Genomic DNA, 56773 nt, shown 5'->3' with positions numbered 1-56773 from the left:
GCAGCAGCCGTTCCAGCTCGGGCAGGTACTTCGCGCGCAGGACCGAGACGGGTTCGTCGATGTCCTCGTGGGCGACCGACTGGGACAGCGCCAGGTACTGGCCGCCGTCGGGCAGTCCGGAGGAGTCCGTGCGGTCGAAGACCCACTGGACCGGGGAGCCCAGGGCCGCGAAGAAGGGCTGCTTGAGTACCTTGCGGTCGTACACGACGTGCACGTTGAGGATCGGCGCGGTGCCGATGTCGAGCAGCTTGTCGGGGTCGGCGAGCGCTCCGGCGGGCAGCAGCCCGTGCGCCTCGCGCTGCGGGACGGCCAGCACGACGGTGCCGGCGTCGAAGGACCCGCTCTCGGTGGCCACCCGCCAACCGTCCTGCGGGGTACGGGAGATGTCCGTGACCCGGGTGCGCAGTTCGGTGCGCACCCCGGCGGCGTCCAGGGCCTTGCGGGCCAGGGTGTCGTGCAGGTCGCCGAGGGGTACGCGGGCCCAGCCGATGTCGGCCGCGCCGTTCTCGGAGAGCAGGCCGGTCTTGAAGACCATGGCGGCCAGGCCCAGCGAGGACTGTCCGGCGGTGGCGTTGAGGGTGGCGATGCCGACGAGGTCCCACAGCGCCTCGATGGTGCGCGGGGACTGGCCGTAGCGGCCGAGCCAGGTCGCGAAGTCCACGCCGTCGAGCGCCGGGTCGGCGGGGTCGAGGCGGCGCAGCGCGAGCGCGGCGCGCCCGACGGACGCCCGCTCGGCGAGCGAGAGGTGCGGGTAGCGGGCCAGCGAGCCGGCCAGGTGCAGCGGTACGGGCAGGGCGCTGCGGCGCAGCCGGCCGAGCCGGGGGCCGCCGGGGTGGGCGACGTCGAGCACGGGTACGTCGAGCCGGTCCTGCAGGGGCGCCAGGTCGGCGCCGTCGACTCGGTCGAGGAACCACCGGTAGGCGGTGCAGCAGCGCAGGTAGACGTGCTGGCCGTTGTCGACGGTCAGCTCGCCGCGCTTGAAGGAGAACGCCAGGCCGCCGAGGCGGGGCCGGCCCTCCAGCAGGGTCACCCGCAGGCCCGCGTCGGCGAGTTCCAGCGCGGCGGTGACGCCGGCGAGCCCGCCGCCGACGACCACGGCGTGGTGCGCGGTCATGCGTCCTCCTCTGTCGCTCCCACAGACGCCGCCGGGCGCCGCGGGGTTGCTCCTGCCCGCCCCTGCGGCACGGCTCGCCGGCGCGCCGTCATCAGAGCCGCCTCCTGGTGCTCTGGCGCGCGATGGTCCGCGCGTCCAGCCCGGAGAGGCCGCGGACGGCCACGTACGCCTTCTCGTGCGGCGGCAGCGAGACCCGGCCGCGGAGCACCGCCTCCGGCTCGCGCTCGATGCGGTCGAGGAGGCGCCGGTAGATGCCGGCCATGGCCGCGACGCAGGCGCCGCTGCGCCGGTCGAGCAGGGGCAGCAGCCGGTAGCCCTCCACGAACAGGGCGCGGGCGCGCCGCACTTCGTGGTGGACGAGTCCGGCGAAGTCGGAGCCGCTGGGCATCCGCTCGCTGCCGAAGCCCTCCGAGCAGCCGAACTTGGCGAGGTCCTCGGCGGGCAGGTAGGTCCGGCCGTTGCCCGCGTCCTCGCGAACGTCCCGCAGGATGTTGGTGAGTTGCAGGGCGAGACCGAGGGTGTCGGCGTACTCGCCGGCCCGTGCCGCGTCGTGCGCGCCGGAGCCGGCCGTACCGCCGGAGGTGCCGAACACGCCGAGCGAGAGCCGGCCGATGGCCCCGGCCACACAGCGGCAGTAGACCTTGAGGTCGTCCCAGGTCTCGTAGGTCTCGCCGCGGACGTCCATGAGGACGCCGTCGATGAGTTCGTCGAGCCCTTCGAGCGGGATCGGGAACCGGCGCGAGGCGTGCGCGAGGGCGACCGCGACCGGGTCGGTGTCGTCCTCGTCGATCTCCTCGGCGCGGATCCGGCCGAGCAGGGTGCGGGTCTCCTCCAGCCGGGTCAGCTTGACCTCGCGCGGCAGCGTGCCGTCGCCGATGTCGTCGACCCGCCGGGAGAAGGCGTACAGCGCGGACATCGCCTGCCGCTTGTCTGCGGGCAGCAGCCGGATGCCGTAGGCGAAGTTGCGCGCCTGCGAGCCGGTCACGGCCTCGCAGTAGCTGTAGGCGGCGGAAATCGGTGAAGACATCGCAGCCGGTGCGGACATCGCTGTCGGCGCGTCCGGAGCGGACGCGTGTGTGGGGCCCTCCACGGTCGGGCTCACCCCTTTCTCGGCGCTGTGCGCAGGACGGTGGCCACTTCGCGGAGCAGGCCGCTCTTGGTGGCCTTGGGCGGGCCGGGAAGGACGTCGAAGCCGGCGGCGGTGACGGCTCGCAGGGCGGCGCGTCCTCCTCCCACGAAGCCCGCGAGCAGCAGCCGGAGCCTTCCGTGGACGCTGCCCACGAGCGGCGTGCCTTCGTCGAGGAGTTCCCGCGCCCGTTCGGTTTCGAAGGCGACGAGGGCGCGTACGGACGCTCCCGCGGACGGGGCCTTCAGGTCGGTCTCGGTGACGTGGAAGCGGCGCATGTCCTCGCCCGGGAGGTAGATCCGGTCCCGCGTGAGGTCCTCGGCGACGTCCTGGAGGTGCTCGGCGATCTGCAGGGCGGAGCAGACGGCGTCGGAGCGGCGGATCCGCTCGGGGGTACTGGTGCCGGTGAGGTCGAGGACGAGCCGGCCCACCGGGTTGGCGGACAGCTCGCAGTAGCCGATGAGGTCGCCGTACGTCGCGTAGCGCGCGACCCGCTGGTCCTGGCGGTTGGCTTCGATGAGCCCGAGAAACGATTCGGGAGTGAGCCCGTGGGCGCGCACGACGGGCTGCAGGGCCAGCATCAGCGGGTGGCGCGGGGGCCCGTCGGTGCCGCCGAAGACGCGTCCGAGGTCGGCTTCGAGGGCGTCGAGCATCGCGGGCCGGTCGTCCGCGGCGGCGGGGTCGAGACCGAGCAGCACGGCGTCCTGGCCGCCCGGGGCGAGGTCGCCGTCGCCGATGTCGTCGACCAGGCGGGCATAGCCGTAGACCGCCATCAGGCCCTCGCGCCAGGCGCGGGGCAGGAAGGCGGGGGCGACGGGGAAGTTCTCGGAGCGCGCCTTTCCGAGGGTGGCGGCGCCCGGGTGGACGGGGAAGGAGCCGGGGGCGTCGGGCTGCTCGTGCGGCCGGGGGCTGGTGCCGTGCCCCGGGGTCACCGCCCGCCGCCCGGGGCGGGGACGGCCGTCGTGCCTGGGGGCCGGAGAATTCCCGTAGCCATTGCCGTCACATCTCCCGTTCTACACTGCCAACCCAATACATCCCATTTCGGACACGCCGCCGGGTTTTTCCCGGGGCGTCCCGGGCTATTCACCTAGGGGGGAATCGCCCCCTCTTGCCCGCGATTGAGGCTTGGCCCAGCTTACGCTGTACAACGCCGCCGGGCCTCGACGGGTATTCGGTCCACCACACAATGTCGCCCGCACGCCAGCGCGGGAAAAGGGGGCCGCCTTGTGCGCCCGGCACCCGTACGGCATGCGACGGCCCCCGCCGCCGGACGCGGTGGGGGCCGTCGGTGGAAATCCGTCAGCTGGTCGCCTTCTCGTACGCCGCGACGACTTCCTCGGTGGGACCGTCCATGAGGAGTTCGCCCCGCTCCAGCCACAGCACCCGGTCGCAGGTGTCGCGGATGGACTTGTTGTTGTGACTCACGAGGAAAACGGTTCCGGCCGTCTTGCGCAGTTCGCGGATGCGGGCCTCGGAACGCACCTGGAACTTCCGGTCACCGGTGGCCAGCGCCTCGTCGATCATCAGGACGTCGTGGTCCTTCGCCGCGGCGATGGAGAAACGCAGGCGCGCGGCCATGCCGGAGGAGTAGGTCCGCATCGGCAGGGAGATGAAGTCCCCCTTCTCGTTGATGCCCGAGAAGTCGACGATGTCCTCGTAGCGCTCCCGGACCTGCGCGCGGGTCATGCCCATCGCGAGACCGCCGAGGACCACGTTGCGCTCACCGGTGAGGTCGTTCATCAGCGCCGCGTTGACGCCCAGCAGCGAGGGCTGGCCGTCGGTGTAGACCTTGCCCGACTCGCAGGGCAGCAGACCCGCGATGGCACGCAGCAGGGTGGACTTGCCGGAGCCGTTGGAGCCGATGACACCGATGGCCTCGCCCCGGTACGCCGTGAAGGAGACCCCGCGCACGGCGTGGACCCGGCGGACTCCCGGTGCGTCGCCGCGCCGGCGGAGTATCTTGCTGAGCGCCGCCGTGGCGCTGCCCCTGCCGGAGCTGCCGGTGTTGACCCGGTAGACGATGTGCACGTCGTCGGCGATGACGGTGGGGACGTGCCCCTGATTGTTCTCAGCCACGGCCGTAACGCTCCTCAGCCTTCCAGAAGTACACGAATCCGCCGGCGCCGAGCAGGACGGCCCAGCCGACCGCGAAGGCCCAGACGTGCGGCGGCAGGTTCTCCCCGCCGTACCCGTCGATGAGCGCGAAGCGGATCAGGTCCATGTAGATCGCGGCCGGATTCCACTGCAGGACGTCCGCGATCCACGCGGGCTTGCCCTCGAGCATCGTGTTGATCGAGAACATGACGCCGGAGGCGTACATCCACGTACGCGTGACGAACGGCATGAGCTGCGCGAGGTCGGGGGTCTTGGACCCCATCCGGGCGAAGACCAGGGCGAGACCGGTGTTGAAGCCGAACTGGAGGATCAGCGCCGGGATCACGAGCAGCCACGACAGGGACGGGTAGTTGCCGAATCCGATCGTGACCACGAACACGACGATCATCGAGAACATCAGCTGCTGGAGCTGCTGCAGCGAGAAGGAGATCGGCAGCGAGGCGCGCGGGAAGTGCAGGGCGCGGACCAGGCCGATGTTGCCCGGGATCGCTCTGACACCCGCCATCAGCGAGGTCTGCGTGAAGGTGAAGACGAAGACGCCGATCACCAGGAAGGGGATGTAGTCGTGCTTGTCGATGCCCCGGCCGGCGTTCAGGATCAGCCCGAAGATCAGGTAGTAGACCAGCGCGTTCAGCAGTGGGGTCGCCACCTGCCAGATCTGGCCCAGCTTCGCCTGGCTGTACTGGGCCATCAGCTTGGCCCGGGAGAACGCGATGATGAAGTGGCGGCGCTCCCACAGCTGGCGCACGTAGGCGGTCAGACCCGGCCGGCGTCCGCTGACGGACAGGCCGTACTTCCTGGCGAGCTCCGCGGGGCTCAGCCCGGCGTCATCGGACGGCCGCTTGCTCGTGGCAAGGGTTCCGTCCTGGGTTGTGTCACTCACAAGATGAAACTTTCCGTCTTCATGATGCGGCAGAAGGTGGCATCGGGCCTGAGTCGATCGGATCGTGATCGCGCCATGGTCTCAGACCCGGACGTGTCAGATGACAGGCGGTCGGCCCAGCCGGGTCAGCCGCCAGACCGTGCGCCATTTCATAGGGCGCCGCGGACCACAGGGGGTGGTCCAGCCCTCCTTGAAACCGCCGAACCAGGCCTTGAGCGCGGGCCCCGAGGGCTTGCGCAGGAGCGTCAGCAGGAGCCAGACGCCCACGTAGACCGGGACCAGCGGGGCGGGCAGGTTGCGGCGGGCGAGCCACACCCGGTTGCGGGCCACCATACGGTGGTAGACCGCGTGCCGGGAGGGGGCCGTGGCGGGGTGCAGGAGGACCATGTCGGCCCGGTAGTCGATCAGCCACCCGGCGTCGAGCGCCCGCCAGGCCAGATCGGTCTCCTCGTGCGCGTAGAAGAACTGCCCCGGAAGGTCCCCGACCTGTTCGAACACCTTCGTGCGGACGGCGTTGGCGCCGCCCAGGAAGGTGGTGACGCGCGAGGAGCGCATCGGGTCGGCCGCCCGCAGCCGGGGGACGTGCCGGCGCTGGGTCTCTCCGGTCTGCGGATCGGCGATCCGGAAACTGACGATGCCCAGCTCGGGGTCCTCGGTGAAGGCCTGCCGGCACAGCTCGGCGGTGTCGGTGCGCTCCAGCAGTCCGTCGTCGTCCAGGAAGAGCAGGACGTCCGCGTCGAAGTCGTCCGAGCCGTCGGCGCCCGCGGTGCGGAAGGCCTCGATGCCGACGTTGCGGCCGCCCGGGATGCCCAGGTTCTCGGGCAGCTCGACGGTGCGCACGCCGGCCGCCGGGTCCGCCAGGCCGGGGAGCCGTACGCCCTGGCCCACGACGACCACCTCGACCGGGGCCCCGTCCTGCCGGGCCACCGAGTCGAGGAGCGCCTTGAGCTCGTCCGGGCGGTTGCCCATGGTGATGATGACGGCGCCCAGCCGCAGCGGCGCCGTCACTTGAGCCTGCTGGAGGCCAAGACCGAGACCAGGTGCAGCACCGTCTGCAGCAGGGCGATGCCCGCGAGCACCGCGACGCCGAGGCGGGAGAAGTACAGGTCTCCGCGGATCTGGTCCAGGACGGCCAGCACCAGGATGAGCAGCGAGGCCTCGATGCCGAGGACCAGGCGGTGGAACTTCAGCGCGGCGGCGGCCCGGCGGGCGAGCGCCATGCCGGACGAGCGCGGCGTGGCCGCGGCGTCCTGGACCACGGGCTTGCCCGCCTGGTGGCGGGCCACGCCGACCAGGTCGGTCTCGGCCTTGATCAGGATCGCGCCGAGTGCCGCGAGGGTGCCCAGGAAGGCCCACAGCCAGTCGATGCGCCCGGTGCCCCACAGGTCGGAGGCGCGCAGGCCGAAGCCGACGAGCACCGCCGCGTCGCACAGGTAGGCGCCGACCCGGTCCAGGTAGACCCCGGACAGCGAGAACTGCTTCTTCCAGCGGGCGACCTCGCCGTCGACGCAGTCGAGCAGCAGGTACATCTGGACCGCGACCACGCCGAGGACGGCGCCCCAGACGCCCGGCACCAGCAGGGCCGGGGCGGCGAGGACTCCGGCGAGGGTCATCACGTAGGTCAGCTGGTTGGGCGTGACCTTGGTGGTGACCAGGAGGCGGGTGATGCGCAGGGAGATCTCGCGCATGTAGAGGCGCCCGCCCCAGTGCTCGCCGCTGACTCGGTCCTTGACGCCCGCCGGGTGAACGACGGGCCGGAGTTCAGCTACGGATGGTCTTGGCATAGTCGGCGTAAGCGTCCCTGATCTCGGCTGCGGACAGGTTGAGGTGCTCCAGGATCGTGAAGCGTCCCGGACGGGTCTGAGGGGCGTACTCGACGGCCGCGACGAACTCGTCCACGCTGAACCCGATCTCTTCGGGCAGGACCGGCAGCCCGTGACCGCGCAGCACCCGGACGAAGAGCTCGGACTTGTCCGTGTCCCCCCGCAGGTGCATGGCGAAGGCCGCGCCGATGCCGACCTGCTCCCCGTGGAGCGCGGAGCGTCCCGGGTAGAGCAGGTCGAAGGCGTGGCTGATCTCGTGGCAGGCGCCGGACGAGGGGCGGGTGTCCCCGCTGATCGCCATGGCGATGCCGGAGAGGACCAGCGCCTCGGACAGCACGGTGAGGAACTCGTCGTCGCCGACCCCGCCGGGGTGGCGCAGTACGGACTCGCCCGCGGTACGGGCCATGGCGGCGGCCAGGCCGTCGACGGGCTCGCCGTTGAGGCGGTGCGAGAGCTCCCAGTCGGCGATGGCCGAGATGTTGGAGATCGCGTCGCCGATGCCCGCGCGGACGAACCGCGCCGGGGCCTCACGGATGACGTCGAGGTCGACGACCATCGCGATCGGCATGGGCACGCCGTAGGAGCCGCGGCCGTTGTCGTTGTCCAGGATGGACACCGGCGAGCAGATGCCGTCGTGCGAGAGGTTGGTGGCGACGGCCACCATGGGCAGCCCGACCCGCGCCGCGGCGTACTTCGCCACGTCGATGATCTTTCCGCCGCCGAGGCCCACGACGGCGTCGTAACGGTTTCCCTTTATGTCGTCGGCGAGCTTCACCGCGGAGTCGATGGTCCCGTCGATGACGGAGTACCAGTCGGCGTGCGGCAGCACCGGCTCCAGCTTCGCGCGCAGCACGGCGCCGGAGCCGCCGCTGATGGCGATCGCGAGCTTGCCGGACGCGGAGACGCGCTGGTCGGCCAGGAGGCCGGCCAGATCGTCCATCGCGCCGCGGCTGATGTCGACGACGACGGGCGAGGGGATGAGCCTCGTCAGTACTGGCATGCGATCGTCCGGCCCTTGGCGAGGTCGTCGTGGTTGTCGATCTCGACCCACTTGACGTCGCCGATGGGGGCCACGTCGATGGTGAAACCGTCGTTGACGAGCTGCTGGTAGCCGTCCTCGTAGTAGAGGTCGGGGTCGCGCTCGAAGGTGGTCTTCAGCGCCTCGGCCAGCGCCTCGGCGGCCTCCGGCTCGATGAGGGTGACGCCGATGTACTCGCCGGTCGCGGTGGCCGGGTCCATCAGCTTGGTGATCCGGCGGACGCCCTTCTCACCGTCGGTGATGACCTTCATCTCCTCGTCGGCCAGGCTCTTGACCGTGTCGAGGGCGAGGATGATCTTCTGACCCTTGCCGCGGGCGGCGAGCAGGGTCTTCTCGACGGAGACGGGGTGGACGGTGTCGCCGTTGGCGAGGATCACACCCTGCTTCAGGACGTCACGCGCACACCACAGGGAGTAGGCGTTGTTCCACTCCTCGGCCTTGTCGTTGTCGATCAGCGTGATCTTGACGCCGTACTTGGCCTCCAGGGCCTCCCGGCGCTCGTACACGGCTTCCTTGCGGTAGCCGACGACGATGGCGACCTCGGTCAGGCCGACCTCGGCGAAGTTGCCGAGCGTCAGGTCGAGCACCGTGATGCTCTCCTCGGCCCCTTCGGGACCGACGGGCACGAGGGCCTTGGGCAGGGTGTCGGTGTAGGGACGCAGGCGGCGTCCGGCTCCGGCAGCGAGGACGAGGCCGATCATGCTGGTTCTCCTTCGTCATGTACGGCGGGTGCCCCTGAGGACACCCAGAAGCGGATGCTCTCCACGAGCACCACGAGTGCCACGAACACGGCGAGGGCCGTGAGCGCGACGGGGAAGTCCACGGCGCGCGACGCCAGGACGGAGGCCAGGACCGTGATCAGCAAGATCCGGCCTTCGTGCCCGCCGATCGTCCGCACCAGCCAGTGCGGGGGCGCGCCGGTGCCACCGCGGATGCGGTAGACCGTGTCGTAGTGATGGTAGGCGACCGCCGCGACCAGTCCGAATGCCGCGGGAAGGGCCCCGGGGACGTCCGCCTTGGCGGCGAGGATCAGGACGGTGGTGTATTCGGCGGCCCGGAAGACGGGCGGCACGAGCCAGTCGAGGGCGCCCTTGAGGGGGCGGGCGACGGCCGCGCCGGCGAGTACGGCGTAGAAGACGGCGGCGACGATCACCTGGCGGGCGCCGAACTCGTACGCCCAGGCCGCCCACAGCAGCGCGACCGATCCGATCACGGCGGCGGCGATCCCGGCGCCGGGGGCCATCCGGCCCACCGCGCGGCCCGTGAGCTCGGCGACCGGGCCGGAGTCCGCGAGGTCCGCCAGGGCCTGGGCGGCCCTGTCGGTGCGCCGGGCCTTGCGGGTCAGCGAGCGCAGGACCCGGCCGGCCGTGGTGTAGAGCGCGCCGAAGGCGCAGCCGACCAGCAGGGCGTAGAAGACGATCCGCGGGGTGGTGAAGGCGATGAGGACGGCGATCATGGCCCAGCGCTCGCCGATCGGCAGGATGATCATGCGCCGGACCCAGACCGTCCAGCCGACGCTGTCCAGCTTGTCGGAGAGGGCCGCGGTGGGGCTTGTGTTGGCCGTGGCGTCGTGGTTGGCCTCGTTGAAGGCGAAGTCCACGACGTGCCGGCAGGTCATCAGGATCATGGCGCCGAGGGCCAGGGCCCACACGTCGTCGCCGTTGCGGGCCGCGCCGAGCGCGAGGCCCGCGTAGAAGGAGTACTCCTTCGCGCGGTCGAAGGTGGCGTCGAGCCAGGCGCCCATCGTCGAGTACTGGAGCGAGTAGCGGGCGAGCTGCCCGTCCGTGCAGTCCAGGACGAAGGAGACGAGGAGCAGCACGCCTGCGGCGACGTAGCCCCAGCGGTCTCCGGTCGCCGCGCAGCCGGCCGCGATCAGCGCGGTGATCAGCGAGGCGGTGGTGACCTGGTTGGGGGTCAGTCCGCGGCGCGCGCACCAGCGGGCGATGTAGCGCGAGTACGGGCTGACGAAGAAGGTGGTGAAGAACCCGTCGCGGGACTTCACGGCGGTGCGCAGCCGGACGGCCTCGTCGTCGACGGCCGCGACGGCGGCTGCGGCCGCCCGGCGCTCGGCGGTCGTGGCGGGCACGGCGGCGACGAGGGTGCCCAGCTCGGGGCGGTGCACCGGGGTGCCGGCGGCCTCGACGGCGGCGGCGAGCCGGTCGGGGTACGGGCCGTCGCCCACGGGGGCGGACGCGTCGAGCGCGGCGGCCCGGTCCAGGGCCGCGCGGGCGCCGGGCTGCACGGCGAGGGCCCCGGTGACGGCGCAGGCGTCGAACCGGGGGTCGGTGAGCGCGAGCCGCAGCGCGTGCACGTGCCCGACGAACTCCCCGTCCACGACGGCCACCCGCTGGTCGGCGGGTACGAGCGCCAGCGCGGCGGCCGTGTCCGACGGGGTGGCCGCGGGTCGGACCTCGAAGCCGAGGGAGCGCAGCTCGTCGGCGAGCGCTGATCCGGGCACCGGCAGGCCGGTAAGGATGACGGTCGGCAGACGAACTCACTCCTTGCACGCACACGGGTTAACGGACGCCGGGTGGACCGGCGGCACGTCGGCAGAGGCTATCGGATGAACGGAAGCAGGGGTTCACTGCCTGTTTACGCATCGATAAGCCGAAAATCACGGGCCTGTCGACCCTGTGCCGATCATCATTGACGATCGGGAGGAGCGATCACAAACCGCTGTCGGGGCCGCTGCTGTTAGGCTGGCCGCAGACGCGTACGAGTTCCGTAGAAGCGTCCCAATCGCCCGAATGTCACACGGGATGTGACGAAAGAAAGAAAGAGGTGGGGTTGATGACCGTCGCAGGCGTCGCCGCCCAGCGCAGCGCACTCCGGTTCATCCCCCTCTCCTTCCGGGCGTCCGGCCGGGCCTGATCACACCGATCACCCCCGTCGGCCGGAGCCCCCTTTCAAGGGTTCACGTTGACCGACAACACCGGTAACACCAGCAACTCCCACAACTCCCACACCGCCGATTTCAGCACCCAGAGCGACCTCTTCTTCGAGGCGTTCCTGGAGCTGCACCGCGGCCTGCCCCGGCAGTCCCCCGGCTCCGAGGCGACCACCCGCCACCTGCTGTCCCTGTGCGGACCGCTGCCCGAGCGGCCGCGCGCCCTGGACCTGGGCTGCGGTCCCGGCCCCAGCGCCCTGCTGCTCGCCGCGGAGGCGGGCGGCCGCGGGGCCGACGTCATCGGCGTCGACCTCCAGGACGGCTTCCTCGGCGAGCTCCGTGCGGCCGCCGCGGCCCGCGGGCTCACCGACCGCGTCCGCGCCGTCAGGGCGGACATCGGCGACCTCTCGGCGTACCCGGACGGTTCCTTCGACCTCGTCTGGGCCGAGGGCTCCGCCTACAACATCGGCTTCGCCACCGCGCTCGCGCGGTGGAAGCCCCTGCTCGCTCCCGGCGGCACCCTGGTCCTGAGCGAATGCGAATGGACCGTCGACGAGCCCTCCGCCGGAGTCCGCGCCTTCTGGGACCCGCACTACGCCCTGCGCTCCACCGCCCGCAACCTGGCCGCCGTCCAGGCCGCCGGGTACCGGGTGCTCGGCGTCCACCGGCAGCCCGACTCCGACTGGGCCGCCTACTACGGTCCGCTCGGCGAGCGGGCGGCCGCGGCTCCGGAGCCCGCCGGGCCCGAGGCCGCGGCCGCGCTGGGCTTCGTACGGGAGGAGATCGACGTACGGGAGCGGTACGGGCACGAGTACGGGTACACCGCCTACGTCCTGCGGCCGGTGACGGCCGGAGACGGCGGCGCCTGGTCCGTCCGCCCCGAGGCGGACGGGGACGCGGCCGCCGTGCACGCGCTGAACTCGGCCGCCTTCGGGACCCCGGCCGAGGCCGACCTGGTGGACGCCCTGCGCGCGGACGGCTCCTGGCTGCCCGGCCTCTCCTACGTGGCCGAGGGCCCGGACGGGTCGATCGCGGCGCACGCCCTGCTGACCCGGTGCGAGGTGGACGGGGCCGCGGCCCTCGCGCTCGCCCCGGTGGCCGCCGCTCCCGCGCTCCAGCGCTCGGGCGCCGGCAGCGCGGTCGTACGGGCGCTGCTCGCGGCGGCCGCGGAGCGCGGGGAGAGCCTCGTGCTGGTCCTCGGGCATCCCGATTACTACGCGCGCTTCGGGTTCGTGCCGGCTTCGCGCTTCGGCATCAGGGCACCCTTCGAGGTGCCCGACGAGGCCATGATGGCGCTGGTGCTCGACGATTCGGTGCCGGTTCCCGCGGGCACGATCAAGTACCCCTCCCCCTTCGGGGTTTGACGCGGGATCCGGCCCGTTGCCGGATGAACCGGCCGACCGGCACGCTCCGCCCCTCGTCGCATATCACGCGGCGGGGGGCGGACATGCGCGGATCACCGAAGTGGGGGCAATCCCGATTTGTACGGCAGACTGAAAGCCGAAGTCCGAAGCGAAGGATGGGTATGCCGACCACACCAGCCACCGCCGCGAACAGTGCGACCACCGGCACCGGCGCTCAAGAACCGATCATGCTCGAACTGGTCGACGAGGCCGGCAACACCATCGGTACGGCGGAGAAGCTCTCCGCCCATCAGGCACCCGGTCAGTTGCACCGGGCGTTCTCGGTGTTCCTCTTCGACGAGCAGGGACGGATGCTGCTCCAGCAGCGCGCCCTCGGGAAGTACCACTCCCCCGGTGTCTGGTCGAACACGTGCTGCGGCCACCCCTACCCGGGGGAGTCGCCGTTCGCGGCGGCCGCCCGGCGGACCCACGAGGAGCTGGGGCTGTCGCCCTCGCTGCTCGCGGAGGCGGGGACGGTGCGCTACAACCATCCGGACCCGGCGTCGGGGCTGGTGGAGCAGGAGTACAACCACCTGTTCGTGGGACTCGCGCAGCGGTCGGTGCGGCCGGATCCGGAAGAGATCGCGGACACCGCCTTCGTGACCGCGGAGGAACTCGCGAAGCGGCACGCGGAGGTCCCGTTCTCGGCGTGGTTCACGACCGTGCTGGACGCGGCCCGGCCCGCGATCCGCGAGCTGACGGGCGACGCGGCGGGCTGGTAGCAGCCGGCCCCGGCCGGTGGACCGGGTCGTGCGGGTGACGCCCGGTGGCACCTCGGGCACCCGTGGCGGCCGGCCGCTTGCCCCGCGCGGGCTCAGACCGCCGAGGTCGGGGTGGCGGCGGGTGACGCGAGGGCCGTGGTGAGCGGCAGGGCCGCCCAGATCACCTTGCCGCCCGTGGAGGTGTGCTCCACGTCGCAGACCCCGCCGGCCTCCAGCGTGACCTCCCGGACGAGGAGCAGGCCCCGGCCGCCGGTCTGGCCGAAATCGGCCTCCAGCGCCTTGGGGCGGTACGGGTGGTTGTCCTCGACGGCCACCCGTACCCACTCCCGGCCGATGGCGACCTCCACCGCGACCTCCGGCGAGAGCAGGGCCGCGTGCCGGACCGAGTTCGTCACCAGTTCGGAGACGATCAGCAGCAGGGAGTAGACCAGGTCCCGGTCGGCCGGCACCTCCTGGCGGCCGAGCAGGTCACGGACCGCACGGCGGGCCTGCGGAACGGATTCTTCTACCGCGGGTGCCGTGAATCGCCACACACCCTCGTACGCGAGGGGGGCGGCCGCGACCTCCGGCTCCTCCCCCTTGACTGGCGGGACGCTCCCGCTGACATCCATCTCCCGGCCCCCGTCTTCACGCTCGATCGTCTGCACACGTCAAGAGTGGGGACCGGACCGCTCCGAGCCCGACCACTGACCAGAAGTCAGCATCAATCGGACACTTTCTGACCGCTGGCGTATGACAGAGTCAGTTGTTCGACCGTTCCTGATCTTCCGGGGGAAGCTTCTCGGCCGCCTGGCCCGTCTCGGGCGCCTGGCCCGTCTCGGGCGCGGCCGCTCCCGCCCCTGCGGGCGTCACCGGAACCTCGTCGTCCCTGACCAAGCCCAGGATGCGGCGGGCTCCCATGCCCACGGCGATCAGACTCAGGCCGTCGAACAGCAGCGCGAGGGAGAAGAACGCTCCGATCACGTACAGGCTGCTGCCGGGCCAGTTGGCGAGGATCAGGAGGCCCAGCAGGATGCCGAAGGCGCCCTGGACCAGGGTCAGCCCGAGGTGCGCGCCGCGCACCACGACGGCGCCGGCCAGCCGGAACACCCCGCCGGTGAGGAACAGCAGCGCGGCGAACATGGTGAGCGCCTCCGCGCTCGCCTCCGGGCGGCGCAGGATCACGAAACCGGCCGCGATGTTGATCGCGGCGACGATCACGGCGAGCCAGAAGTAGTTGCTCTTGCGTGACTGGATCGCCTGGAGCAGGCCCACGACGCCGCCGGCCAGCAACAGCCAGCCGAAGAGGAACATCGTGGTCAGGGTGGCGACGCCGGTGTAGACGAGGCCCACCAGCCCGGCCACCACCAGGAGCGCCCCGAGCAGGGCCATCCACGCGAAGCTGCGGCTGACCTTCTTCTTGTCGGCCTTGATGTCCTGTGGACCCGTACGGTCCGCACGCTCGGCACGGTCTGCGCCCATGGACGCCACCTTTCAGCTGCCCCCGACGGACCTTCTGGACCCCGCGACTGCATGCCGGTCAACCGAGCTGCCGGGTACCGGTCTCTTGATCATAGGTTTGACCGTCCGGGATAGCATCCGGCGCATGGACGCCGCCCTGCTCTCCTCCGTCGCCGACGGGGTCGCCACCGTCGTGATCTCGCACCCCGCCAAGCGCAACGCCATGACGGCCGCGATGTGGCGCGCCCTGCCGGAGCTGCTGGCCGGGCTCGCGGCGGATCCCGCCGTACGGGTGCTGGTCCTGACGGGGGCCGGCGAGACCTTCTGCGCGGGGGCCGACATCTCCTCGCTGACCGGGGGCGAGGACCCGCAGGCCCTGGCCGTGGCGGCGGAGGAGGCGCTCGCCGCCTTCCCCAAGCCCACGCTCGCCGCGATCCGCGGGTTCTGCGTGGGCGGGGGAAGTCAGCTGGCCGCCGCCTGCGATCTGCGCTTCGCGGAGGAGGGTGCCTCTTTCGGGGTGACGCCGGCGAAGCTGGGCATCGTGTACCCGGCCTCGTCCACCCGGCGCCTGACCTCCCTGGTGGGCCCGGCTGCCGCCAAGTACCTGCTCTTCTCAGCCGAGTTGATCGACGCCGAGCGGGCACTGCGCACCGGGCTGCTGGACGAGCTGCTCCCTGCGGGGCACCTGGCCAAGCGGGTGACGGAGTTCGCCCGGATCCTGGCCACCCGCTCCCAGCTCACGCAGAGTTCGGCGAAGGAGTTCGCGGACGGCCGCACGGACCGGGACGCCCACTGGGCCGCCCAGGCCGCCGCGAGCGGCGACATCGCGGAGGGTGTGGCCGCCTTCCTGGAGCGGCGCCCGCCCGCCTTCACCTGGACTCCTCCTTCGGAGTGAGCGAGGCCTACGGATGGGGCGAGGCCTTGGGAGTGAGCGAGCGGAGCAGCGCGACGATCTCGGCGGGCGCCTTCTCGGGGGAGCCCGCGTCGTAGGGCGGCTGCGGGTCGTACTCGGTCATCAGCTGCACGGTCTGCGCGTACTCGTCTCCCGCGATGCGGCCGAGCAGCGCGAGCCCCATGTCGATCCCCGCGGACACCCCGGCGGCCGTCACGTACTTCCCGTCGAAGACCACCCGCTCCGAGGTGGGCTCCGCCCCGTAGGGGGGCAGCCGGTCCAGGTACAGCCAGTGGCTGGTGGCCCGGCGCCCGTCGAGCAGGCCCGCGGCGGCGAGCAGCGTCGAGCCGGAGCAGACGGAGGTGGTCCACGTGCTGGTGGCGTCGACGGTCCGCAGCCAGTCGAGGACCACCGTGTTCTTCATCTCCCGGTCGGTGACCACCCCGCCGGGCACGAGGACGATGTCCGGCCGGGTCACCTCGTCGAGCCCCTTGTCGGCGACGAGTGCGAGCGACTTCTGGTCGGTCCGTACGGGCCCCGGCCGCTCGGCCACGAACACGGTCTCGGCGCCCTGGAGGCGGCCGAGGGTGTCGAAGGGCCCGATGGCGTCGAGGGCGGTGAATCCGTCGTAGAGCAGTACGGCGATCTGCATGGCTCCTCCGGAGCGGTTGTCGGGCCCGCCGGGTGCGGGTCCGGTGGTCAGTGGGGGGTGCCGAAACGGCGGCGGTACTCGGACGGGGGCTGGCCCAGGGTCTTCACGAAAGCGCGGCGCAGGGCCTCCGGGTTGCCGTAGCCGCAGGCCCGGGATATCTGGGCGACGCCCTCGCCGCCCTCCTCGAGCAGCCGCCGCGCGTGCTCCACCCGTACCCGCTCCACGTACCGCCCCGGCGTCACCCCCGTCTCCGCCTGGAAGGCCCGCGCGAAGTGCCGGGTCGACAGCGCGGCCCGCGCGGCGAGGACCTCCACTCTCAGGTCCTCCCCCGGGTGCTCCGTGATCCAGTGCTGCACGTCCCGCAGCGGCTCCCGCAGCGCCGTCTGCGCCGCGAGCTGCGCGCTGAACTGCGCCTGGTTGCCGGGCCGCCGCAGGAAGACCACCAAGTGCCGCGCGACGGACAGTGCCAGCTCCCGTCCGTGGTCCTCCTCCACCAGCGCCAGCGCGAGGTCGATGCCCGCGGTGACCCCGGCCGAGGTGGACACCGGCCCGTCCCGGACGTAGATCGGGTCGGGCTCCACCGTGACGGCCGGGTAGTCCCGGGCCATCCGCTCGCACACGTACCAGTGCGTCGTCGCGCGCCGTCCGTCCAGCAGCCCGGCCTCGGCCAGCAGCAGGCCCCCGGTGCACACCGACACCAGCCGCTCCGCGGACGCCCCGTACGCGCGGAGCCAGTCGGTGAGTCCGGGCGCGAAGTCCGCGGTGTACCGCCCGCCCGGCACCAGGAGCGTGGTCCCGGCTCCCGGGCTCTCGTCCTCCAGGGCACCGTCCGGGACGAGCCGCAGTCCGCTGCTCGTACGGACCGGGGCGCCGCCCGGCGAGACGGTGCGCAGCGCGTACCGCGCCGGTCCGGGGTGGCGCTCGGCGCCGGAGAACACCTCCATCGGCCCCGTGACGTCCAGGCTCTGCACGCCGTCGTAGAGGACGACGAGCACGTTTCGCATCGGCATGACCTCATCGTGTGGCACCCCTCCCGCGGCTGCAATGACGTGCACCCCACCTATCCGGTCATGCCCCGGGGTGCCGGCCTTCGCCGTGCTGCGCCCGCGCGGGCTGCCGGAGGCCGTGGCCTCCGTGGTCACCGCCGCGCTCAGCCTGGACGCCACCGTGGTGCTGCTGACCCCGGTGGCGCCGGATCCTCGGCTCGGCGGCGCCGGCCTTCTGCCTGTTCGTACTGGCGCTGGGGGTGGTGGTGCGGGCCGTCGTGGACCACGGCCCCGGGGACGGCCTGGAGCGGGTGACCCCGGCCGGGGACTCGCTGCCCGCGCTGCTCGCGGTGGCGGCGGTGGCCGCGGTCCTGGCCAACCTGATCGACAACCTGCCCGCCGTGCTCGCCCTGCTCCCGGTGGCCTCGGCCGGCGGCGCGGGGCCGGTGCCGGCCGTGCTGATCGGGGTGAACATCGGGCCGAACCCGACCTACGCGGGCTCGCCGGCCACGCTGCTCCGGCGGCGGATCCTGCACGGGGACGGCGGCGGCGCGGATCTGGTGACGCTCCGGGACTTCACCCGGCTCGGGCTCCTGACCACCGTCCCGGCGCTCGCCGCGTCGGTGGCGGCGCTGTGGGCGGCCCCGCGCCTCCTGGGCCCCTGACCGCCTCCGCCCGCCGACCGGGGCGGCGAGGGCGGGGGTGGGGGCGCGGATAGAATCGGCAGATCATGACTGCAACCCTCGTCGCCAAGAAGCTCACCGCCGCGCACGGTGAGCGCACGCTCTTCGCCGATCTCGACCTCGTCGTCGCCCCGGGCGACGTCATCGGCCTCGTCGGCGTCAACGGCGCCGGGAAGTCGACCCTGCTGCGGATGCTCGCCGGGCTGGACGCCCCCGAGACCGGTGAGCTGCGCCTCTCCCCGCCCACCGCGGCCGTGGGCCACCTGCCGCAGGAGCCAGAGCGGCGCCCCGGCGAGTCGATCCGCGAGTTCCTGGCCCGCCGTACCGGTGTGGCCGCGGCGCAGGCCGAACTCGACGCGGCGACGCAGGGTCTGGTGGACGGCACCCCGGGCTCGGACGACGCGTACGCGGACGCCCTCGACCGGTGGCTGAACCTCGGCGGGGCCGATCTCGACGAGCGTGCCCTGCAGGTCGCCGACGACCTCGGGCTGTCAGTCGGCCTCGACCTGCCGATGACCGCGCTGTCCGGCGGCCAGGCCGCCCGCGCCGGACTCGCCTCGCTGCTGCTGTCCCGCTACGACGTCTTCCTGCTCGACGAGCCCACCAACGACCTCGACCTCGACGGTCTGGAGCGCCTGGAGCAGTTCGTGAAGGGGCTGCGCGCCGGCACGGTCGTGATCAGCCACGACCGCGAGTTCCTCACGCGCACCGTCACCAAGGTCCTCGAACTCGACCTGGCCCAGCAGCAGATCAATCTCTACGGCGGCGGCTACGACGCCTACCTGGAGGAGCGCGAGCGGGCCCGCAACCATGCCCGCGAGGAGTACGACGAGTACTCCGACAAACGCTCCGCCCTGGAGGACCGGGCGACGATGCAGCGCGGCTGGATGGACAAGGGCGTGAAGAACGCCAAGCGCAAGGCCACCGACAACGACAAGTCCGCCAGGAAGTTCAGCGCCGACGCGAGCGAGAAGCAGGCCTCGAAGGCCCGCCAGACGCAGCGCGCGATCGAGCGGCTCGAGGTGGTCGAAGAACCCCGCAAGGAGTGGGAGCTGCGCATGGAGATCGCGGCGGCCCCGCGCTCCGGCTCGGTGGTCGCCACCCTGCGCGAAGCGGCTGTCCTGCGCGGGGACTTCAGCTTCGGACCGGCCAGCCTGCAGATCGACTGGGCGGACCGGGTCGCCATCACCGGCGCCAACGGGGCCGGGAAGTCGACCCTGTTGGCCGTGCTCCTGGGCCGCCTCGCCCCGGACTCCGGCTCCGCCACCCTCGGCTCGGGCGTACGGGTCGGCGAAGTCGACCAGGCCCGCGGCCTGTTCCTCGGTGACGAACCCCTCATCGACGCCTTCTGCGCGGCCGTTCCGGACACCGAACCGGCCGAAGTCCGCACCCTGTTGGCCAAGTTCGGACTCAAGGCCGCGCACGTGACCCGCCCGGCGGCCACCCTCTCCCCCGGCGAGCGCACCCGGGCGGCCCTGGCGCTGCTCCAGGGGCGCGGGGTGAACCTCCTGGTGCTGGACGAGCCGACGAACCACCTCGACCTGCCGGCGATCGAGCAGCTGGAGTCCGCGCTGGACTCCTACGAGGGCACCCTGCTGCTGGTCACCCACGACCGCCGGATGCTCGACGCGGTCCAGGTGACCCGCCGGCTGCACGTCGCGGACGGCAAGGTCACCGAGCTCTGAGGGCCCCCGCCCCTCGCCTCCCTCGTCGATTAGGCTCCCGGACATGGACGAACGGGGGGCCGGGACGCCCTGGCACGAGCTCGAAGGGGTGGCGGCGGGGCGGGAGGAGGTTCCCGGGCTGCTGCGCGGACTGCGGATACCGGGGCTGCGGCGCTCCTCCTGGGCCCGGTTGGAGAAGCTGATCGGCTGGCAGAGCGACGAGCCGCTGTTCGTGGAAGTCACCGGGCGGCTCATCGAGCTGCTTCCGCGCCTCGACCGGCGCCGGCGGGCCCTGGCCCTCGGCCTGCTGGCCCGGCGCGCCCAGGGCATCGGCGAGCGCCGCGTCGGCGTGCACCGCCCGACCTTCCTCGCCTTCGCGGCCCGTGCGCACCACCTCGTCCCGCTGGTGTCGGACCCGTCGGCCCGGGTCCGGACCGGCGCGTCCTGGGCGCTGCGCGAGCTCGGGCACGAGGATCCCACGACGCTGGACGCTCTGCGGCGGCAGGCCGCGGTGGAACGCGACCCGACGGCGCTGGTCTCCCACCTGCTCGCGGTGGGAGTGCTGTCGGGAACGGGCGACCGGGCGGCCGCCGCGGAGTGGGCCCGGGCCTGGCTGGACCACCGGCACCCCCTCGTACGACTGGCCGCCGCGCGGGTGGTGCTGCTGAGGGCCGCCCCCGGAGGCGCGGAGGGCACGGGCCGCCGCGTCGCCGGGGTCTTCGCCGAGATCGGTACCGGCCTGCTGCCGGTGGTGCCCTGGTTTCCCGAGGGCTACGCGACGATGGACCGGTTCGCGGTTCAGGTCGCGGCCCATCCGCGCGAGGGGGAAGCGCTGGTCGAGGGCCTGGCCCGGCACCGGGATCCGGCCCTGCGGACCCAGGCCGTCCGGGCGGCCGCCCTCCAGCTCCGCTCCTGGCGCCACCCCGCGGCGCACCTGTGGGAGACGGTGGCCGGCGGACTGGAGGACGAGCCCGAGGTCGCGGGCGAAGCACTGATGGCGCTGGCCGACTGCGGGAAGGCGGCGGCCCCGTACGCGGACCGGATCGTGCGCGCGCTCCAGCGGCCCGCCGGTCGCGTCTGGCCCGACTCGCACGCCGCGGTACGGGCCCTGGTCCACATCGGAGACCGGCGGGCGGTGCCCCCGTACCGCGAGATGCTCGGGGACTCCTTCCTGAAGGTCGGCGCGCTGCCCGTGCACTGGGCACCGGAGCTGCTGCCCGTCTTCCGGGACCGGCTCGCGCACGGTCCCGGGGCCCCCGGCGCCGACAGGGTCCTGCGGATCCTCGCCCAGTGGGGCCCGGCCGCGGCTCCGGCCGTGCCGGAGCTGTCCGATCTGCTGGACGGCCGGGCCGCACGTCCGGCCGCCGAGGCCCTGGGCCGGATCGGACCGGCCGCCTCGGCCGCCGCCGGGGCGCTCGCCGGGCTCGCCCGGGGCGACGTGGTCCCGTGGCGCTTCGGCCCCGGCGGGGAACGCTCGCCGAAGCCGTGGCAGGGTGCGCAGACCGCGGCCTGGGCGTACTGGCGGGTGACCGGCGACCCCGAACTGGCGCTGGGGGCGGGCGGACCGGCGGCCCGGGCGGGATTCGGCCGCCCGGTGCTGCGCTACCTCGCCGACCTCGGGCCGCTCGCAGCCCCGTACGCCGACTCGGTGCGGGCCCTGCTCGACAGCCCGGGCGAGTGGACCAGGGTGGGCGCGGCCGAAGCCTGGTGGCGGATCACCGGCGACCCGGCCCCCGCGGTTACGGCGCTGCTGCCGGAGCTGGCGCCGCTGGCCGAACACCGCGTCACCGAGGTGACGTTGCGGACCGTGCGCGCGCTGGGGGCGATCGGCCCGCCCGCGGCGGCCGCCCTGCCGGCGCTGCGGGCCGTGGTGGCCGGGCCGCCCCGCCGGTACGGCGCGAGCTTCCTCATGGACGAGGAACTGCTCCGGGACGCGCGGGAAGCCCTGGACCGGATCAGCGGTCCTTGAGGGCCCGGCACGGGGAGGCGGACGGGCGGGGCTTATCCCGCGTCCGCCGGAGGGCGCCGGGTGCGGGCCATCTTGCGGGCCACGAAGGCCCGCGGGAGGTGGCGCACCGCCAGGGCGTACGCCCGGTAGTGCCGGCCCGTGATGCTCACCGGCCGGCGCCGGGCCAGGTCCTTCAGGGCCTGGGCCACCACGTCGTGCGGCTCCAGCCACACCGCGTCGCGCAGGGCGGTGACGTCCATCCCGGCACGCTCCTGGAACTCGGTGCGGGTGAATCCCGGCACCACCGCCAGCACGCGGACCCCGTACGGCTCCATGTCCACGCGCAGCGATTCGCTGAAGGCCGTGATCCAGGCCTTCGCGGCGCCGTAGGTCCCGGTCGGGAGCAGTCCGGCCACCGAGGAGACGTTGAGCACCGCGCCGCGCCGGCGCTCGCGCAGGCCGGGGAGCACCGCGTGGGTGAGCCGGAGCGGCACCTTGACCAGCAGGTCGAGCATCCGCTCCTCGTCCTCGACCGGGCTGTACGGGAAGGGCGCGGGGAGTCCGAAGCCGGCGTTGTTCACCAGGATGTCGACGGGCCGGGCCCGGTCGGCGAGCCGCTCGGCGACGGCCGCGAGTCCGCCCGCGTCGAGCAGGTCGGCGGGCAACACCTCGCAGACGGAGCCGAATTCCCGGGCGAGGTCCGCGGCGACGGCTTCGAGGCGGCTCTTGTCCCGGGCGACGAGGACGAGGTCGCAGCCCTTGGCGGCGAACCCGCGGGCGAAGGCCGCGCCGAGTCCGGCGCTGGCCCCTGTGATCAGTACGGTGGTGGTCAAGAGACGTTCGCTTCCTGGCTGTCGGGCACGTTCGGGGTCTGCCTGTACGGGTTCAGGTTCACGCGGTGAAGCCCGCCGTGGCCGGTGAGGCGTAGGCCTGGGCCACGTCCACCAGGAAGCGGGTCTCGCCTTCCAGGTCTCCCCCCTCGGCACAGGTCTGGAGGGCCGCGGGCAGCTCCAAGGCGTCCTCGTCGGCACGCTGTTGCGGGATCCCGGCCAGCTTCGCCTGCCGCGCCTCCTTCAGTACGCAGGCCAGCGCGGCCGCACTGGCCCGCTGTTCGGGTACTCCGCTGCCGGCCACGTGGCTGCGCGCGAGCTCCGGCACGCCCGGGGCGACGTACTCCCCCAGGATCAGGATGGCGTCGCGGGTCTCGATGACCTTGCGGTAGACGAGCAGGTTGCGCGGGACCGGCGGCCACAGCAGCTCCAGCACCCGGCCGGCGCGCGGCTTGTTGAGGGCGACGTGCGGGACGGCGTGGACCAGGTCGCGCCAGAGCGGCCACAGCCGCCAGGCGGTGGCGACGTCGGCGGCCGTGCGGCGGAAGGTGAACAGCGTCGGGACGAGGATCGCGGCGGCGCGGAGCAGTCCGTGCACGTTCATCAGCAGCGGGTTCGCGGGCATCGCCCAGGTGAAGCCGAACAGCGCCTTGAGCAGGTACACGAACCAGAACACCCCGGCTAGCGCGGTGCCCAGGGCGAACAGCAGCAGGCCCGCGGCGAGGCCCCGGCTCTCGGCGCGGCGGCTGTAGCGCCAGCAGACCAGTACGCAGACGGTGTTGGCGATCAGGTGGGCGGAGATCAGCACCAGCCAGTACGCGAGGGAGGGCACCGGGTCGCCGGCGGGCGGGATGGTGTGCGTGCCGTGGTCGGGCGCGGCCGCGTCCAGTACGACGAGGACGGTCAGCCACAGGACCGTGCCGGCCCCGGAGGCGATCTGGAGCCTGCGGCCACGGGTGGCGGCGGCCACGAAGTAGAGCACGGCGCCGGCCGAGAGGACGCCGATGAGGTTGCGCGCCAGCCCGATGGTGTGCGCGTAGCCCGGATCGCGGCCCATGGCGTAGGCGACGACGTCGGGGAGGTTCAGGGTCATCGCGGCCGCGGCGGTGGCGACGGCGAGCCACAGGCCCCGCTGGTGCGGGGCGCGCAGGGCGCCGGGCGCGCGGAGCAGGACGGCGATCCAGAGGCAGACGACGCCGGGGACGGCGAGCGCGTCGCCGAAGGCGATCAGGTCAGAGGCCACGGTGAACCGGCCCCCGTCCGTGCCGCTCGTAGCCCATCGCGGACTCCAGCCGTGCGAGGGTGTCCCGGCCCGCGGCCCCGTGGCCGGGGTGCGGGGCGCTGGTCCCCGTGCGGATGCGGATCATGCTGGCGAGCATCTCCGCCTCCCGCTCCTGGCGGGTGGTGTAGTTGGTGCGCCCGAGCACGGTGGGAACGGATCCGTCCGACCCGCCGGCGCCCGGGGAGCCCTCGTCGGGGACTTCCAGCGAATGGTGACCGAACAGGATGTGGCCGATCTCGTGGAGCACGATGTGCTCCCGGTGCAGCGGGGTGGTCTGCGCCTCGTAGAAGACGTAGTCCACGGCGGCGGTGCCGACCCACAGTCCGCACACTCCGGACTCCGCGGCCTCCTTGGGCAGCGGGTGGAGCCGGATGGGACGGCCCCGCTGCTCGGCTATCCGCTCGCACAGTCCTTCGAGCGAGAAGGGGTGTGTCAGTTCAAGACGGCCGAGAATCGCCTCACACCGTTTGCGCAGGCTGGGTTGAGGGTGGCGCATGTGTTCCCTCTTCGGACCCTTTCTCGGGCAACGGTGATAAGTATGTGTGGGCTGGGGCATGACGTCCTTAGCCTTCAAGGCGACCCCGGGAGTGCGGTCCCGAGGGGAAACAAGGAAGCCCGCTCGCCGAAAGACGAACGGGCGTTCCGTCATCCCTACAGATCATCCGAATGAGTTGGCAAGGTTTGTCCCCATGTCGGGTGCCTATTCAGCCAATCCGGCACGCACTGCCACGAGTGGCTAGCGCTTGCGGCCACCCCGCTCGTCGGGGCCGCTGAGCCCCGCCCGGCGCAGGGCGTCGGCCATCGCGCTGTTGGCGGGGGCCGGAGCGCCGCCGCCCTGACCGCCCTGACGCGGGCCGCCGCCGCCCTGACCGCCCTGGCGGCGGCCCTTGCCGCCGTCGCGGGAGCCGCCCTGGCCGCCCTGGCCGCGCTCGCCGCCGCCCTGACCGCCCTGGCTTCCCTGGCCGCCCGCCGGGCCGCGCTGCTGCGGGGGCCGGCCGCCGCCCCGCCGCTCGCCCCGCTCCTCGCGCTGCCTCGGGGCGCCACCGTCGGCGCCGCCTCGCTCCGCCTCGTCCTCCAGGCGCAGCGTCAGCGAGATGCGCTTGCGCGGGATGTCCACGTCCATGACCTTGACCCGGACGATGTCGCCCGGCTTCACCACGTCCCGCGGGTCCTTGACGAAGTTCTTCGACAGGGCCGAGACGTGCGCCAGCCCGTCCTGGTGGACGCCGATGTCGATGAAGGCGCCGAAGGCGGCCACATTGGTGACCACGCCTTCCAGGATCATCCCGGGGGCCAGGTCGCCGATCTTCTCGACTCCCTCCTTGAAGGTCGCCGTCTTGAACGCGGGCCGCGGGTCCCGGCCCGGCTTCTCCAGCTCGCGCAGGATGTCCGTGACCGTCGGCAGGCCGAAGGCCTCCGTGACGAACTGCTCCGGTCGCAGCGAGCGCAGCACACCGGTGTTGCCGATCAGGGCCGCCACCTCGCTGCCCGCCGTCTTGCCCATCGTACGGACCACCGGGTAGGCCTCGGGGTGCACGCTGGAGGAGTCCAGCGGGTCGTCCCCGCCGCGGATCCGCAGGAAGCCCGCGCACTGTTCGTACGCCTTCGGGCCCAGCCGGGCCACGTCCTTGAGCCCCTTGCGGTTGCGGAAGGGGCCGTTGGCATCGCGGTGCGCCACGATGTTCTCGGCGAGTCCGCCGCTGATGCCCGACACGCGCGAAAGCAGCGGCGCGGACGCGGTGTTGACGTCGACGCCGACGCCGTTCACACAGTCCTCGACCACGGCGTCGAGCGAACGCGAGAGCTTCACCTCGGACAGGTCGTGCTGGTACTGGCCGACGCCGATCGACTTCGGGTCGATCTTCACCAGTTCGGCGAGCGGGTCCTGCAGGCGCCGGGCGATGGAGACCGCGCCGCGCAAGGACACGTCCATGTCCGGGAGTTCCTGCGAGGCGAAGGCGGACGCCGAGTACACGGAGGCGCCGGCCTCCGAGACCATCACCTTGGTGAGCTTCAGCTCGGGGTGGCGGGTGATGAGGTCCGCGGCGAGCTTGTCGGTCTCCCGGGAGGCCGTGCCGTTGCCGATGGCCACGAGCTCGACCGCGTGCTCCTTGGCGAGGCGGGCCAGCTTGGCCAGCGCGTCGTCCCACTTGTTCGCGGGCACGTGCGGATAGATCACCTCGGTGGCGACCACCTTGCCGGTGGCGTCCACCACGGCCACCTTCACGCCGGTGCGGAAGCCCGGGTCCAGTCCGAGCGTGGCGCGGGTGCCGGCGGGTGCGGCGAGCAGCAGGTCGCGCAGGTTGAACGCGAAGACCCGTACCGCCTCGTCCTCGGCGGCCGCGCGCAGCCGGGAGCGCAGGTCGAGGCCGAGGTGCACCTGGATCTTCGTGCGCCAGGCCCAGCGGACGGTGTCGGCGAGCCACTTGTCGCCGGGGCGGCCGCGATCGTTGATGCCGAAGCGGCGGGCGACCATGCCCTCGTACGTGGAAGGCCCGGGCGTGTCGCTCGGCTCTTCGGGCTCCAGGGTGAGGTCGAGCACGTCCTCCTTCTCCCCGCGGAGCATGGCGAGCACGCGGTGCGAGGGGAGGGCGGTGAACGGCTCGGTGAAGTCGAAGTAGTCGGCGAACTTGGCGCCCGCCTCCTCCTTGCCCTCGCGGACCTTCGCGGCGAGCCGGCCGCGGCCCCACATGCGCTCGCGCAGTTCGCCGATGAGGTCGGCGTCCTCGCCGAACTTCTCGGTGAGGATGGAGCGGGCGCCCTCCAGGGCGGCGGCCGCGTCGGCCACGCCCTTGTCCGTGTCGACGAACGCGGCGGCCGCCACGGCCGGTTCCTGCGACGGATCGGCCAGCAGCCCCTCGGCGAGCGGCGCGAGGCCTGCCTCGCGGGCGATCTGTGCCTTGGTGCGGCGCTTGGTCTTGAAGGGGAGGTAGATGTCCTCCAGCCGTGCCTTGGTGTCGGCCGCGTTGATGCGGGCCTCCAGCTCGGCGTCGAGCTTGCCCTGCTCCCGGACGGAGTCGAGGATCGCCGCCCGCCGGTCCTCCAGCTCGCGCAGGTAGCGCAGGCGCTCCTCCAGGGTGCGCAGCTGGGCGTCGTCGAGCATCTCGGTCGCTTCCTTGCGGTAGCGCGCGATGAACGGCACGGTCGAGCCGCCGTCGAGCAGCTCGACGGCGGACTTGACCTGCCGCTCCCGTACGCCGAGCTCCTCGGCGATCCTGCCTTCGATGGACATCGTCACTGTGCGGTCCCGCCTGCCTTCGTACGTGTTCGTGCTGCTGGTCCGTGCTGCGTACTGCGTGCAGCCTGCTGCGTGCTGCGTGCTGCGTCGGAAGGCTGCCAATTGTGGCAGGTGGCGGCGGCGGACGTCGGGAGCCGGGCCCGGTCCGGGTCTCAGGCCTTGCCCATGAGGTCCCCCGGGAAGGCTCCGGCGACGAAGGCCTGGACGGTGAGACCGCCGCCGATCTCCGCGAGCCGGGCGACCGAGGCCGCGCCGAGGTGCTCGTACGGAGCCTCGTCGAGGCGGTCGGTTTCCGTCTCCAGCGCTTCGCGCAGCTCCGCGCCCTCGGGCGTGAGCTCGCCCCCGGCGTCGAGCAGGCCGCGCTCGCGCAGCCGGTCCGCGGCCGCGTCGAGGTCGGACTGGTCCCAGCCGCGGATGTACTTGAGGTACTTCGGGGTCATGCCGTGGCCGCTGGCCGTGTGGCTGACCAGGGCCTCAACCGGATCCAGGCCGAGGGTGAGCAGGGCGACGAGGTGCCCGTCGCCGCGGTGCTCGCGCAGCAGGGTGGTGGCGTGCCACAGCTTGAGGTGGGGCTCCTCGGGTATGGGGAGGTCCGCGTGGGCCGAGTAGAGCGTACGGGCGTGCCGGGTGCAGGCCTCGGTCGCGCGCATCGCCAGCCCGGCGGCCTCGGCGATCTCGGGGGAGGCGATGGTCTCCTCGCCGAGGAGCCGGCGCAGCGTGCTGTCCGCGGCCCGCAGCCGGGCGGCGAGGACCTGCTCGGGGGTGGCGGTGTCCCAGACGGCGGGCAGGTGCCGGGCGATGAGGTCGTGGCGGTAGTTGTAGAAGGTGGCCGTCACCGTGCCCGCGCCGACCGCGCCCATGGCGGCGGAGCGGGAGGCGAGGTTGACGGCGTTGCGGTCGGTGATCCCGAGGGCGGCGAATTCCTTGCCGAGGTCGGGCGAGAAGTAGACGGTGGAGTGCAGCGGGTTGATCGCCCCGTGCCAGCAGCTGCGGGCGGCGTGCTCCGGAAGAGTCATGCGGGCAGGCTAACGACTGCTTGGTAGGGAGAGAAGTGCGGTACGCGAGGCTCCGCTTCCGGGACGTTCGACATGCCCGGCCCCCGCTCCGGCAGGGCCTCGCCGGACCGGGGGCGGTCCGGCGCTACTTCACTTCGGCTCCGGTGGCGACGACCACTCCGTAGAGCTCGGTGACCGTGGCGAGGGCCGCCTGGTGGATCTGCCGCGCGGTCAGGGCTCCGGCCGGGCTTTCCAGCGCCCGCGTCGCCGAGGCATCGGCGACGACCGTCGGGGCGTAGCCGTGTAGGAAGGCGCCCTCGGTGGTGAAGAGGGTGCACATGTTGGTCATGAACCCGGCGATGATCAGGTTCTTGCGGCCGGTGGCCTCGATGATCTCGTGGAGATCGGTGCGGTGGAAGCCGTTCGGTACGGACTTGGTGACGACGGCCTCGCCGGCCAGGGGTGCGACCGAGGCATGGAGGGTGCCCGGCTCGGTGTCGACGCCGTATCCGCCGTCCCGGATGTGGACGACGGGGGCGCCGGCCTCGCGGGCCCGGGCGAGGAGCCGGGAGGCGGAGGCCAGCGCGGGCTCCCAGCCGTCGAGTTCCATGACGCCGCCGGTGTAGGTGTTCTGGTAGTCGACGAGGACCAGGACCGCGTCCTCGAAGGTCGCGGGGGTCTCGTCGAAGCCGTTGAGCTGACGCAGGGTGGTGGTAGCCATGGGGGTGCCGTTCTCACGAGGGTGGGGTTCGCGGCCGACTCGGGGGCCACGACCTCAACGCTAGGACGCTGCGAACGCGCGGGCAATGACGGCTGAACCGCAGATCAGGACATCGGTCCGCGCAGCCGGGAGCGGTGCGCGGGGTGTCGCTGCGTCCCGGATCGGGCGCGTTCCGCACGGGCGTCTTTCAGACGCGTGGCGATCGTGTGACAGGAGGCGCCGTAGCCATGACGTGGGGTCCCGGGCGTGAATACGGTCGAACGGAAGCCACTCCCCAACCCTTTGGAGTCAAAGGTGCACCGCAAAGTCATCGCCCCGAGCGTGCTCGCCGCCTCCCTTCTGCTGGTGATCCCGGCGTCGGCGGCGAGCTCCGTTCCGGGCGCACCGGGTATCGGCGATCCCTACTACCCGGCCAGCGGCAACGGCGGGTACGAGGTGTCCCATTACGACCTGCGCCTCCAGTACCAGCCGAAGACCGACCTGCTGGAGGGCACCGCCACCCTGCTCACCACCGCGAAGCAGGACCTGTCCCGCTTCAACCTGGACTTCGGTCTGGACGTCAGCGAGATCCGGGTCAACGGGGTCAAGGCGAAGTTCGCCAAGTCCGGCACCCAGGAGCTGGAGGTCACCCCGGCCACCCCGCTCCAGCGCGGCAAGCAGTCGAGCGTGGTCGTCAAGTACGCGGGCAAGCCCTCCGAGTTCAAGGTCGACGGCTTCACCGCCTGGCAGCGCACCCCGGACGGCGGCGTCGCCGCGCAGGAGCCCGACTCGGCGATCTGGTGGTTCCCGAGCAACGACCACCCGCTCGACAAGGCCACCTTCGACGTGTCGGTGAACGTGCCCGACGGCACCCAGGCCATCAGCAACGGCGTGCTGCAGTCGCAGAGTTCGCGGCTTGGCTGGACCCGGTACAACTGGCGCTCGAACAAGCCGCAGGCCACGTACCTCGCCACCCTGGCCATCGGCAAGTTCGACATCACCACCGACAAGACGGCGAGCGGGCTGCCGATCCTGAACGCCTACAGCCAGGACCTCGGCGACAACGCGGGCGCGGCGCGCGCCAGCGTGGAGCGGACCGGTGAGGTCGCGGAGTGGCTGGAGGGGGTGTTCGGTCCGTACCCGTTCAACGCGCTCGGCGGTTACGTGCCGAACGTGCCCACCGGGTTCGCGCTGGAGACGCAGACCCGGCCGTTCTACAGTCCCCGGCAGTTCGCGAACGGCGCGAACGTGTCCGTGGTCGTGCACGAGCTGGCCCACCAGTGGTACGGGGACAGCGTGTCGGTCGACGGCTGGAAGGACATCTGGGTCAACGAGGGCTTCGCCCGCTACAGCCAGTGGCTGTGGTCGGAGAAGCAGGGCGAGGGAACCGCTCAGGAGCTCGCGGACTGGGCGTACGGCCTGCGGCCGGCCGAGGACCCGTTCTGGCAGGTCAAGCCGGGTGACCCGGGTCCGGAGAACCAGTTCCACGGAGCCGTCTACGACCGCGGGGCGATCGCCCTCCAGGCTCTGCGCAACCAGATCGGCGACGAGAAGTTCTTCCGGATCCTGAAGGGCTGGCCGACCGAGCGCGCCTACGGCAACGCCAAGGTCGGCGACTTCGTCCGCTACGCGGAGAAGGTCTCGAACCAGCCGCTCGCGCAGCTCTTCGAGACCTGGCTCTACACCCCGGGCAAGCCGGACGCCTCCGCGCTGAACACGACGAAGAAGCTGCCGGCCGCGGCTCCGGGCAACCGCACCCTGCGCTCACCGGCCGCCAAGCCGGCTGCCGAGCCGAAGTCCTGGAAGAAGATCTCCGCGACGGACTCCGTGCACGACCACTGACCCGCCGCCCCGCGAAGCCGCGCGCCGTCGCCCCTCAGCGGGCGGCGGCGCGTACGCGCGCCCGGGCGGCGCGGGCGATCGGGAGGTAGCGCAGGCGCTCCGGCAAGAGGGGTACGAGGAGGCGTACGGCCGTGCTGAAGCGGCGCAGGCGGCGCTCCTGGGCCGGGGTCCATTCCAGACCGATGGCGGCGCGCGCCTCGGGCGGCATGTAGCCGGCGGTGACGAAGGCCCGGAAGTGCAGGAAGGCGGCCCGCAGGACGGGCCAGGTCAGGCGCAGCAGCAGACGGACCGGCAGCGGGCCGCCGGCGGGGCGGGGCAGGGGCGCGTCGGTGGCGAGGAGTTCGCGGGCGACCTTGGTGGGCTCGATCTCCTCGGCCAGCATCCGGTGGTAGTACGGCCAGTACTCCTCGATGCTCTGCGGCATGTCCCGGTCGCGCAGACCGAGGATGCGGCCGACCTGGAGCCACTCCTGGTAGAGCCGGCGCTCCTGGGCGGGGGTGAAGGGGCGCAGCAGGTAGCGGCCGGCGTACAGGTAGACCGGGAAGCCGGTGGCATGCACCCAGGCGTAGCAGGCCGGGTCGAGGGAGTGGTAGCGGCGCCCCCGGGTGTCGGTGCCCTGGATCTCCTTGTGCAGGCGGCGCACCCGGCGCCCCTCGGCCGCGGCGTCCGCCCCGCCGTACACCCACAGCTGGACGGAGCGCAGGGAGCGCTCGCCTCGGCCCCAGGGGTCGGTGCGGAAGACGGAGTGCTCGTCGACCCCGGCGCCGATGGCGGGGTGGGCGACCTGCAGGGTGAAGGCGGCGGGCAGCATGAGCAGCGCGCGGACGTCTCCGGCGATGGTCCAGAGCACTCCCCCGGGCGGCGGGGGCTCGGGGTCGCTTTGCTCCGTCGTGCCCATCCGTGTGCTCCCAGGGTGTCGAAACTGCCGTTCTCCCAGTATGCAGGGGGTCCGACGGCTTCCGCCGGACCCTGTGGACGGTGCATCCTGCGGCCATGAACCTGTCCCCCGAGGCCGTGCTGAAGTCCCTGGCGCCCTGGATGCTCGCCGGCACCGCCGTGACGCTGGCCCTGGTCTTCGCGGTGCTCTTCGCGCTGTTCGCGGTGCCGTACTTCCTCCTGCGGTTCCGGCGGCACCGGGAGAACGCCTCCGGCGCCTGCGACACGTCCGGCGGGGCCGGAGCAGGCGGTCTCGGCGGCTTCACCTGGACCTCCGCGCAGGACGACGACCGGCGGGCCGGCTGAGGGCGCGGGCCCGGAACCCCTAAGAAGTACGACTGCGTCCAGAAACCCGTGTCACAGGTGTTACCGCGAAGTAACCCTGGCTGCTTGGATGGCGGAGCCGATCTTCCCCCACAGGAACGAGGGAACCTCCATGCCCCAGATCCAGCCCCGCAGGGCCCGTGCCGCCGCCGCGGCCGTCGCCGCGATCGCCGTCGGATCGCTCGTGGCGACCACGGCTCCGGCCGCCACCGCGGCCGAGAGCGCCGCCGCACCGCGGCTCAGCGTCCTGTCGTACAACGCGTTCCTGATGAGCAAGAGCCTGTACCCCAACTGGGGCCAGGACCACCGGGCGGCCGAGATCCCCAAGGCCTCCTGGTACCAGGGCCACGACGTGGTCGTGCTCCAGGAGGCCTTCGACAACGGCGCCTCCGACGCGCTGAAGGCCAACTCGGCCGCGCAGTACCCGTACCAGACCCCCGTCGTGGGCCGCAGCAAGAGCGGCTGGGACGCCACGGGCGGCGCCTACTCCTCCACCACCCCGGAGGACGGCGGCGTCACGATCGTCAGCAAGTGGCCGATCGTGCGCAAGGAGCAGGTGGTCTACAAGGACGCCTGCGGCGCCGACTGGTGGTCCAACAAGGGCTTCGCCTACGTCGTGCTGAACGTGAACGGCACCAAGGTCCACGTGGTCGGCACCCACGCCCAGTCCACCGACCCGGGCTGCGGCGCGGGCGAGGCGGCGGAGATGCGCGCCCGCCAGTTCCGGAACATCGACGCGTTCCTGGACGGCAAGAACATCCCGGCGAGCGAGCAGGTCATCGTGGCGGGCGACTTGAACGTCGACTCGCGCACCCCGGAGCTCGCCACCATGCTGGCCAACGCCGACCTGGCGGCCTCCGACACCCGCACCGGGCACACGTACTCCTTCGACACCGCGCTGAACTCGATAGCGAGCTACCGCTACCCGACCGACCCGCGCGAGGACCTGGACTACGTGCTCTACCGCAAGGGCAACGCCCGCCCGGCGAACTGGGAGAACAACGTGGTCCTGGAGCAGTCGGCGCCCTGGACGGTCTCCAGCTGGGGTACCTCCTACACCTACGACAACCTCTCCGACCACTACCCGTTGATCGGCCGCTGATCCACTCCTGCGGAAGGGGGGTGCCCGCCGCGATCCGGCGGGCACCCCCCTTCGTCGTTCGACGGGCCGCGGGCCGCGGCCGTCAGCCGTTCGCCTTCGCCCGCTCCCACTCGCTCGCGTAGTCGTTGAAGATCGCCCGCAGGTGGTGGCCGATCTTCAGGTAGTCCAGGTCGTCGAGGTTGGCCAGCGAGACGCGCACCGACCACTGGGGGCCGTCGAAGCCGCCGCCGTTGAGGAGGACCACCGAGGTCTGCTCGGCGAGCCGGAACAGCGGGTCGACCGGTTCGTAGTTCTTCTCCAGGAAGTCCGCGAAGTCCTTGCCGTGGACCCGTTCCGCCTCGGCCAGCAGATCGAGCTCGATGTAGTACCCGGCCCGCTTGTCGTCCTCGGAGATCTTCATCTGGGCGCCCTCCAGCAGCAGGTCGAGCCTGCGGTGGACGATCTGCCGGATGCGCTCCTTGTACGCCTGGCCCTCGTCCAGCATGTCGAAGAGCGAGAAGAGCACCATCATCGTCTGCTGCGGCAGCGAGAGGCCGGCCGTGTGGTTGAGGGCCACCGAACGGGAGTCCGCGACGAGCCGGTCGATGAAGCGGATCTTCTCCGGCTCCAGGCTGAGGGTGCCGTACCGCTTGGCCAGGCGGTCCTTCTGGTCCTGGGGGAAGCCCGCGACCATGTCGTCGATGACGTTGTCGTCGTGCAGCCCGATGACGCCGAGTCGCCAGCCGGTGCAGCCGTAGTGCTTGGAGTACGAGTACACGAGCAGGGTGTTGCGGGGCAGGTCGGCGGCGATCGAGCGGAAGCCGGGGACGAAGGTGCCGTACACGTCGTCCGTGACGATCAGCAGGTTCGGGTTGGTGGTGGCGACGATGTCCTTGATCTGGTTCGCCACCCGGTCGCTCAGCGCGAGCGAGGGCGGGTTGGACGGGTTGACCAGGCAGACGAGCTTCACGGAGGGGTCGGCCAGCTTGGCGACCTCCTCCTCCGGGTAGCGCCACTGGCGCACGCCGGTCTCGGCGAACAGGCTCGCGGAGACGTTGACCACCTCGAACTCGAAGGTGTCGAGCTCGGGGATCTCGATGTACGGGGTGAACACCGGGGCCATCAGGGCGATCTTGTCGCCCTTCTTCAGGATCCCGTTCTTCATCAGGGAGTCGAAGATGTAGCACATGGCGGCGGTGCCGCCCTCGGTCGCGAACAGCGACAGGTTGTTGCCCTCCGGCGGCTTCTTGCCGAACATCTCGTCGGCGACGTAGCCGCGCACGATGTGCTCCGCGTGGGTCAGCATCCGGTCCGGGACCGGGTAGTTGTCGCCCGTGATGGAGTCGGTCAGCTCGTGCACGAAGGCGTCCTTGTCGAACGGCCAGCGCGTCAGGGCGTACTGGACGCAGGCGGACAGCATCTCCACGCCCGGCAGGTCGGGGTGGCGCCGGGCCCAGGACTCGAAACGCTCCCCGATGCCCTTCTTCTCCGGCATCCCGCCCAGGTTGTCGGCGGTCCACACCCGGCGGGACTCGTCCAGTGCGAAGTAGCCCAGTGCGTAGAAGGCCTCGCGCGGCCCGGTGGCGATCCAGTTCGGGTTGCCGCGGCCCGCGTTGAGCATCGCGCGGGCGGTGGTGTCCTTCTGGCCCGGCTTGTCGGCCTGGGCGGCCGTGGCGAGCTGGATGAACTTGTCCTTCAGCTCGAACGGGCTGAGCTGCGCGAAGGACTGGATCTCCTCGCGGCTGAAGGTGGTCTTCGGCACGGTGGCTTCCTTTGGCTCGAGGGGCTCTGGCGGTCGTTCAGTGGTTGAGGATGACGATGACGGCGCCCCAGATGGTCAGCAGCACGTTGCTGATCGCGTAGGGGATCGTGTAACCGAGCGTCGGCACCTGCGATTTGGACTGTTCGTTGACCGCGCCGATCGCCGCCGTGGTGGTCTGGCCGCCCGCGAGGACGCCCATCAGGATCGGGAAGCGGATCTTCTGGACGTGGTGGCCGACGAAGAAGCCGACCAGCAGCGGGATCAGCGTGGCGATGGCGCCGAAGAGCAGCAGCCCCCAGCCGGCGGTGGCCAGCCCGCTGGTGAAGCTGGGCCCGGCGTTGATGCCGACGACCGCGACGAACAGGCAGAGCCCGAGGGTGTCCATGAACCACTGGGCGCCGGGCGGGACATTGCCGTACGTCGGGTACTTGCCGCGGATCCAGCCGAAGACCAGGCCCATGATCAGCGCGCCGCCCGAGGTGGACAGCGAGATCGGGACCCCGCCCACGGTGAGCGCCGGGATGCCCAGGCAGCCGCCGAGGAAGATGCCGAGGCCCACCCAGATCATGTCGGTGGCGAAGCTGGTGGGCACCGGCTTGCCGATGGCCTTGCCGGCCGGGTCGACCAGCCGCTTCGGGCCGGACAGGATCAGGGTGTCGCCGCGTTCCAGCTGGGTGGCGAGCCGGTAGGGGAACTCCGTACCGGAGCGGAAGAGCTTGTCGATGTAGACCCCGACCATGAAGGGCTCGGCGCGCAGCTCGGCGATGGTCTTGCCCAGCTGCGCCTTCTCCGAGGCGACCACGTGCAGCGTCTCGGTCTGGTAGCCGAGCAGTTCGACGTCGTCGGTCTCGGGGCCGATGTGGGTGCGGGCGTCGAAGTCGACCAGGGATCCGCGCAGGGCGCTGACTGCGACGACATCACCCGCGAGCAGTGCGGTCTGCTGGGTGTGGTCGATGATCTTCCCGTCCCGGCGGACCCGGGTGAGGTAGATGCGGTGGCCCAGCGCCTTCTGCTGGTTCTCGAAGTCGTCGATGGTTCGGCCGACGAGATCGGGCCGCTGGATGGTGTAGGCCCGCAGGACGATCTCGTAGTAGCCCTCGTGCAGATCGGGGTTGTCGCTGGGAGCGTCCATCTCCTTGGCGATCTGGGCGCTCTCGGCCGCGAGGTTGCGCCGGTAGAGCCGGGGCAGCACGTTGGCCAGGAGCATCGCGCAGAGGATGGTGCCGAGCGGGTAGGTGACCGCGTAGCCGACGGCGACGAAGTCCTCCTGCTCCTTGATCTGGTCGGCCGAGAGGCCCGGCAGGTTCCCGATCGCGTCCTGGGCCACGCCGATGACGGCGGACTGGGTGAGCGCGCCGCCCAGCAGACCGGCGCTGAGCCCCGGCCCGTAGCCGAGCATGACGGCGAACCCCCAGGACACCAGCAGGCCCGTGACGCAGACGATGACCGCGTTGAGGACCTGCGGGAGGCCGTCCTTCTTCAGGCCGCGGAAGAACTGCGGCCCGACCTTGTAGCCGAGGGCGAAGAGGAACATCGTGAAGAAGAGGTTCTTCACGGTCCCGTCGATGGTGATCTTGAACTGGGCGCCGAAGACGAGTCCGACGATGAGACAGCCGGTGACGGCGCCCAGCCCGATGGCCTTCCAGCGCAGCTTGCCGACCAGGAAGCCGAGCGCCACGGTGACGAAGACCAGGAGCTCGGGGTGTGGCTGGAAGACGTTCCTGTTCAGGAAATCGATCATGTGGGCGCCGTCCGGGTGGGGTTGGGTGCGTGGGGAGGGGTCGTCAGGCGCCGAGGATGCCGACGAGGATCGGCCCTGTGAGTGGGAGCAGGAAGTTGGACAGCGCGTAGGTGATCGTGTAGCCGAGCATCGGCACCGAGCTCTGGGCCACTTGCGTGACCGAGGTGATGGCCGGTGTGGAGCACTGCTGGCCGGCGATGGCGCCGATCAGCAACGGCTTCTCGATCTTCAGGAGCTTGCGTCCGACGACCAGCGAGATCGTGGCCGGTACGAGGACCATGGCGATCCCGGCGAAGGGCAGCAGGGCCCCGTACTCCTTGAGCAGCGGCCAGGCCTGCGGGCCCGAGGTCAGCCCGGTGCAGGCGATGAAGACCGCGAGCCCCATGTCCTTGATGGTGGTGGCGGCTTGCGGCGGGAAGGCGCCGAAGGTCTGCCGGCGGGAGCGGAACCAGCCGAAGAGCAGACCCGAGATCAGGCAGCCGCCGCCGGTGCCGAGCGAGAGCGGGACCCCGCCGAGGCGGACCACGAGCTGGCCGATGAGCGAGCCGAGCGCGATGCCGAGACCGAGGTAGATGAAGTCGGTGGAGTCGTTCTTGGCCACCGTGCCGATCTTCTCGACGATCCGGTTCAGGCCCGAGCGGGCGCCCACGAGGGTGACGACGTCACCGCGCTCGACGACGGTGTCCGGGTTGGCGGGCAGGTGCTGCTCGCCGCGCAGCACGTCGGTCACGTACACGCCGCTGCGCCCGAACTCCGCGTGGGTGGCGCGGATCTCGTCCAGCGATTTGCCGGCGACCGACTTGTCGGTCATGGCGACCTGCCGGGTGGCCAGCGGGGTGTCCACCCCCGGGATGCCAGGGGTCTCCGGGCCGATGGCCCGGCCCGCCGCGATGGCCTCGGAGCGCCGGCCGACGACGAGGACGAGGTCGGAGAGGACGAGTTCGAGGTCCGGGGCGGGCGTGAGGTCCTTGGAGCCGCGCCGGACGGCCTCCACGGTGACCCCGCCGCCGAAGGCCGCTTCCAGGTTCCCGACGGTGCGGCCGTCGGCGAGGGTGACCAGGTGCGTACGCCCGACCAGGCCGGGCATGGATTCGCGCTCGTCGCTCTCCAGGCCGCCGGAGCCGCCACCGCGCATCTTCTCCCACAGCTCTCGCGAGGCGTCCGCCAGGTTGACCCGGAGGAGCATCGGCATGATCTGGCTGGTGTAGATGACGATGGTGACCAGGCCGAAGAGGTAGCAGACCGTGTACGCGGTGGCCACGTGGCCCTGGTACGTGGAGATCTGCTCCGCGGTCAGGTCGGGCAGTTTGCCGATCGCCTCGGTGGCGGTGCCGACCACGGCCGATTCGGTGGCGGCTCCGGCGAGGATGCCGGAGGCGGTGCCGACGTCGAGGTCGAAGGCCTTGGCCAACAGGTAGGCCAGGCCGAGCACGCTGACGAGCTCGATGAAGCAGAGCGCGAAGAAGCGCAGGCTCTTGCGGTTGAGGTTGGCGAAGAACTGCGGTCCGGCCATGTAGCCGAGGGCGAAGATGAAGAGCGCGAAGAAGATCGTCTTCACATCGGCGTCGATCTCGATCTTGGCCCAGGCGCCGAGCAGCAGTGACACGATCAGCGTGCCGCAGATGCCGCCGAGGGTGATCGGGCCGACGCGCACCTTGCCGAGGAGGTAGCCGGCCGCGAGGCAGAGGAACAGGGCGAGTTCGGGGTGGTCTTGCAGCACACCCATGGGCGATCAGCCGCCCTTGCCGGGCGGCGTGGCGAATTCAGGGCATATGCACATTCCCTCACCCTTGCCCGGTGAGTGATCATCCGCTCACCGGGCAGGGCCGTTCGTGTGACGGACTTTCCTACGAAGCTTCGGGCTGCTCGGAAGGCGGCGCGGAACGCGGCCCGGGCCGTGGTCCGGAACGCGGCCCGGAGTGCGGCCCGGAACGCGGCTCCGCGTACAGCCCGTCGATCAGCTCCGCGTACTTCTCCCGGATCACCCGGCGGCGCAGTTTCAGGGACGGGGTCAGCTCCCCCGACTCCGGACCCCACTCCTCGGTCAGCAGCCGGTAGCGCTTGATCTGCTCGGTGCGGTTGAGCCGGGCGTTCGCGGCTTCGACCGCCCGGGCGATCTCCTCCCGTACGGCCGGGTGCGCGGCGAGTTCCGCGGGCGTCGCGGCCTCGATGCCGCGGGCCTGCGCCCAGGCCGGGGCGAGTTCGGGGTCCAGGACGAGGAGGGCGACGAGGTAGGAGTGGCCGTCTCCGTGCACCAGCGCCTGCCCGATCAGCGGGTGTTCCTTGACGGTGTTCTCCACCAGGGCGGGCGAGACGTTCTTCCCGTTCGAGGTGATGATCAGTTCCTTCTTGCGGTCGGTCAGCCAGAGGAACCCCGCCTCGTCGAGCCGCCCGACGTCCCCCGTCGGGAACCAGCCCGCCTCGTCGGAGGCGCTCTCCACCGATCCGTCCGGGAGGAGGTACCCGCCGAAGACCGTCTCCCCGCGCGTGAAGATCTCCCCGTCCTCGGCGATCCGCAGCTCCAGCCCCGCGATCGGGCGGCCCACCGAGCCCAGCCGGAAGGCGTCGGGGCTGTTGACCGTGCACACGCCGGAGGTCTCGGTCAGCCCCCACGCGTCCATGATCGTGATCCCCCAGCCCGCCCAGAAGCGGACCACGTCGATCGGCATCGGCGCCGTGGCACTGGCCGTCCAGACGAGGCGGTCCAGCCCGGCCAGTGTCAGCAGCGGGTCCAGCACCCGCTCCTTGGCCCGGGCGTACGAGGCTTCGAGCCCGGCCGGGACCTCCTCACCGCGTTCCCGGTGCCCCGCCCGCTCCCGCGCCAGGTCGTTGGCGGCTTCGATGGCCCGGCGCTGCTCCTCGGGCAGCCGCCCGAGCACCGCCCGTACGGAGGCGGCCAGCTTCTCCCACACCCGGGGCACCCCGAAGAACTGCACCGGGTGCAGCTCGCGCACCGCGACCGACACGGCCGCGGGGTCCGCGCACAGCCGGACGTGGGCGGCCCGCAGGAGCGGGAGGTAGATGCCGAGGATCCGCTCGGCGATGTGCGCGAAGGGCAGGTAGCAGAGGTGCTCGGCGTGCTCGGGCAGTTCGACGTGCCGGTCGAGGCGGACGGACTGGAGCACGATGTTGCGGTGGGTCAGGCGCACCCCCTTGGGATCGCCGGTGGTGCCCGAGGTGTAGACGACGGTCAGCGGGTCCTCGGAGCGGGACTCCCGCCAGGCCTTCTCGAAGACCTCGGAGCGGTGCAGGTGGACTCCGCCGGCGTACACCGACGCGTACGTCGAGTGCGGGCCCGCTTCGGAGGCCTCGGCGACGACGAGCCGTTCCAGCGGGGTCGCGGGGTCGGCCAGCAGCGGCTCCCACCGGGCCAGCTCCCGGGCCCCCTCGACCACGGCGAGCCGGGCCCGGCTGTGGCGGGCTATGTGGGCGATCTGCTCGGGCGCGGAGGTCCCGTACACGGTGACGGGGACGGCGCCGAGGTGGACCAGGGCGAGGTCGCTGAGCCAGTGCTCGGGCCGGTTGCCCATCATCAGCAGGACGTGCTCGCCGCGTTCGACGCCCAGGGAGGCGTAGCCGGCGGCGAGGACGGCCACCTTGCGGCGGACGTCCGACCAGCTGAGGGTGGTCCAGGCCGTGCCGTCGGGGCCTTCGCGCCACGAGAGGGCGGGCAGTGCGCCGTACTCGGCGGCGTTGCGCGCCAGCAGGGCGGGCAGGGTGAGCTCGTCGGGGGGTGCGGGCAGTCGCAGTTCCGTGGGCATGGGCAGCTCCTCGCCGTTTCACATCATTGGTGCGACAGCAATACTGTTGAACACGAACCGTGTCGACGCGCTGATCAGAGAGCAAGGCGGAGAGCCCATGACCACCCAGGCACCGGAGCCGGCGTCGCTGACCGTCGACGAGCTGGCGGCCAGGGCGGGTGTGACCGTCCGCACCGTACGGTTCTACAGCACCCGCGGGCTTTTGCCCCCTCCCGTGATCGGACCCCGTCGGGTGGGCCGCTACGGCCCGGAGCACCTGTCCCGCCTCGCGCTCATCGAGGAGTTGCAGCACCAGGGCATGACCCTCTCCGCCATCGAGCGCTACCTCGACGCCCTGCCCGACGACCTGAGCGCGCACGATCTGGCCATCCACCGCGCGCTGGTGGCGACCTGGGCACCGGACGCCGCGCTGGACTCCTCGCGCGCGGAGCTGGAGAAGCGGGCCGGGCGGTCCCTGACGGAGACCGACATCCGGCGGCTGACGGCCATGAACGTGCTGTCGCCGACCCCGGATGGCTTCCGGGTGGACATGGGGCTGCTGCGGCTCGGGGTCGCGCTGCTCGACGTCCCGATCGCCCACGAGACGATCCTGGCCGCGCGCGAGGTGCTGCTCGGGCACGCCCGGACGGCGGCGCACCAGCTGACCGCGTTGTTCCGCGACGAGGTGTGGGGGCCGTTCACGGAGGGCGAGAGCGATCCGGAGCGGGTGGAGTCGATGAAGGCGCTGTCCGCGCACATGCAGCCGATGGTGGTGCAGGCCCTGGTGACCGCTTTCCAGCGCTCGCTGAAGGAGGAATTGCGGGCCGCCTTCGTGTCCGGCGAGACACCCTGCGGGCCATAGCCGCAGTCCAGAGCCCTGCTTTGGCGGGGCGGGCCCGTTCTCAGTACGCTGAAAGGGAATCTTGGCGCCCGCCGAATCCTGCTTCGAGCGGGTCGGCCCCTACGGCCCCAGCGGATTCTGCCGCTCGAAGTGGCGGCCACCCTGCGTGTAACGGGCAGGTGCTTCATGGACCTCAACACGATTGGCGAAGTCGTCCGGCGACCGTCCGGCCGGCCGGGGGCCGAGTGGCGCGAGGGCGATGCCTGGCTCGCGGGCGGGACGTGGCTGTTCTCCGCCGAACAGCCGGACCTGCGCCGCCTGATCGACCTGACGGCCCTGGGCTGGGATCCCCTCGTGCCGGGCGAAGCGGGCCTCGAGATCGGCGCCACGTGCACCATCCGGGACCTGTACGCCTTCACGCCGCCGGCCGACTGGATCGCGGGCCCCCTCATCGCGCAGAGCTGCGAAGCGTTCTTGTCCTCGTTCAAGGTCTGGAACTCGGCGACCGTCGGCGGAAACATCTGCATGTCCCTGCCGGCCGGCCCCATGATCACCCTGACGGTCGCGCTCGAGGCCGAGTACGAGCTGTGGGCCCCCGACGGCTCGGTGCGCACCGTGGATGCCCTCGACTTCGTGACCGGAAACAACCGGAACATCCTCGCTCCCGGGGAAATACTGCGGCGCATCCTCATACCGGCACGCGCCCTGCGCAAGCGCGCCGTACACCGCCTCTTCACGCTGACCCACCTCGGCCGTTCGACGGTCTTCCTCGTCGGTACGCACACGCCGGGAAGGGGCGACCTGCTGCTCACCGTCACCGCCGGCACCACACGCCCGGTGCGCATCGCCTTCGACACCGTGCCCGATGCCCGCACGGTGCAGCAGAGCATCAACGCCATCCCTGCCGACGTCTGGTTCGCCGACCCCAACGGAACCCCGGACCACCGGCACCACCTCACCCTGCACTTCGCCGACGAGATCCGGCACGCACTCCTGGCTGGGGGCCCGGCATGACCTACACCGTGAACGGCAGGAGCTTCGCCGAGGAACCGGACCCCGGTCAGTGTCTGCGTACGTTCCTGCGCGCGCTCGGCCACTTCGGCGTCAAGAAGGGCTGCGACTCCGGCGACTGCGGCGCGTGCACCGTATGGCTGGACGGCACTCCGATCCACAGCTGCATCACGCCCGCCTTCCGCGCGGAAGGCCATGAGGTGACCACGATCGAGGGTCTCGGAGAACCGGGCGACCTGCATCCCGCGCAGCGCCGGTTCCGGGACGCCCCGGGATTCCAGTGCGGTTTCTGCACCGCAGGGATGATCATGACCTCGGCGACGTTCACCGAGGCGCAGAAGGCGGACCTGCCACGGTCACTGAAGGGCAATCTCTGCCGTTGCACCGGCTACCGGGCGATCGAGGACGCGGTGAAGGGCGTCGCCGGTGTGCAGCGCGCCGCACCGGGACGGGCCGTGGGAACGAGCGTCGGTGCGCCGGCCGCCGACGACGTGGTGACCGGTCGCGCCGAATTCACGATGGACACCCGGATGGAGGGCATGCTGCACCTCAAGGTGCTGCACTCGCCCCACGCGCACGCCCGCATCCTCTCCATCGACAAGACCGCCGCGCTCGCGGTCCCCGGCGTGCACCGCGTCTACAGCTGGGAGGACGTGCCGCGCAAGCGCTTCACCACGGCGATCCACACCGACCACCTCGTCGATCCGGACGACACCTACATCCTCGACAACACGGTCCGCTTCGTCGGCCAGCGCGTCGTCGCGGTGCTCGCCGACACGGTCGGAGCGGCCGAGGAGGGCTGCCGGAAGGTGGCCGTGGAGTACGAGGTGCTGCCGGCGGTCTTCGACCCCGAGGAAGCCATGGCCGACGGGGCACCGCAACTGCACGGCTCGGAGGACCCGTTCGCCCGCGACTACGTCCACAACCTCCTGCTGGAGATCCACTCGCACATCGGCGATGTCGACGCCGGCTTCTCCGCCGCCGACGTGATCCACGAGGGCACGTACTTCTCACCGCGCGTACAGCACGCACATCTGGAGACGCACGGCTCGATCGCCTGGATGGAGGACGGGCGGCTGAACGTCCGCACCAGTTCGCAGTCTCCGTCGATCGCGAAGGTGAAGCTGGCGTACCTGTTCGCGCTGCGCCCGGACCAGCTCCGCGTGTTCTGCAAGCGCGTCGGCGGCGGTTTCGGCGGCAAGCAGGAGGTCATTTCGGAGGACCTGGCCGCGCTCGCCGCGCTCGACACGGGGCGGCCCGTCTGTTTCGAGTACACGCGCGAGGAGGAGTTCACCACGGCTTCGCCCCGGCATCCGATGAAGCTGACGGTCAAGCTCGGCGCGAAGGCCGACGGCACCCTGACCGCCTTCCAGGTCCGCAACCTGTCCAACACCGGCGCCTACGGCAACCACGGGGGCGAGACCCTGTACGCGGGCGGCTCCGCCGTCATGATCTACCGCTGCCCCAACAAGAAGTACGACGCCTTCTCCGTCTACACGAACACCGTTCCGAGCGGCGCCCTGCGCGGTTACGGAATGACCCAGCCGGCCTTCGCCGTGGAATCGGCGATGGACGAACTGGCCCTCGCCCTGCACATGGATCCGCTCGAACTGCGGCGCCGCAACATCGTGCGACCGGGCGAGCCGCTCGTCGCCCTGCACGACGGGCCCGACGACGTGGTGTTCCACGAGGACGGGCTCGGCAAGTGCATCGACCTCGTGGCCGGCGAGCTGGCCCGTACGGCCGACCAGCCCTCCCCCGGCCCCGGATGGCTCGTCGGGGTCGGCGTCGCGAGTTCCATGCACGAGACCGCGCCCCCGACCGAGCACGTCTCCGAGGCCTGGCTCACGCTCGGCGACGACCTCGTGTACGAGCTGGCCGTCGGCACCGTCGAGTTCGGGGAGGGCACGTCGACCGCGCACGTCCAGATCGCGGCCAACCAACTGGGTACGACGCCGTCGCGGATCCGCCTGGTGCAGTCCGACACCGACCGCACGGGATTCGACACCGGCGCCTTCGCGAGCGCCGGACTCTTCGTGGCCGGCAACGCGGTCCTCCGGGCGGCCAACGCGGTGCGCGACCGCATCCTGGACTTCGCCGCCTCGCACACGGGCGTGCACGTCGTGATGTGCTCGATGGACGACGACGGCGTCGTCTGCGGGGACGAGCGCGTCTCGCTGGCCACCCTCGTCGCCACGGCCCGGGCGCGCGGCATCCGGTTCACGGCCGCCCGCAAGGCGTACGGCTCGCCCCGCAGCGTCACCTCCAATACGCAGGGCTTCCGCGTCGGCGTACACCCGGTGACGGGTGAGATCCGAGTCCTGTACAGCGTCCAGGCGACCGACGCCGGTGTGCTCATCAACCCGGAACAGGTGCGGGGACAGGTGGAAGGCGGTGTCGCCCAGGGCATCGGGTTCGCGCTGACCGAGAACTTCCAGGTCGACGCCGACGGCGTCATGGCCAACCCGAACCTCCGCAACTACCGCATCCCCACCTACGCCGACGTGCCCCGCACGGACGTGCTCCTGGTGGGCTCGTCGGACTCCGTCGGGGCCATGCGCTCCAAGGGGATGGCGGAGTGCTGCATCAACCCGGTGGCCCCCGCGCTGGCGAACGCGCTCCGCGACGCCACGGGCATCCGCTACCGCGACCTGCCGCTCACTCCGGAACGGATCTACGGCCGGCTCGTCGAGAGCCATTCGGCGCGGACGGGGACGCGGCGATGACGGCCAAAGGGCAGACGGACGCCGCGGCGACGGTCATCATCGGCCGGAAGGTCCGCCCCGGCATGGAGCGGGCGTACGAGAAGTGGCAGGAGGAGGTCAACACCGCCGCCGCCCGCTACGCCGGTCACCTCGGCGCGGAAGTGACCAAGCCGACCGCCCTGCAGCCCGACTGGGTGATCGTCTACCGGTTCGACTCGGTGGCCCATCTGCAGGCGTGGATGAACGGCGCGACCAGGCAGAGGCTCCTGGACCTCGGCGCGCACTACTTCGACGGTCCCGCCACCCAGCAGGTGATCAGCGGCGGCACGCAGCCGACGGACCCGCTCGTGACCGTGGTGGTGAGCCATCGCGTCCGCCCGGACAACGTCGAGGACTTCCTCGCGTGGCAGGAGCACATGAGCCAGGAGGAGGGCAAGTTCGAAGGGTTCCGCGGCACGGAGATATTCCGCCCCGTCGAAGGCGTTCAGGACGAGTGGACCACCCTGTACCGCTACGACAACGCCGAACACCTGGACGCCTGGCTGACGTCGGCGAAGCGGCGGGAGATGCTCGCCGAAGGGGAGAAGTTCGACGACTTCAGGATGCGCACGATCGACAACTCGTTCGGCAGTTGGTTCGCCTTCGAGGAGAACGGCAAGGAGGCGCCGCCGCCCTCGGAGACCAAGACGGCCATCGCGGTCTGGGTCGGGCTCTACCCGACCGTCGTGCTGCTGTCCCTGGCCCTGCATCCGCTGGGCATGCCGTTCTGGTTCGGACTGCTCGTGGGCAACCTGCTGTCGAGCTTCATCATGAGCTTCTTCACGATGCCGCACTATGTGAACCGGCTGCTCAGGCGATGGCTGCGGCCCCCGCCGAACCAGCCGGCCACCAGGACCAACCTCGTCGGCGTCGGCATCGTCGCCGCGCTGACCGTGTTCTGGGTCGTCGTCTTCTACCTCGTGACAGAGGTGTTCTGGACGCTGCCCTGACCCGGGGCGCCCTCGGGGTCCGGGTAGATTCAGGCCATGGCGATGATCTACAAGACCACCATGAAGCCCGGTAAGACGGAGCTTCTGACTGCCTGGCTCCCGACGCGGCCGTGGTACGCGTCCACCGGGCACGCCCCCGAGCTCGACCGCTCGGGCGGGTTCCGCCTCGACGACCCCGAGGGTGAGGTCGGCATCGAGTTCATGGTGCTCACCGACCACTCGGGCGGCCGGGAAACCTCCTACCTCGTGCCGCTGACCTACCGCGGAGCCCCGCTCGACGGGGCCGCGGCCGCTCTGGTGGGCACCTCCGAGCACGGGGTGCTCGGCACCCGCTGGATCTACGACGGCGCCCACGACCCGGTGCTCGTGGGCCAGTTGCTCGCCCTGATCCAGGGCCGTGCGGTGGCGCAGGACCAGTGCGACAGCGATGCGCCCGACCCCTCCGTCACGGCGCTGTTCGCCGGACCGGAGCTCGCGACCGTGCTCTCCCGCGAGGGTCTGGAGACCTCGGACACCGTGCGGGGCACGGACGTCGTCGTGACGGGCGCCCGGGTGGCCGGGCCCCCCAGGACCCCCGGGACGCCGCCAGTGCTGAGCGTGACGCGCGTCCTGCGGCCCGAAGACGCGCGGGAGGACGCCTGCATCGCGGCCGGCGTCACCGGCCGGATCACCGCCGGCTGGACCACCCCGGACGGCTCCGCGCACCGGGGCACGTTCGCGACGCTGCGCGGCCCCGCGCGCGGCGCCGCCTGACCCGTAACGCGCCCGCACCGCACGTGAGGTCCCGGAGCCCCGGGACCTCGCGCCGGTCACCGCTCAGTCCGCGTACGCCTCTCCCCGCTCGGCCTTCGCCACCAGGGAGGCGGGCGGGGCGAAGCGCTCGCCGTACTGCTCGGCCAGCTCGCGGGCGCGGGCCGCGAAGCCGGCGAGGCCGCCCTCGTAGCCGTTGATGTACTGGATCACGCCGCCGGTCCAGGCCGGGAAGCCGATGCCCATGATGGAGCCGATGTTGGCGTCGGCGTACGAGGTCAGGACCCCCTCGTCGAAACAGCGGACGGTGTCCAGCGCCTCGGAGAAGAGCATCCGCTCCTTCATGTCTTCGAAGGGGATCCGGTACCCGTCCTTGGTGAAGTGCTCCCGCAGCCCCGGCCAGATCCCGGCGCGCTTGCCGTTCTCGTCGTACGCGTAGAACCCGCCGCCGCCGCTGCGCCCGGGGCGGCCGAACTCGTCGACCATCCGGTCGATGACGGTGTCGGCCGGGTGCTCCGGCCAGTCCCGGCCCTCGGCCTCGAAGGCCTTGCGGGTCTCGTTGCGGATCTTGCGGGGCAGCGTGAGGGTCAGCTCGTCCATCAGGGAGAGCACCTTGGCCGGGTACCCGGCCTGGGCGGCTGCCTGCTCGATGGAGGCGGGCTCGATGCCCTCGCCGACCATGGCGACGCCCTCGTTGATGAACTGGCCGATGACCCGCGAAGTGAAGAACCCGCGCGAGTCGTTGACCACGATCGGCGTCTTGTTGATCTGCCGTACGAGGTCGAAGGCGCGGGCGATGGCCTCGTCGCCGGTGCGCTCGCCCTTGATGATCTCGACCAGCGGCATCTTGTCCACGGGCGAGAAGAAGTGCAGTCCGATGAAGTCCGCGGGCCGCGAAACCCCTTCCGCGAGGCCCGTGATGGGCAGCGTGGAGGTGTTCGAGCAGAGGAGCGCGTCGGGAGTCAGGAACTCCTGGATCTCCTGGAACACCTTGTGCTTGAGGGTGGTGTCCTCGAAGACGGCCTCGATGACGGCGTCGCAGCCCGCGAGGTCGGCGGGCTCGGCGGTCGGGGTGATCCGGGCGAGCAGCTCGGCCCGCTTGGCCTCCGTCGTGCGGCCCCGGGACAGGGCCTTGTCGAGCAGCTTCTCGGAGTACGCCTTGCCCTTGGCGGCGGCCTCGGGGGTGACGTCCTTCAGTACCACCTCGATGCCCGCGCGGGCGCAGGAGTAGGCGATGCCCGCGCCCATCATGCCGGCGCCGAGGACGGCCACCTTGGTGACCTTGCGGGGTGGCACGCCCTGCGGGCGGCTGCGGCCGGCGTTGACGGCCTGGAGGTCGAAGAAGAACGCCTGGATCATGTTCTTGGCGGTCTGCCCGGTGACCAGCTCGGTGAAGTAGCGGGCCTCGATGGTCAGTGCGGTCTCGAAGTCCACCTGGGCGCCTTCGACGGCGCAGGCCAGGATGTTGCGCGGGGCCGGGTACGGGGCCCCGTTCAGCTGCTTCTTCAAGTTGGCCGGGAAGGCCGGGAGGTTGGCGGCGAACCGCGGGTTGGACGGAGTGCCGCCCGGGATCTTGTAGCCGGGGACGTCCCACGGCTGCTTCGACTCCGGGTTCGCGTCGATGAAGGCGTGCGCCTTGGCGAGCATCTCCTCGGGCGTGGCGGCCAGTTCGTGCACCAGGCCGTTGTCCAGGGCGCGCTGGGGGCTGTACTGGGTCCCCTGGAGCAGCACCTTCAGCAGCGCGTCGGCGATGCCCATGAGGCGCACGGTGCGGGTGACGCCGCCGCCGGCCGGGAGCAGGCCGAGGGTGACCTCGGGCAGGCCGATCTTGGAGCCGGGTGCGTCGAGGGCCACGCGGTGGTGGGAGGCCAGGCAGATCTCGTAACCGCCGCCGAGGGCCGTGCCGTTGATGGCGGCTACCACCGGCTTACCGAGGGTCTCGATGCGGCGCAGCGAGCGCTTGATCTCGGTGCCGATGTCGAAGGCCAGCTGCGCGTGCTCGGGGCGCAGCCGGATCATGTCCTTCAGGTCGCCGCCCGCGAAGAAGGTCTTCTTGGCGGAGGCGAAGATGATGCCGCGGATGGAGTCCTTCTCGGCCTCGGCGCGGTCCGCGACCCGGGCGATGGAGTCCTTGAAGGCCTGGTTCATCGTGTTGGCGGACTGGTTGGGGTCGTCGAGGACCAGGGTGACGACGCCGGTCTCGTCCTGTTCCCAGCGGATCGTGGTGGACTCGCTCATGGTCACTGCTTTCGTTTCGGAAGGTCCGGGGGGCAGGGATGCAGGACGGGATTCAGAGGCGTTCGACGATGGTGGCGACGCCCATGCCACCGCCGACGCAGAGGGTGACGAGGCCGTAGCGCTTGTCCTGGCGCTCCAGTTCGTCGACGACGGTGCCGAGGATCATCGCGCCGGTCGCGCCGAGCGGGTGGCCGAGCGCGATGGCGCCGCCGTTGACGTTGACCTTGTCCAGGGAGACGCCCATGTCCTTGACGAAGCGGAGCACGACGCCGGCGAAGGCCTCGTTGATCTCGATCAGGTCGATGTCGTCGATGGTCAGGCCGGCCTTGGCGAGGGCCTTGCGGGTGGCCGGGGCGGGTCCGGTGAGCATGATGGTGGGCTCGGAGCCGGAGACTGCGGCCGAGACGATCCGGGCGCGGGGCGTGAGCCCATTGCGTTCGCCCGCCTCGCGGGAGCCGATCGCGACGAGGGAGGCGCCGTCGACGATGCCGGAGGAGTTGCCCGCGTGGTGGACGTGATCGATCTTCTCGACCCAGTGGTACTTCTGCAGCGCGACGGCGTCGAAGCCGCCGAGCTCGCCGATGTCGGCGAAGGAGGGCTTCAGCCGGGCGAGGGTGTCGGCGGTGGTGCCGGGGCGGACGAACTCGTCGTGGTCCAGGACCACCAGGCCGTTGCGGTCGGTGACCGGGACGATCGACTTGGCGAAGCGGCCGTCCTTGATCGCGGCGGCGGCCCGCTCCTGGGACAGGGCGGCGTACTCGTCCACCTCGCGCCGGGAGAATCCCTCGATCGTGGCGATCAGGTCGGCGCCGATGCCCTGCGGGACGAAGTCGGTGTCCCAGCCGGTCATGGGGTCGTTGAACCAGGCTCCGCCGTCCGAGGCCATCGGGACGCGGGACATGGACTCCACGCCGCCCGCGAGGACCAGGTCCTCCCAGCCGGAGCGGACCTTCGCGGCGGCCATGTTGACCGCTTCGAGGCCCGAAGCGCAGAAGCGGTTCTCCTGGACGCCCGCGACGGTGTCCGGCAGCCCGGCGGCGATCGCCGCGACCCGGGCGATGTCGGAGCCCTGGTCGCCGACCGGGCTGACGACGCCCAGCACGATGTCGTCGATGGTGGCGGGGTCCAGGCCGGGGTTGCGCTCGCGCAGGGCGTGGATGAGGCCGACGACCAGGTCGATCGGCTTGGTGCCGTGCAGGGAGCCATTGGCCTTGCCCCGTCCGCGCGGCGTGCGGATCGCGTCGTATACGTACGCTTCGGTGCTCACTGGTCAAGCCTTTCGGGGGTGCGGAGGCGTGGGGAGGGTCAAGGGAGGCAGGGGGAGGTCAGCCCAGCAGGGAACGGCCGATGATCTCCTTCATGATCTCGGTCGTGCCGCCGTAGATGGTCTGGATGCGGCCGTCGGTGAAGGCCCGCGCGACCCGGTACTCGGTCATGTATCCGTATCCGCCGTGCAGTTGCAGGCAGCGGTCGGCGACCCGCTTCTGGAGTTCGGTGGCCCACCACTTGGCCATCGAGGCGTGGACGTGGTCCAGTTCCCCGTGGGAGTGGTCGGTGATGCAGCGGTCGAGGAAGGTACGGGTGACCGCGCACTCGGTGGCCATCTCGGCGATCTCGAAGCGGATGTGCTGGAGCTTGGAGAGCGGCCGCCCGAAGGCCTCGCGCTCCTTCACGTACTGCGTGGTGATCTCCAGCAGGTACTCGGCGGCGGCGATGCCGGCCATCGCGATGCCCATCCGCTCCTGCGCGAGGTTGGTCATCAGGTGGACGAAGGCGCCGTTCAGCTCGCCGAGCAGGTTCTCCTTGGGGACGCGCACGTCGTTGAAGAACAGTTCGGCGGTGTCCTGCGCCTTCTGCCCGATCTTGTCGAGGTTGCGGCCGCGCTCGAAGCCCTCGGTGCCGCGCTCCACGACCAGCAGGGACATGCCGTGCGCCCCGCCCTCGGGGGTGGTCTTCGCGACGACGATCACCAGGTCGGCGAGGATGCCGTTGGAGATGAAGGTCTTGGAGCCGTTCAGCACCCAGTGGTCGCCCGCGTCCTCGGCGGTGGTCCGGATGCCCTGGAGGTCGGAGCCCGCGCCCGGCTCGGTCATCGCGATGGCGGTGATGATCTCGCCGGAGCAGAAGCCGGGCAGCCAGCGGCGCTTCTGCTCCTCCGTGGCCAGCGAGGTCAGGTACGGCCCGATGATGTCGTTGTGCAGGCCGATGGCGAGTCCGGCGGCGCCCGCCCGGGTGAACTCCTCGGCGATCACCGCCGCGTACCGGAAGTCGGTGTTCCCGCCGCCCCCGTACTCCTCCGGGACGGCCAGGCCCAGCAGGCCCTGCCGGCCGGCGGCCCGCCAGGCCTCGCGGCTGACGATCCCGTCCTTCTCCCACTGCTCGTAGTGCGGCAGCACCTCCTTGGTGAGGAAGGTGCGGACGGTCTCCCGGAACGCCTCGTGGTCGGCGTCGAAGAGCTGGCGTTTCATTTCAGGGGCCCCCTAGAGCCAGTTCTTGACGGTTTCGACGAGCCGGGCCGGCTCGGGGCCCACGGGCGTGACGTTGAGCATGGTCACCCCGGCGGCCCGGAAGGCCTCGACGCGCTCGCGTACGTAACCCTCGGGCCCGCACAGCGTGGTGAGCTCGCACAGCTCGTCCGGTACGGCGGCCGCGGCATCGCGCTTGTGCCCGGAGAGGTAGAGCTCCTGGATCTTCCGGGCCTCCTCCTCGTACCCGTAGGCGACGGCCAGGTCGTTGTAGAAGTTCTTGCCGACCGCGCCCATGCCGCCGACGTACAGGGCGATCTGCGGCCGCGCGAGGTCCCTCAGGGCCGCCGCGTCCTCGCCGATGGCGAGCAGTCCGCCGGCCACCGTCCGCAGCGGGCCGAGTTCCGGCGCGCGCAGGGCGGCGCCCTCGGCGAGCGCGCTCCCCCACACGGCGCCGGCCTTCTCCGGCACGAAGAGGGTCGGCAGCCAGCCGTCGGCGATCTCGGCCGTCATCCGCACGTTGGCCGGTCCCAGCGAGGCCACGTAGACGGGGATGTCGGCGCGGACCGGCCGGGTCAGCATCTTCAGCGGCTTGCCGTGCCGGCCTCCCTTCTCGGGCGGCAGCGGCATGTCGGTGATGCCGTGGTGGTCGATGGTCTCGCGGCGCCAGATGCGGCGGCACAGCTCGACGGTCTCGCGGGTCCGGCCGATGGGCTTGTCGTACGGCTTCCCGTGCCAGCCCTCGACCACCTGCGGGCCCGACGCCCCCAGGCCGAGCATGGCCCGGCCGCCGGACATCGCGTCCAGGCCGGCCGCCGTCTGGGCGATGAGGGCGGGGGTGCGCGAGTACACGTTGAGGATGGCCGAGCCGATCTTCATCCGCTCGGTCCGGGCGGCCAGGTACCCCATGATCGTCGGGGCGTCGAAGCCCCAGGCCTCGGCCACCCACACCGCGTCGAGCCCGGCCGTCTCCAGCTCTGCCGCCGCGTCGGCGGCGCGGCGCGGGTCCGCGGAGTAGTCGAGCATCATCGAGAGTTCCATCAGGCGCCGGACTCCTTGCCCAGCAGCCCCGGTACGCCCCAGTCGGCCGCCACCGACTCCGTGTGCGCGCCCGGCAACGCCGGGCCGCCCACGGCGGTGGCCGGGGTCGCGGAGAAGCGGGGCGCGGGGGCGGGCTGGGTGATCCCGGCGGCCTCGACGAAGGTGCCGCGGGCGGCCAGGTGCGGGTGCTGCGGGGCCTCGCGCAGGGAGAGCACGGGCGCCACGCAGGCGTCGGTGCCCGCGAAGACGGCCGTCCACTCCTCTCGGGTACGGGACTTGAAGCGCGCGGCGACGGCCTCGCGGAGCTCGCCCCAGCGGGCCAGGTCCTTGCGGGCGGGGGCCTGGTCCTTGATGCCGAGGAGTTCCACGAAGGTGTCGTAGAACTGCTGCTCCAGCGCGCCGACCGCCATGTAACCGCCGTCGGAGGTCTCGTAGCTGCCGTAGAAGGGGCAGCCGCCGTCGAGGAGGTTGGCCCCGCGCCGGTCCTGCCAGCCGCCGGCCGCCATCATCCCGTGGATCATGGCGGTGAGGTGGGCGGTGCCGTCGACGATGGCCGCGTCGACGACCTGGCCGGTGCCGCCGGGCGTGCGGGCGTGCTGGAGGGCGGCGAGTACGCCGATGACGAGGTAGAGCGAGCCGCCGGCGTAGTCGCCGACCAGGTTGGCGGGGACCGCCGGGGGTTCGCCCGGGTTGCCGATCATGCCGAGGGCGCCGGTGACGGCGATGTACGCGATGTCGTGCCCGGCGGTGTGGGCGAGCGGGCCGTCCTGGCCCCAGCCGGTCATCCGGCCGTAGACGAGCCGGGGGTTGCGGGCGTGGCAGTCGGCCGGGCCCACGCCGAGCCGTTCGGCGACCCCGGGGCGGAAGCCCTCGATGAGCACGTCGGCGCGCTCGACCAGGTCCAGTACGCGGGCCGGGCCGTCGGCGGACTTCAGGTCGACGAGGACGGAGCGCTTGTTCCGGTTGGTGATGTCGTAGGCCGGGTTCACTGCCAGTCCGCCGCCGCCGGGCCGGTCGACGCGCACCACGTCGGCCCCCAGGTCGGCCAGGAGCATGGCGGCGAACGGGCCGGGCCCGATGCCCGCCAGCTCCACGACGCGCACGCCCGCGAGCGGGCCCCCGCCGCTCCCGGGCGCGTTCCCTGTCACTGCCATCGAGCCCCCAGCATCCGGTGGCACCACTGCCGCCACTGTGTGACACAACTGATGTAACACCAGTGATGCTAGGAACCTGTTCCACTCAGCACAAGAGCAAGCGCTTAGCCGGTTGGGGCGTTTCGCGCGTCGAGCTCCTTGAGGTCCCGTTTGAGCGCGACGGTCCGGTAGCTCTCCTCCACCCATTCGCACAGCACCTCGGCGGAGGGCGCCCCCTTCTCCCCCAGCGGCACGGAGACCCAGCCGGCCTTGCCCAGCCCGTAGCCGGTCGGCTCCGCTCCGGGCGCGGTCATGGCGTGACCGTGCAGCGCCTCGTCCTTGAGCTTCACGGAGATCCCGGGCGAGGGGCCGTCGGTGTTCCCGAGGAAGACGAAGATCTTCTTGTTGACCTTCACGACACAGTCCTCAGGACCCCAGGGAAACTCCTCCCGCGCCTGCGGCAGCCCCAGGGCGAACGCCCAGACCGCCTCCCACCTGCGCACCCCAGCCTTCACGCGAACCTCCACTCATCGCAGGCCGCACCCGCTCGCGCGGACCGTCCCTCCCTCCCCACGCTAGGCCGTCCGCGGCCGGGGCGGAGGAATCGACGCCCGACACGGCGCACGACGGACGGTGCGCCGACGGCGGAACCGGGGCCGGTACCGGGGTGCTTTCCGCCGTACGGCCGCCACCCGCTAGCCTCAGCCACCACCGACACCGTCTGGGAGGCTCCCGATGAACGCAGCTGTCCGGCACGAACCGCGCACCGCGGAACGGGAGTACGACCTCGTACTCTTCGGCGCGACCGGGTTCGTGGGGTCGCTGACCGCCGAGTACCTCGCGGCGCACGCCCCCGCGGACTGCCGCTGGGCCCTCGCCGGGCGGGACCTCGCGAAGCTGGAGCGGCTGCGCGAGCGGCTGACCGCCCTCGACCCGCGCTGCGCGGACCTGCCGCTGCTGCGCGCCGACGCCCAGGACGCCGCGGCGACGCGCGAACTGGCCGCCTCCACCCGGGTGCTGGCCACTACCGTGGGGCCGTACGTCCTGTACGGGGCCCCGCTGGTGGCCGCCTGCGCCGCGGCGGGCACCGACTACCTGGACCTGACCGGCGAGCCGGAGTTCGTGGACCGGATGTACGTCGAGCACGACGCGCGGGCCCGCGAGAGCGGCGCCCGGATCGTGCACGCCTGCGGCTTCGACTCCGTCCCGGCCGACCTCGGGGCGTACTTCACGGTCAGCCAACTGCCGGCCGGGGTCCCGCTGACCGTGGACGCCTTCGTGCGCTCCAACGCCCTGTTCTCGGGCGGCACCTTCACCACGGTGCTCACCGCGCTGGGCCGCGGACCGCAGAACCTGGCCGCCGCCCGCGCGCGCCGGATGCACGAGCCGCGGCTGCTGGGCCGGCGGGTACGGGTGCCCGTGGGCGCACCGCGCTTCAGCCGGGAGACCGGCACCTGGGCCCTGCCGCTGCCCGTCCTGGACGTCCAGGTCGTGGCCCGTTCGGCGGCGGCGCTGGAGCGGTACGGCCCGGACTTCCGCTACCGGCACTACGCCTCCGTACGGCACCTGCCCGTCGCGGTGGGCGGTACGGCGGCGGTCGGCGGGGTGGCCGCCCTGGCGCAGATCCCGCCGGTGCGCCGGTGGCTCGCGGACCGCTGGGAGCCGGGCCAGGGCCCGGACGCGGAGCGGCGGGCGCGCAGCTGGTTCAGCGTGCGGTTCGTGGGCGAGGGCGGCGGCCGCCGGGTCTTCACCGAAGTATCGGGCGGCGACCCGGGGTACGGGGAGACCGCGAAGATGTTCGCGGAGTCCGCGCTCTGCCTCGCCTACGACGCCCTGCCCGAGCTCTCCGGCCAGCTGACCACCGCCGTGGCGATGGGCGACGCCCTGCTGGACCGGCTCCGGAAGGCGGGCATCCGCTTCCGGGTGGCGGCCTCCGACTGAGGCGCCGGGCCCTAGGCCGTGGCTTCGCGCAGGGCCCGCCGGCACAGGGAGTCGGCGTGCCGGGTGCTCTCCGGGATCCGGAAGCGGGGGCTCAGCGCCAGGGCGTGCGCGCAGGCGTTGTCCAGGGAGACCCGGTGGCCCACCGATACGTACACGGGCTTGATCCCGTCCTGCGTGCGCAGCGCCCGCCCGACGACCTCGCCGTCGGGCGCGCGGAGCGGGGAGAGGTCCCCGCGCCGGGCGCCCGGTTCCTCGTAGGTGAAGGTGAACGGGTTCTTCGCGACGCCGATGGCGGGCAGCCCGGTGACCACCCCGAGGTGGCAGGCGAGCCCGAAGCGGCGCGGATGGGCCAGTCCGTAGCCGTCGCAGACGACCAGACCGGGCGTGACCGTCAGTGATTCCAGCGCGGCGAGCACGGTCGGCAGCTCACGGAAGGCGAGCAGCCCGGGGACGTAGGGGAAACTGACGCGGCCTACGGAGGTGGCCTCCTCGACGACCTCGAGGGTCGCGGCGTCGAGGACGACGGCCGCGGCGGCCACCAGGTCACGCTCGTCGTCGTAGGCCACGTCCACACCGGCGATCAGCCCTTCGCCGGGCGGGGGTCCGGTTTCGGCCAGGACGACCAGGTCGCGCAGTTCGTCCTGTATCGCCTTGGCCTCGGCCTCGTCGGCGGGGTTCTTCGCACTCGTCATAGTGGTGCGAGAGTAGCCTGGCGATCATGTTCGTCATGGAGCTCACCTACACCGCGCCCGTCGAAGCCGTCGAAGAGGAGATGGACGCGCACCTCGCCTGGCTGGACGGCTACTACGCCGCCGGCATCTTCCTCGCCTCGGGCCGCAAGGTCCCGCGCGACGGGGGCGTGATCCTGGCCGGCGGGATCTCCCGCGCGGAGGTCGAGAGGATCGCGGCCGAGGACCCCTTCACCGTGGCGGGGGTCTGCGCCTACCGCATCACCGAGTTCCTCGCGACGAAGACGTCCTCGGACCTGGCGACGGTGCGGGAGAACCCGGCGGTGTAGCGGGGCGCGCAGAGGCCCTGAGCGGGTGGTCCGGAGCGTGCTTTGGGCCTGTGGAGTGAGCGGGAACCAGCCTTACTGGGAGGCCCCCGAGGCCTGCCGATGAGCCCCGGATGCCCGTGCCACCCGTCACCCTGTGCGATCACACAGGCGCGTTCAGGCCATTCGGTGACACAGCTCACTCCGGCTCGCGTGCACGGATTCGCCGAATCGCGCGTCTATCCCGTTGCCGGGCCCCCACCCCGCGGTCCGGCACGAGATCCGCCGCAAGGGAGCGAGCCTTGATCACTGTCATCGAGCAGGCCGTGCAGGCCCGACTGGTCGCCACCGCACCGAAGGTCGACACCGTCCCGGTCACGCTCTGCTACGACCGGTCGGATCCCTTCGCCGTCCGGATGGCCTTCCCCGCGCCCGCGACCCTGGAGGGCATCGAGGTCTCGTGGACCTTCTCCCGCGAGCTGCTGGAGTCCGGGCTGGGCCGCCCCTCCGGCTACGGGGACGTGCGCGTGCGCCCGTACGACGCCGACCGGACCACCGTGGAGTTCCACGCCCCCGAGGGGGTCGCGATCGTGCTGATGCTGACGGCCGAGCTGCACCGCTTCCTGGAGCGGGCCTCCACGATCGTGCCGCCGGGCCTGGAACACCTGTACCTCGACATGGACCAGAGCCTCGCGGATCTGATGCGAGGCTCCTGCTGAATTTCGGCGCCGGATCCGGTCCCCTCCCGCGGCCCGGTCGCCTCGCTCCCGCTTCCTTCCTTGGTTCGTTAATCCGTTTGCCGGCGGCTCCGGCCGCC

The 56773-nt window shown here is 71.7% G+C and carries 49 protein-coding genes (1 of these 49 running past the window's edge); 17 read left to right on the top strand and 32 right to left on the bottom strand.

Annotated elements, in window-relative coordinates; genetic code table 11:
• The 10 genes from hpnE to OG247_RS36025 all read right to left on the bottom strand — a co-directional run.
• Nucleotides 1–1114 carry the 5' portion of a hydroxysqualene dehydroxylase HpnE gene (hpnE, locus tag OG247_RS36070; RefSeq protein WP_327256165.1) on the bottom strand. The gene continues 260 nt to the left of window position 1, outside the view, so the window shows 1114 of its 1374 coding nt (coding positions 1–1114); it begins with the start codon at nucleotides 1112–1114; the stop codon falls past the left edge of the window.
• 91 nt (nucleotides 1115–1205) lie between these two features.
• The gene (gene hpnD / locus OG247_RS36065; protein ID WP_442813684.1) at nucleotides 1206–2159 is read right to left on the bottom strand and encodes a presqualene diphosphate synthase HpnD; all 954 of its coding nucleotides are present in this window, start codon (nucleotides 2157–2159) and stop codon (nucleotides 1206–1208) included.
• A 53-nt stretch (nucleotides 2160–2212) separates the two neighbouring features.
• A complete protein-coding gene (gene hpnC, locus OG247_RS36060) occupies nucleotides 2213–3172 on the bottom strand; it encodes a squalene synthase HpnC (protein WP_327256163.1) in 960 nt (319 codons plus the stop codon).
• A 367-nt stretch (nucleotides 3173–3539) separates the two neighbouring features.
• Nucleotides 3540–4316: an ABC transporter ATP-binding protein gene (locus OG247_RS36055; protein ID WP_327256162.1), complete on the bottom strand. Its 777-nt coding sequence runs from the start codon at nucleotides 4314–4316 to the stop codon at nucleotides 3540–3542.
• On the bottom strand, nucleotides 4309–5238 hold the full coding sequence (locus OG247_RS36050) for an ABC transporter permease (protein ID WP_327256161.1): 930 nt from the start codon (nucleotides 5236–5238) through the stop codon (nucleotides 4309–4311). The genes OG247_RS36055 and OG247_RS36050 overlap by 8 nt, the downstream gene beginning before the upstream one ends.
• A 96-nt stretch (nucleotides 5239–5334) precedes the next feature.
• Complete coding sequence (locus OG247_RS36045) at nucleotides 5335–6207, bottom strand: glycosyltransferase family 2 protein (protein ID WP_442813683.1); 873 nt, start codon at nucleotides 6205–6207, stop codon at nucleotides 5335–5337.
• A 35-nt stretch (nucleotides 6208–6242) separates the two neighbouring features.
• The gene (locus OG247_RS36040) at nucleotides 6243–7022 is read right to left on the bottom strand and encodes a CDP-alcohol phosphatidyltransferase family protein (RefSeq protein WP_327256159.1); all 780 of its coding nucleotides are present in this window, start codon (nucleotides 7020–7022) and stop codon (nucleotides 6243–6245) included.
• Complete coding sequence (locus OG247_RS36035; protein ID WP_327256158.1) at nucleotides 7000–8061, bottom strand: iron-containing alcohol dehydrogenase family protein; 1062 nt, start codon at nucleotides 8059–8061, stop codon at nucleotides 7000–7002. Before OG247_RS36035 ends, OG247_RS36040 begins: the two co-directional genes overlap by 23 nt.
• Nucleotides 8049–8801: a phosphocholine cytidylyltransferase family protein gene (locus tag OG247_RS36030; protein ID WP_327256157.1), complete on the bottom strand. Its 753-nt coding sequence runs from the start codon at nucleotides 8799–8801 to the stop codon at nucleotides 8049–8051. The genes OG247_RS36035 and OG247_RS36030 overlap by 13 nt, the downstream gene beginning before the upstream one ends.
• Complete coding sequence (locus OG247_RS36025) at nucleotides 8798–10588, bottom strand: DUF5941 domain-containing protein (RefSeq protein ID WP_327257756.1); 1791 nt, start codon at nucleotides 10586–10588, stop codon at nucleotides 8798–8800. Before OG247_RS36025 ends, OG247_RS36030 begins: the two co-directional genes overlap by 4 nt.
• A gap of 521 nt (nucleotides 10589–11109) precedes the next feature.
• Here OG247_RS36025 and OG247_RS36020 point away from each other — a divergent pair.
• Both OG247_RS36020 and idi read left to right on the top strand, forming a co-directional pair.
• Nucleotides 11110–12351 carry a bifunctional class I SAM-dependent methyltransferase/N-acetyltransferase gene (locus tag OG247_RS36020; protein WP_327257755.1) on the top strand — a complete coding sequence of 414 codons (1242 nt, stop codon included), beginning with the start codon at nucleotides 11110–11112 and terminating at the stop codon, nucleotides 12349–12351.
• A 161-nt stretch (nucleotides 12352–12512) separates the two neighbouring features.
• Nucleotides 12513–13112, top strand: coding sequence for an isopentenyl-diphosphate Delta-isomerase (idi, locus tag OG247_RS36015; protein ID WP_327256156.1), 600 nt, complete (start codon nucleotides 12513–12515; stop codon nucleotides 13110–13112).
• A 92-nt stretch (nucleotides 13113–13204) separates the two neighbouring features.
• On the opposite strand, the gene OG247_RS36010 is transcribed toward idi, so the two are convergent.
• Entirely contained in the window at nucleotides 13205–13759 is a 555-nt protein-coding gene (locus tag OG247_RS36010) for an ATP-binding protein (RefSeq protein ID WP_442813502.1), read from the bottom strand.
• Nucleotides 13760–13853: 94 nt separating this feature from the next.
• Nucleotides 13854–14573, bottom strand: a complete 720-nt coding sequence (locus tag OG247_RS36005) for an HdeD family acid-resistance protein (protein WP_442813501.1) — start codon at nucleotides 14571–14573, stop codon at nucleotides 13854–13856.
• A 124-nt stretch (nucleotides 14574–14697) separates the two neighbouring features.
• Here OG247_RS36005 and OG247_RS36000 point away from each other — a divergent pair, with 124 nt between their 5' ends.
• Nucleotides 14698–15447 (top strand): enoyl-CoA hydratase/isomerase family protein, encoded by a 750-nt coding sequence (locus OG247_RS36000; RefSeq protein WP_327256155.1) that lies wholly within the window; start codon nucleotides 14698–14700, stop codon nucleotides 15445–15447.
• Nucleotides 15448–15454: 7 nt separating this feature from the next.
• Here OG247_RS36000 and OG247_RS35995 read toward each other — a convergent pair whose 3' ends face one another.
• Nucleotides 15455–16096, bottom strand: coding sequence for a DJ-1/PfpI family protein (locus OG247_RS35995; RefSeq protein WP_327256154.1), 642 nt, complete (start codon nucleotides 16094–16096; stop codon nucleotides 15455–15457).
• Nucleotides 16097–16143: 47 nt separating this feature from the next.
• The gene (locus OG247_RS35990; RefSeq protein WP_327256153.1) at nucleotides 16144–17106 is read right to left on the bottom strand and encodes a GlxA family transcriptional regulator; all 963 of its coding nucleotides are present in this window, start codon (nucleotides 17104–17106) and stop codon (nucleotides 16144–16146) included.
• Between the two features lie 185 nt (nucleotides 17107–17291).
• Between OG247_RS35990 and OG247_RS35985 the strand changes: the two genes are divergently transcribed.
• The 3 genes from OG247_RS35985 to OG247_RS35975 all read left to right on the top strand — a co-directional run bounded on the left by OG247_RS35985 (nucleotide 17292) and on the right by OG247_RS35975 (nucleotide 21398).
• The gene (locus OG247_RS35985) at nucleotides 17292–17747 is read left to right on the top strand and encodes an ArsB/NhaD family transporter (protein WP_442813682.1); all 456 of its coding nucleotides are present in this window, start codon (nucleotides 17292–17294) and stop codon (nucleotides 17745–17747) included.
• A gap of 65 nt (nucleotides 17748–17812) precedes the next feature.
• The gene (locus OG247_RS35980; RefSeq protein ID WP_327256151.1) at nucleotides 17813–19450 is read left to right on the top strand and encodes an ABC-F family ATP-binding cassette domain-containing protein; all 1638 of its coding nucleotides are present in this window, start codon (nucleotides 17813–17815) and stop codon (nucleotides 19448–19450) included.
• A gap of 43 nt (nucleotides 19451–19493) precedes the next feature.
• Nucleotides 19494–21398, top strand: coding sequence for a hypothetical protein (locus OG247_RS35975; RefSeq protein WP_327256150.1), 1905 nt, complete (start codon nucleotides 19494–19496; stop codon nucleotides 21396–21398).
• A 32-nt stretch (nucleotides 21399–21430) separates the two neighbouring features.
• Here OG247_RS35975 and OG247_RS35970 read toward each other — a convergent pair whose 3' ends face one another.
• The 6 genes from OG247_RS35970 to OG247_RS35945 all read right to left on the bottom strand — a co-directional run bounded on the left by OG247_RS35970 (nucleotide 21431) and on the right by OG247_RS35945 (nucleotide 28443).
• Nucleotides 21431–22210, bottom strand: a complete 780-nt coding sequence (locus OG247_RS35970; RefSeq protein WP_327256149.1) for an SDR family NAD(P)-dependent oxidoreductase — start codon at nucleotides 22208–22210, stop codon at nucleotides 21431–21433.
• A gap of 58 nt (nucleotides 22211–22268) precedes the next feature.
• Nucleotides 22269–23450, bottom strand: coding sequence for an MAB_1171c family putative transporter (locus tag OG247_RS35965; RefSeq protein WP_327256148.1), 1182 nt, complete (start codon nucleotides 23448–23450; stop codon nucleotides 22269–22271).
• Complete coding sequence (locus OG247_RS35960) at nucleotides 23440–23985, bottom strand: hypothetical protein (RefSeq protein ID WP_327256147.1); 546 nt, start codon at nucleotides 23983–23985, stop codon at nucleotides 23440–23442. The genes OG247_RS35965 and OG247_RS35960 overlap by 11 nt, the downstream gene beginning before the upstream one ends.
• A 240-nt stretch (nucleotides 23986–24225) precedes the next feature.
• Nucleotides 24226–26727 carry a Tex family protein gene (locus OG247_RS35955; protein ID WP_327256146.1) on the bottom strand — a complete coding sequence of 834 codons (2502 nt, stop codon included), beginning with the start codon at nucleotides 26725–26727 and terminating at the stop codon, nucleotides 24226–24228.
• 152 nt (nucleotides 26728–26879) lie between these two features.
• Nucleotides 26880–27743, bottom strand: a complete 864-nt coding sequence (locus OG247_RS35950; RefSeq protein WP_327256145.1) for an SCO6745 family protein — start codon at nucleotides 27741–27743, stop codon at nucleotides 26880–26882.
• A gap of 124 nt (nucleotides 27744–27867) precedes the next feature.
• A complete protein-coding gene (locus OG247_RS35945) occupies nucleotides 27868–28443 on the bottom strand; it encodes a cysteine hydrolase family protein (RefSeq protein ID WP_327256144.1) in 576 nt (191 codons plus the stop codon).
• Nucleotides 28444–28737: 294 nt separating this feature from the next.
• Here OG247_RS35945 and OG247_RS35940 point away from each other — a divergent pair, with 294 nt between their 5' ends.
• A complete protein-coding gene (locus OG247_RS35940) occupies nucleotides 28738–30264 on the top strand; it encodes a M1 family metallopeptidase (protein WP_327256143.1) in 1527 nt (508 codons plus the stop codon).
• A gap of 34 nt (nucleotides 30265–30298) precedes the next feature.
• On the opposite strand, the gene OG247_RS35935 is transcribed toward OG247_RS35940, so the two are convergent.
• Nucleotides 30299–31162: an oxygenase MpaB family protein gene (locus tag OG247_RS35935; protein WP_327256142.1), complete on the bottom strand. Its 864-nt coding sequence runs from the start codon at nucleotides 31160–31162 to the stop codon at nucleotides 30299–30301.
• Between the two features lie 95 nt (nucleotides 31163–31257).
• Here OG247_RS35935 and OG247_RS35930 point away from each other — a divergent pair, with 95 nt between their 5' ends.
• Both OG247_RS35930 and sph read left to right on the top strand, forming a co-directional pair.
• The gene (locus tag OG247_RS35930) at nucleotides 31258–31506 is read left to right on the top strand and encodes a hypothetical protein (protein WP_327256141.1); all 249 of its coding nucleotides are present in this window, start codon (nucleotides 31258–31260) and stop codon (nucleotides 31504–31506) included.
• Nucleotides 31507–31636: 130 nt separating this feature from the next.
• A complete protein-coding gene (sph, locus tag OG247_RS35925) occupies nucleotides 31637–32626 on the top strand; it encodes a sphingomyelin phosphodiesterase (protein WP_327256140.1) in 990 nt (329 codons plus the stop codon).
• 82 nt (nucleotides 32627–32708) lie between these two features.
• On the opposite strand, the gene OG247_RS35920 is transcribed toward sph, so the two are convergent.
• From OG247_RS35920 to OG247_RS35905, 4 genes are all read right to left on the bottom strand, one after another.
• Nucleotides 32709–34367 (bottom strand): bifunctional aspartate transaminase/aspartate 4-decarboxylase, encoded by a 1659-nt coding sequence (locus tag OG247_RS35920; protein WP_327256139.1) that lies wholly within the window; start codon nucleotides 34365–34367, stop codon nucleotides 32709–32711.
• 37 nt (nucleotides 34368–34404) lie between these two features.
• On the bottom strand, nucleotides 34405–36108 hold the full coding sequence (gene aspT / locus OG247_RS35915) for an aspartate-alanine antiporter (RefSeq protein ID WP_327256138.1): 1704 nt from the start codon (nucleotides 36106–36108) through the stop codon (nucleotides 34405–34407).
• A gap of 43 nt (nucleotides 36109–36151) precedes the next feature.
• On the bottom strand, nucleotides 36152–37834 hold the full coding sequence (gene aspT, locus OG247_RS35910) for an aspartate-alanine antiporter (RefSeq protein WP_327256137.1): 1683 nt from the start codon (nucleotides 37832–37834) through the stop codon (nucleotides 36152–36154).
• Nucleotides 37835–37955: 121 nt separating this feature from the next.
• Nucleotides 37956–39869, bottom strand: coding sequence for an AMP-dependent synthetase/ligase (locus OG247_RS35905; protein WP_327256136.1), 1914 nt, complete (start codon nucleotides 39867–39869; stop codon nucleotides 37956–37958).
• Nucleotides 39870–39966: 97 nt separating this feature from the next.
• On the opposite strand from OG247_RS35905, the gene OG247_RS35900 reads away from it, so the two are divergent.
• From OG247_RS35900 to OG247_RS35880, 5 genes are all read left to right on the top strand, one after another.
• A complete protein-coding gene (locus OG247_RS35900; RefSeq protein ID WP_327256135.1) occupies nucleotides 39967–40710 on the top strand; it encodes a MerR family transcriptional regulator in 744 nt (247 codons plus the stop codon).
• A 165-nt stretch (nucleotides 40711–40875) separates the two neighbouring features.
• Entirely contained in the window at nucleotides 40876–41703 is an 828-nt protein-coding gene (locus tag OG247_RS35895; protein ID WP_327256134.1) for an FAD binding domain-containing protein, read from the top strand.
• Nucleotides 41700–44426, top strand: a complete 2727-nt coding sequence (locus OG247_RS35890; protein ID WP_327256133.1) for a molybdopterin-dependent oxidoreductase — start codon at nucleotides 41700–41702, stop codon at nucleotides 44424–44426. Before OG247_RS35895 ends, OG247_RS35890 begins: the two co-directional genes overlap by 4 nt.
• A complete protein-coding gene (locus OG247_RS35885) occupies nucleotides 44423–45394 on the top strand; it encodes an antibiotic biosynthesis monooxygenase (RefSeq protein WP_327256132.1) in 972 nt (323 codons plus the stop codon). The genes OG247_RS35890 and OG247_RS35885 overlap by 4 nt, the downstream gene beginning before the upstream one ends.
• Before the next feature lie 36 nt (nucleotides 45395–45430).
• Entirely contained in the window at nucleotides 45431–46147 is a 717-nt protein-coding gene (locus OG247_RS35880; RefSeq protein ID WP_327256131.1) for a maltokinase N-terminal cap-like domain-containing protein, read from the top strand.
• Between the two features lie 63 nt (nucleotides 46148–46210).
• Here the strand turns inward: OG247_RS35880 and OG247_RS35875 are convergent, their stop codons facing one another.
• The 6 genes from OG247_RS35875 to OG247_RS35850 form a co-directional block, all read right to left on the bottom strand.
• Nucleotides 46211–48382, bottom strand: coding sequence for a 3-hydroxyacyl-CoA dehydrogenase NAD-binding domain-containing protein (locus tag OG247_RS35875; RefSeq protein ID WP_327256130.1), 2172 nt, complete (start codon nucleotides 48380–48382; stop codon nucleotides 46211–46213).
• A 52-nt stretch (nucleotides 48383–48434) separates the two neighbouring features.
• A complete protein-coding gene (locus OG247_RS35870; protein ID WP_327256129.1) occupies nucleotides 48435–49649 on the bottom strand; it encodes an acetyl-CoA C-acetyltransferase in 1215 nt (404 codons plus the stop codon).
• 58 nt (nucleotides 49650–49707) lie between these two features.
• Nucleotides 49708–50850 carry an acyl-CoA dehydrogenase family protein gene (locus OG247_RS35865; RefSeq protein ID WP_327256128.1) on the bottom strand — a complete coding sequence of 381 codons (1143 nt, stop codon included), beginning with the start codon at nucleotides 50848–50850 and terminating at the stop codon, nucleotides 49708–49710.
• 12 nt (nucleotides 50851–50862) lie between these two features.
• Nucleotides 50863–51888, bottom strand: a complete 1026-nt coding sequence (locus OG247_RS35860; protein ID WP_327256127.1) for an LLM class F420-dependent oxidoreductase — start codon at nucleotides 51886–51888, stop codon at nucleotides 50863–50865.
• Entirely contained in the window at nucleotides 51888–53042 is a 1155-nt protein-coding gene (locus OG247_RS35855; protein WP_327256126.1) for a CaiB/BaiF CoA transferase family protein, read from the bottom strand. The genes OG247_RS35860 and OG247_RS35855 overlap by 1 nt, the downstream gene beginning before the upstream one ends.
• Before the next feature lie 104 nt (nucleotides 53043–53146).
• Entirely contained in the window at nucleotides 53147–53548 is a 402-nt protein-coding gene (locus OG247_RS35850; protein WP_327256125.1) for an MmcQ/YjbR family DNA-binding protein, read from the bottom strand.
• A 208-nt stretch (nucleotides 53549–53756) separates the two neighbouring features.
• Between OG247_RS35850 and OG247_RS35845 the strand changes: the two genes are divergently transcribed.
• Nucleotides 53757–54962 (top strand): saccharopine dehydrogenase family protein, encoded by a 1206-nt coding sequence (locus OG247_RS35845; protein ID WP_327256124.1) that lies wholly within the window; start codon nucleotides 53757–53759, stop codon nucleotides 54960–54962.
• Between the two features lie 11 nt (nucleotides 54963–54973).
• Here the strand turns inward: OG247_RS35845 and OG247_RS35840 are convergent, their stop codons facing one another.
• The gene (locus tag OG247_RS35840) at nucleotides 54974–55654 is read right to left on the bottom strand and encodes an endonuclease V (protein WP_327256123.1); all 681 of its coding nucleotides are present in this window, start codon (nucleotides 55652–55654) and stop codon (nucleotides 54974–54976) included.
• A gap of 26 nt (nucleotides 55655–55680) precedes the next feature.
• On the opposite strand from OG247_RS35840, the gene OG247_RS35835 reads away from it, so the two are divergent.
• Both OG247_RS35835 and OG247_RS35830 read left to right on the top strand, forming a co-directional pair.
• The gene (locus OG247_RS35835; RefSeq protein ID WP_327256122.1) at nucleotides 55681–55980 is read left to right on the top strand and encodes a YciI family protein; all 300 of its coding nucleotides are present in this window, start codon (nucleotides 55681–55683) and stop codon (nucleotides 55978–55980) included.
• 278 nt (nucleotides 55981–56258) lie between these two features.
• Nucleotides 56259–56675 carry an SsgA family sporulation/cell division regulator gene (locus OG247_RS35830; protein ID WP_327256121.1) on the top strand — a complete coding sequence of 139 codons (417 nt, stop codon included), beginning with the start codon at nucleotides 56259–56261 and terminating at the stop codon, nucleotides 56673–56675.
• Nucleotides 56676–56773 lie beyond the last annotated feature (98 nt).

The organism is Streptomyces sp. NBC_01244, assembly GCF_035987325.1.
Classification (GTDB): Bacteria; Actinomycetota; Actinomycetes; order Streptomycetales; family Streptomycetaceae; genus Streptomyces.
Note: the sequence above shows the minus strand (reverse complement) of the source record. Positions and strands in the feature narration are given on the sequence as shown.

What these genes read in the sequence shown, in the direction of transcription:
- OG247_RS35890 (WP_327256133.1), top strand. Translation starts at nt 41,700, where the DNA reads ATGACCTACACCGTGAACGGCAGGAGCTTCGCCGAGGAACCGGACCCC.
- OG247_RS36035 (WP_327256158.1), bottom strand. Translation starts at nt 8,061, where the DNA reads ATGCCAGTACTGACGAGGCTCATCCCCTCGCCCGTCGTCGTCGACATC.
- OG247_RS35945 (WP_327256144.1), bottom strand. Translation starts at nt 28,443, where the DNA reads ATGGCTACCACCACCCTGCGTCAGCTCAACGGCTTCGACGAGACCCCC.
- OG247_RS35995 (WP_327256154.1), bottom strand. Translation starts at nt 16,096, where the DNA reads ATGCAGATCGCCGTACTGCTCTACGACGGATTCACCGCCCTCGACGCC.
- OG247_RS35960 (WP_327256147.1), bottom strand. Translation starts at nt 23,985, where the DNA reads ATGCGCCACCCTCAACCCAGCCTGCGCAAACGGTGTGAGGCGATTCTC.
- OG247_RS35880 (WP_327256131.1), top strand. Translation starts at nt 45,431, where the DNA reads ATGGCGATGATCTACAAGACCACCATGAAGCCCGGTAAGACGGAGCTT.
- OG247_RS35935 (WP_327256142.1), bottom strand. Translation starts at nt 31,162, where the DNA reads ATGGGCACGACGGAGCAAAGCGACCCCGAGCCCCCGCCGCCCGGGGGA.
- OG247_RS36040 (WP_327256159.1), bottom strand. Translation starts at nt 7,022, where the DNA reads ATGCCAAGACCATCCGTAGCTGAACTCCGGCCCGTCGTTCACCCGGCG.
- hpnD (WP_442813684.1), bottom strand. Translation starts at nt 2,159, where the DNA reads ATGTCCGCACCGGCTGCGATGTCTTCACCGATTTCCGCCGCCTACAGC.
- idi (WP_327256156.1), top strand. Translation starts at nt 12,513, where the DNA reads ATGCCGACCACACCAGCCACCGCCGCGAACAGTGCGACCACCGGCACC.
- aspT (WP_327256138.1), bottom strand. Translation starts at nt 36,108, where the DNA reads ATGATCGATTTCCTGAACAGGAACGTCTTCCAGCCACACCCCGAGCTC.
- OG247_RS35950 (WP_327256145.1), bottom strand. Translation starts at nt 27,743, where the DNA reads ATGACTCTTCCGGAGCACGCCGCCCGCAGCTGCTGGCACGGGGCGATC.
- OG247_RS36000 (WP_327256155.1), top strand. Translation starts at nt 14,698, where the DNA reads ATGGACGCCGCCCTGCTCTCCTCCGTCGCCGACGGGGTCGCCACCGTC.
- OG247_RS35875 (WP_327256130.1), bottom strand. Translation starts at nt 48,382, where the DNA reads ATGAGCGAGTCCACCACGATCCGCTGGGAACAGGACGAGACCGGCGTC.
- OG247_RS36005 (WP_442813501.1), bottom strand. Translation starts at nt 14,573, where the DNA reads ATGGGCGCAGACCGTGCCGAGCGTGCGGACCGTACGGGTCCACAGGAC.
- OG247_RS35930 (WP_327256141.1), top strand. Translation starts at nt 31,258, where the DNA reads ATGAACCTGTCCCCCGAGGCCGTGCTGAAGTCCCTGGCGCCCTGGATG.
- OG247_RS36045 (WP_442813683.1), bottom strand. Translation starts at nt 6,207, where the DNA reads ATGGGCAACCGCCCGGACGAGCTCAAGGCGCTCCTCGACTCGGTGGCC.
- OG247_RS35980 (WP_327256151.1), top strand. Translation starts at nt 17,813, where the DNA reads ATGACTGCAACCCTCGTCGCCAAGAAGCTCACCGCCGCGCACGGTGAG.
- OG247_RS36030 (WP_327256157.1), bottom strand. Translation starts at nt 8,801, where the DNA reads ATGATCGGCCTCGTCCTCGCTGCCGGAGCCGGACGCCGCCTGCGTCCC.
- OG247_RS35885 (WP_327256132.1), top strand. Translation starts at nt 44,423, where the DNA reads ATGACGGCCAAAGGGCAGACGGACGCCGCGGCGACGGTCATCATCGGC.
- OG247_RS35835 (WP_327256122.1), top strand. Translation starts at nt 55,681, where the DNA reads ATGTTCGTCATGGAGCTCACCTACACCGCGCCCGTCGAAGCCGTCGAA.
- OG247_RS35990 (WP_327256153.1), bottom strand. Translation starts at nt 17,106, where the DNA reads ATGCCGATGCGAAACGTGCTCGTCGTCCTCTACGACGGCGTGCAGAGC.
- OG247_RS35895 (WP_327256134.1), top strand. Translation starts at nt 40,876, where the DNA reads ATGGACCTCAACACGATTGGCGAAGTCGTCCGGCGACCGTCCGGCCGG.
- OG247_RS35865 (WP_327256128.1), bottom strand. Translation starts at nt 50,850, where the DNA reads ATGAAACGCCAGCTCTTCGACGCCGACCACGAGGCGTTCCGGGAGACC.
- OG247_RS35905 (WP_327256136.1), bottom strand. Translation starts at nt 39,869, where the DNA reads ATGCCCACGGAACTGCGACTGCCCGCACCCCCCGACGAGCTCACCCTG.
- OG247_RS35975 (WP_327256150.1), top strand. Translation starts at nt 19,494, where the DNA reads ATGGACGAACGGGGGGCCGGGACGCCCTGGCACGAGCTCGAAGGGGTG.
- OG247_RS35860 (WP_327256127.1), bottom strand. Translation starts at nt 51,888, where the DNA reads ATGGAACTCTCGATGATGCTCGACTACTCCGCGGACCCGCGCCGCGCC.
- OG247_RS35840 (WP_327256123.1), bottom strand. Translation starts at nt 55,654, where the DNA reads ATGACGAGTGCGAAGAACCCCGCCGACGAGGCCGAGGCCAAGGCGATA.
- OG247_RS35845 (WP_327256124.1), top strand. Translation starts at nt 53,757, where the DNA reads ATGAACGCAGCTGTCCGGCACGAACCGCGCACCGCGGAACGGGAGTAC.
- OG247_RS35900 (WP_327256135.1), top strand. Translation starts at nt 39,967, where the DNA reads ATGACCACCCAGGCACCGGAGCCGGCGTCGCTGACCGTCGACGAGCTG.
- OG247_RS35855 (WP_327256126.1), bottom strand. Translation starts at nt 53,042, where the DNA reads ATGGCAGTGACAGGGAACGCGCCCGGGAGCGGCGGGGGCCCGCTCGCG.
- aspT (WP_327256137.1), bottom strand. Translation starts at nt 37,834, where the DNA reads ATGGGTGTGCTGCAAGACCACCCCGAACTCGCCCTGTTCCTCTGCCTC.
- sph (WP_327256140.1), top strand. Translation starts at nt 31,637, where the DNA reads ATGCCCCAGATCCAGCCCCGCAGGGCCCGTGCCGCCGCCGCGGCCGTC.